Origin of the sequence: Bradyrhizobium sp. SZCCHNRI2009, assembly GCF_032485115.1 — a bacterium.
Taxonomy (GTDB): Bacteria; Pseudomonadota; Alphaproteobacteria; order Rhizobiales; family Xanthobacteraceae; genus Bradyrhizobium.
The window spans coordinates 285,568-342,250 of the sequence record NZ_JAUEUH010000005.1 but is presented as its reverse complement, the minus strand read 5'-3'; the positions used below and the strand labels follow the sequence as shown (position 1 = coordinate 342,250).

The window sequence follows — 56,683 nt, the reverse complement described above, 5'->3', positions numbered from 1 at the left end:
TCGGGCGGGATATCGTCATATTTCAGCTCCGCGACATAGGCGGCGAGCGTTGCGGTTTCCTGGGCCATCGTGTTTCCTCGCATCGTTGCAATGACCGTAGGCAAGCCGATTCCGCCTTTCAAGCCGGTTCGGCCCGGTGGGGAGCTGCCATGCCGCGATCGCGCTGGTGCTTTTCGAGGTGAGCGACTGATGGTGTCCTTGAAACGGCTGTTCGGCCGGTTGCGCGCCCGCAAGGCGCCGATGTCGCTGGCGGTCCGCGGCACGGTGGCGGCGACGCTTGCCTTCGCGATCGCCACGGCCTTCCACCTGAAGCTGCCGCTGTGGGCGGTGCTGACCTCGCTGATCGTGACGCAAGGCAGCGTCGGGCGCTCGCTGAAGGCAACGCGCGACTACATGTTCGGTACCATCGGCGGTGCGATCTATGGCGGCGCCATCACGGTCTTCATCCCGCATTCGGGCGAACTGCAACTGCTCGGCATGCTGATCCTGGCGGTGACGCCGCTCGCCTTCATCGCCGCGATCAATCCAAGTCTCAACGCGGCGACGGTGACGGCCGTGATCGTGCTGCTGGTGCCCACGATGGGCCATCTCGATCCGCTGGGATCGGCGATCGACCGTGTGTTCGAGGTCGCGGTCGGCGCGCTGACCGGCCTCGCCGTTTCGTTCATCGTGCTGCCGTCGCGCGCGCATGTGCAGATGCGTAGCGCGGCGGGGCGTCTGCTCGAGCTGATCGCAGCCGCCTTCACCGAGCTGCTGGCCGGCCTGTCGCGCGGCCGCGACAACGACGCGTTGCATCGGATCCAGGACGGCATCGGTACCGCGCTCACCGAATTGAATGCGACAGGAGCGGAGGCCGAGCGGGAGCGCTCGGCGCGGCTGTCCTCCGGCGCCGATACCGGCCCGCTGCTGCGGACGATCCTGCGCCTGCGCCACGACGTCGTGATGATCGGCCGTGCCAGCGTAGTGCCGCTGCCATCCGAGCTGCAGGCGCGCTTGTCGGGACCGGTGGCGCGCGTCAGCGATGCCATCGCGAGCTATCTGCGCGGCTGTGCCGCGGCCATCCGCAACGGTTCCGGCCCGCCGGCGATCTGGCCGATCCACGTCGCGGTGAAGGCCTATGCGGAAGAGGTCGCCGCCGTCCGCAGCGACCGTCTCACGCGGGGCCTGCCGGGTGACGCCGCCGAGCGCTTCTTCGCGCTCGGCTTCTCGCTGGAGCAGATGCGTCAGAACCTGATCGACCTCGAGCGCGTCGTTGCCGAATGGGCGGGCGCTTCGACCGGGAAACCGCATCCACCGGAGCGCGACGAGACGCCGGATACAGCGGGCGCCTGATCTCCTCATCGCGACAACCGCAGGAAGCGCAGCACCAGCAGGGCTGCATAGATGGCGGTGCCGATCGACAGGCCGATCCAGATCCCGGTCGCGCCGAGCGCGGTGTGGAAGGCGAGTGCATAGGAGGCGGGAAAGCCGATCAGCCAGTAGCCGAGCACGGCGAGCAGCAGCGGGATGCGCGTGTCCTTGATGCCGCGCAGCGCGCCGACCGCGATGGTTTGCAGCGCATCGGTGATGAAGAAGGTCGTGCCGATCAGAAGCAGCATCGCGGCGAGCGCCGCCGTCGCTTCCGCATCGGCGAGGCCGGCGCCGAGGAACAGCTGCACGATGTCATAGCGGGCAATGACGATGCCGAGCGTGAACAGCATTGCGAGACCTAGGCCGAGCGACATTGCCATCAGTCCGGCGCGACGGACACCGGCCGCATCGTTACGTCCAACGGCGTGGCCGACGCGTACGGTCGCAGCCATGCTGATGCCGAACGGCACCATGAACAGGATCGCCGTGATCTGCAGCGCGATCTGATGCGCGGCGAGAGCGGCCGTGCTGATCAGCCCCATCAGGATCGCCGCCGCCGAGAACAGGCCATATTCGAGCAGGAACGACAGCGAGATCGGCGCGCCGATGATCAGGAGCTGCCGCATCAGCCGCCAGTCGATGCGCCCGAGCCGAGCCAGGACATGATAGTCGCGGAACGGCGGGCGCAACGCGGCGAACCACAGACCGGCAAGAAACGTTCCGAGGTTGACGGTCGAGGTGGCGAGGCCGACGCCGGTCAGGCCGAGCTGCGGAAAACCCCAGTGGCCGTAGAGCAGCGGATAGACCAGCAGCGCGTTGAGCGGGATCGCGGCCAAGGTGATCCAAAGCACCGGCTCGGGGCGGTTGACGGCGCCCATGAAGCTGCGCAGCGCCAGGAACCACAGCATCGGTGCGATCCCCCAGGCGAGACCGGCGAGATAGTCCTGCGCGAGATGCGCCACGTCCGGCGCCTGTCCGAGTGCGAGCAGGATGATCTCGCCGTTCAGCGCGATCAGCATGATCGGCAACGCGATGAACAGCCCGGCCCACAGCCCGACAAGCAGCGCGCGCCGGACCAGCCCGGCATCGGCCGCGCCGAACGCCTGCGCGGCGAGCGGCGCCACCGCGGACATCAGACCCATGCCGAAGGTCGAGCCGACGAAGTAGACGGTGCCCGCTAACGCCGCCGCTGCAACGGCATCGCCGCCGAGCCGGCCGATGAAGGCGAGATCGGTCGACATCATCGCGATCTGCGACAGCTGCGTCAGCGCCATCGGCGCGGCCAGGCGGACCGTCTCCCAGAGTTCGAGCGCGAGAGAAGGTGTCGGCGCCGCCGGCGGCGGCGCGTGGTCGGTTCCGGTTGTGGAGGTCATGATCGAGGCTATAGCAGTCCCCGCAGTGTCGTGCACATCACGCCGTCGTCGTCATGGGCCGTGCGAGATGCGAGCGTCGCGGCAACATCACCGTTGGAGCTTGGGTTCGCGACGTCGGCCATCGCGGACTGCTCTCGTGCCGAACCAGATCGGATCGGACGGCCACACACGTTCCCGCGACACGGCGTGCCCGGGTGAGGCTCGATTTGCTCCCCTCGAACAGGAAGAGGGGCAGGGAAGGCCGGGTGCTTGACCACACCCATGGCCCGCCTGCAAAAGAAGTAGCAGGCGGCAGTCACCACAGGTGGGCCGCACATCCGGCCTTCCCTGCGCCATGGTTGGAACGGCTTATACGTACTCTCCCCGGGGACCGGGCTTGTTTGCCCCCGTCACCTGCGGATCGCCCGCCGGCTTGACCTCAGCATCGGGAGGCCAGGACCATACGATTTCGCCGTATGCGACAGCCCCTTCGTCCACGCGCCAGCCTCAAGAGAACCTGAGTGCGCGCTGTGAGCCGCCGCATCCATCGCATCCCACCCTCAACGGTCCGTGACGATCGCGAAGCGCCCCTCTCATGAGGACGGGACGGGTGCATTGTTTCTGATTTTCGAAATAGAAGCAAGCGAAAAATTCTGAAAACCGGCAAAACGCAACGTGGTGGCTCGGCTGGGCTGCCGCGCGGTCCGATGCGTTCTCCGTCATTGCTTGCGGAGTATTCAATCTGGGGACGGAGAGCCGGCGCGGCAGCGGGTCGAAGACTTGCGCGGAATCAGGCGGCCGTTGCGACCTGCCGGAGCATCGCCTTCACGACGAGGCGGTGAAACGGCTTTATCACGGCGAGATAGACGCGGCCGAGAGCGTTGTGGGTCTGCACCAGGGTGCTCGCTGTTACTTGCGTGGTCGCGCGATGAGAGACCACGTCGACCAGGACACGAAAATCCAGATGCTTGTCGTCGAAGCCGAGCACGAGTTGCTTTGGCGTTTCGTTGATCACCGGGAAAATCCCGATCATGGGGCTCGGACGGCGTGCGTCCGCGCCCGAGGTCTTCAAGCCGAACGGCCGGACCAGCCCATTGCGGAGTTTCAGGAGAGCGGCCATCCACCAAGGCGTATGGCCGAGCATGCGTTCGGCCGCGGTGCGGGCATCGAGGACCGCGCCGTCGATCGTGATGCGGAAGGCATCGGCGAAGTCAGCACCGGCGAGCCATCGGTCACGGTCGACATCTGGAGTGATCTCGCTGATTGTCATGTGCCCTGAGCCTCGCGTGTCGTGTTTGGTCCTCGGTCCATCAGCGCGTTATTGCGAGCGGAGCGAAGCAATCCAGCGGCGGGCAAGGACTCTGGATTGCTTCGCTTCGCTCGCAATGACGGAGGGGAGATGGGCGTGAATAGCGCTACCGTCCGCGTTCCGGCACGCGCGTGATCTTGGCGCCCAGCGCATTCAGCCGCTCGTCGATGCGTTCGTAGCCGCGTTCGATCTGGTCGGCGTTGTCGATATACGAGGTCCCCTCGGCGCACAGCGCGGCCAGCAGCATGGCCATGCCGGCGCGGATGTCGGGCGACACGACGCGGGCGCCGCGCAGGCGGCTCGGGCCGGCGACGATGGCGCGGTGCGGGTCGCACAGCACGATGCGCGCGCCCATCGAGATCAGCTTGTCGACGAAGAACATCCGCGACTCGAACATCTTCTCGAACATCAGGATCACGCCCTCGCATTGCGTGGCGGTGACGAGCGCGATCGACATCAGGTCGGCGGGAAAGGCCGGCCAGGGCTGGTCCTCCAGCTTCGGCACGTGGCCGCCGAAATCGTCCTTGATCCGCAGCGTCTGCTCCGAGGGCACGATGAGATCGTCGCCGGCAACCTCGCAGACGATGCCGAGCCGCTCGAAGCCCATGCGGATCGAGCGGAGATGCTCGGTGCCGGCGCGCACGATGCGTAAGGGAGAGCGAGTCACGGCGGCAAGGCCGATCAGCGAGCCGACCTCGATGTGATCGGGCTGGATCGAGTAGCTCGCCTGGCCCAGCGTGCTGGCGCCATGGATCACCATCGTGTTGGTGCCGATGCCCTCGATGTTGGCCCCGAGCGCCACCAGGAAATGCGCGAGGTCCTGCACGTGCGGCTCGGAGGCGGCGTTGCGCAAGTAAGTCGTGCCGTGGGCGGCCACCGCGGCCACCAGCGCGTTCTCGGTCGCGGTGACACTGGGCTCGTCCAGGAAGACGTCGGCGCCCTTGAGGCCGGAGGCGCGCAGCTCGATCTTGTCGGTTGCGGTGACGGTGGCGCCGAGCTGCTCGAAGGCGAGGAAATGCGTGTCGAGGCGGCGGCGGCCGATGACGTCGCCGCCTGGCGGCGGCAGCGCCACTTCGCCGCAGCGGGCGAGCAGGGGCCCTGCCAGCAGGATCGACGCGCGGATGCGCGCGCAGAGGTCCGGATCGAGGTCCGCGGCGCGGATCTCCTTGGCATGGATCGTGAGCCTGTTCCGGCCGCGCCATTCGGCGGAGGCGCCGACCGAGCGCACCAGCTCGACCAGCGTCTCGGTGTCGCGGATGCGCGGCACGTTGTCGAGCGTGACCGGATGCTCGGTCAGCAGCGCGGCGGCGATGATCGGCAGCGCGGCGTTCTTGTTGCCGGACGGCTCGATCGCGCCCTTGAGCCGGTGACCCCCCTCGACGATGTATTGAATGGGCGCCATGCGCGAAAAGTCCGTTCTGAGATGGTGATTCGCCCGGGGACCGGCGAAAGCGGAACATCGATCTTCAACGGAATTAACACGGAAGGGACGGGCAGGCCACTGCTCCGCAGACTCAGGGTGCGCCTGGTCGTCTATCGCGCCAGTGCGGAGTATCCTCGGGCTGGACGTCGCGACTACACGTCCACGTTGGCCGACAGCGAGTTGTCCTGGATGAACTCGCGGCGCGGCTCGACCACGTCACCCATCAGCTTGGTGAAGATGTCGTCGGCCTCGTCGACCTCCTTGACCTTCACCTGGAGCAGCGTACGGGCCTCGGTGTCGAGCGTGGTCTCCCAGAGCTGTTGCGGGTTCATCTCGCCGAGGCCTTTGTAACGCTGCATGTTGATGCCCTTGCGGCCGGCATCGGTGACCGCCTCGAACAAATCGACCGGGCCATGGATCACGGTCTGGACGTCGCCACGGCGCAAGGCGCCGGGCTTCGCATAGGCCTCTTGCAGGCGGGCCGCATATTCGTCCAGCTTGCGGGCATCGACGGACGCGAGCAATGCGTCGTCGATGACGGCGACGTCCTTGACGCCCCGCACGGTGCGCTCGAAGGTGAAGCCCTGGCCCTCGACGAAGTGGCCGATCCAGCCGCGCTCGACCTCGTCGGCCAGCACGTCGAGCCGTTTTGCGATGTAGGCGGCCGCGGCGTCCGCCGTCGGGATGTCGCGGGTGATGTCCGGGCGCAGCACGCCGGCGATCGCGGCCTGCTCGACGACCTTGCGGTCGTAGCGCGTGTGCAGGTTGCGCAGGATGTTGCGGACGAGACGCGCTTCCTCGACCAGCGCCAGGAGGTCACGCCCCTTGCGCTCCTCGCCTTCCGCCGTCTTGAACACGCAATCGTCGAGGCCGGTGCCGATCAAATAGTCCTCGAGCGCGCGCTCGTCCTTCAAATACTGCTCGGACTTGCCGCGCGTGACTTTGTAGAGCGGCGGCTGGGCGATGTAGAGGTGGCCGCGATCGATGATCTCGCGCATCTGCCGGTAGAAGAAGGTCAGCAGCAGAGTGCGGATGTGGGCGCCGTCGACGTCGGCGTCCGTCATCACGATGATCTTGTGATAGCGCAGCTTGTCGATCGAGAACTCGTCGCTGATGCCGGTGCCGAGCGCGGTGATCAGGGTGCCGATCTGCTCGCTCGACAGCATCTTGTCGGGGCGCACGCGCTCGACGTTGAGGATCTTGCCGCGCAGCGGCAGCACCGCCTGGAACTCGCGGTTGCGGCCCTGCTTGGCGCTGCCGCCGGCCGAGTCACCCTCGACGATGAAGAGCTCGGACTTGGCCGGATCCTTCTCCTGGCAGTCGGCGAGCTTGCCGGGCAGCGAGGAGACGCTGAGCGGGCTCTTGCGGGTCAGCTCGCGCGCCTTGCGCGCGGCCTCGCGTGCCGCCGCGGCCTGGATCACCTTGCCGACGATGGTCTTGGCCTCGCCCGGATGCTCCTCGAACCAGGCCGCGAGCGCCTCGTTCAGAACGTTCTCGACCACGGGACGCACTTCCGAGGACACCAGCTTGTCCTTGGTCTGCGACGAGAATTTCGGATCCGGCACCTTCACGGAAAGAACGGCGGTGAGACCCTCGCGACAGTCGTCGCCGGTCAGCGCGATCTTCTCCTTCTTCGCATTGGCCTCGGCGTAACCGTTGACCTGGCGCGTCAGCGCGCCGCGGAAGCCGGCGAGATGGGTGCCGCCGTCACGCTGCGGGATGTTGTTGGTGAAGCACAGCACGTTCTCATGATAGCTGTCGTTCCACCACAGCGCAGCTTCCACCGTGATGCCGTTGACCTCCGAGCGCACCATGATCGGCGCCGGAACGATCGCCTTCTTGTTGCGGTCGAGATATTTGACGAACTCCTCGACGCCGCCGTCGTAATGCATCTCCTCGCGCTTCTCGACCGCGTGGCGCATGTCGGAGAGCACGATGTTGACGCCGGAATTGAGGAAGGCGAGCTCGCGCAGGCGATGCTCGAGCGTCGCGTAGTCGTATTCGACGTTCTTGAAGGTCTCCGTCGAGGCCAGGAACGTCACCTCGGTGCCGCGCTTGCCCTTGGCCTCGCCAACCACTTTCAGCGGCGCAATCGCGTCGCCATGGGCGAACTCGATGAGATGCTCCTTGTCGTCGCGCCAGACCCGAAGCTGCAGCTTGCTCGACAGCGCGTTGACGACCGAGACGCCGACGCCGTGCAGTCCGCCGGACACCTTGTAGGAGTTCTGGTCGAACTTTCCGCCGGCGTGCAGCTGGGTCATGATGACCTCGGCGGCGGACACACCTTCGCCCTTGTGAATGTCCACGGGAATGCCGCGGCCGTCGTCGCGCACGGTGACCGAATTGTCCGGATTGAGCACCACCTCGACCGCAGTGGCGTGACCAGCCAGCGCCTCGTCGATCGCGTTGTCGACGACTTCGTAGACCATGTGATGCAGGCCGGAGCCGTCATCGGTATCGCCGATATACATGCCCGGGCGCTTGCGCACGGCATCCAGGCCCTTCAACACCCGGATCGATTCTGCGCCGTATTCGTTCGCGGTTGCAGGCTCGTTGTCGGCGATGGTTTGCCGGGCGGGTTCGGTCATGTGGGGCCTTCGGAAGGGGTGGTCGAATCGGCATTGCAGATCGCATGCCGAGAGCGCTCTTTCTCTCACGAAAGGAGCCACGCGCCTAGCGCAAAGTGGCCCGTCGTAAGACATTGAAGAGATAGCGCTTTTTAACGGTTTTTCAAGGCCTGGCGAGGGTCGTTTTCGTCCCCTCCGAAAGCCGGATTCAGGCCATTCCCGTGGCTGGTTTTGAGGCGTGCGGCGGGGCGCTTTCGCGTGCGATTCAGGGCACGAGTCACGCGTGACGCGGCAGGTGCCGCCTCAGTAGAGCGGGAGCGGCAGGGCGGTGCCACCCGGGCCAACCATGAGGCCCCAGGCATCGCCGGCGGCGAGCTCCAGCGTGTCGATCACGGCGGGCCGGCGGGCGATCTTCAGCTCGTAGCGGTGCTTGCCTGGCGGCAGGTCGAGCAGCGGGCCGTTGGGCGATTGCGGGCTGCCGGTGCCGGCCGCGATCCCGATCGTCTGCCCGTTGATGGTCAGCACGGCGTCGGTGTCGCCGATATTGCCGAGCATCAGCTTGGCCCGGCCAGGCTTCGGCAGGATGCCGGCCTTGGCCGCCGCTTCTGCGTTCCTTTGCACCAGGTTGACCGAGGTCTCGCCCTTGGCGCGCCCGAGCGTGAGCACGGCGGGTCCCTGCGACGAGGTAAAGGTGAGCCGGACCCGATCGGGGCTGGCCTGCGCGTCCTCGGGCTTCTCCCGCCAGCCGAGCCTGGTCAGCTCGGCGCGGTAGAAGGCCGTGACGGCACCGAGCTCGGCCGGGACGCTGGCCTCCAGCTCCAGCCGCAGCGGCGTGTCCGTTCCCGGCGCCCTGGACCGCGACAGCGCGGTCGCGCTGTGCTGCTTCGGCACCGGCAGCGCCGAGTCGGGATCAGCCTCGAGCGGCGTCGCGTCCTTGGCCGGTCGGGCCGCGGCCGAAGGCCTGGCGGCGGCGAGCAGGCCGGTGCCGTCGGCCGTGACGTTCACCTTGGGGCCCATCTGCATGATCGTGAACGCCACCGACTTGCCCTTCGCCGAGAACTCCAGGCGCGCCATGGTCGGATTGTCGATCACGGTCGGCGACTCCTTCCAGCCGGCCGTCTTCAACGTGGAACGGAAGAAGCCGGCGAGTGTCTTCACCGACGAAGCCGACTTGAACGCGAGCTGTCCCCGGTCGCCATCGAAGCTCACGGCCTCGGCGGTCTCGGGCAGCGCGATCGGCGCCGGATTGCCGGCCAGCGGCTTCACGGGCGCATCCGACATGGCGCCGGCCTGCACGGCGCGGCGCGCCTCGTCGGCGGCGATCACCTGCTTGGCCATCGCGGCGGCATCCGCCATGAACCTGTCGTCGGCGTCCTTCTTCGCCTTGGCGCGGGCGGCCAGGGCGGCTTCGGTGGTGCGCATCGACAGCTCGACCATGGTGAGATCGTACTTGCGGGACAGCTTCAAGGTCCCGGTGTCCTCGGGCGCGACGACCTTGAGCGTGACCTCGTCCGGCGTTCCCGGACCGGCCGTCTCGATCCGCCAGCCGCGCGCGGGGATCTCCCGCGTGTAGAAGGCGAGCACGGCCGGCAGCTCGGCGATGACGGCGCCATTGGCCTGGCGGCTCGACGAGGCCGCGCTGCCGAGGCTTTGCGACCACTTGGTCGGCTTCGGCATCGGCAGGCCGGCGTGGTCGTCGCCGGCTTCGAGGGTGGAGGGCAGCGCGAATGGCGCGATCCGGATCTCGACATGGGTCCGGCCGTCGTCGCGCCGGGTCAGCGTCAGCATCACCGGATTCTGCCGGCGATAACCGTCGCCGTCGTCATGGCCGTAGAAGGCGCGCACGCCGCCCGGCGCGGTCTCGCTCAGATCGGCATTGGGCCAGCGCGCGGCGGCCCCGGCCGTCAGCGGCTCCCAGCCGAGGGCGGACATCTGCTTGCGGAACAAGGTCCGCGCCGCATCCAGCGTCATCGGCGCGATGCATGACAGATAAGGCCGCGTCTCGTCGAACACGATGTCAGCGGCGCCATCGGGGAACGGCAAATTGGCGTAGATCCGCTGCGGCGAGTAGGTCACCTCCGACTGCCCGGCGCGGCCGGCGCTGCCCGTGAAGAAGACCAGGAGCCCCTGCTTGCCCTTCTTGTAGGTGAGCGTCGGATTGCGCTCTTCGAGCGGCCTGACATAGCGCACCCAGCCGTCGGCGCCGAGCAACTGCTGCGTGGCGGTATTGGCCGCTGCGACAGGCGCCGGCAGACGATAGATGGCGCGGTAGCGGTCGGGATGCGACGTGTCTTCCACCGCACCCTCGAGCCGCGGCAGCGCGTGGACGTCGACGATGGCGTCATCGGCGCGCGCAGGTCCGGCACAGCTCGCGAGCAGCAACAGCCCACACGCAAACCGACGCAGCCGCGGCGCGGCGATGGCCTGCTGCCAAAGCTCTGACATCATCGATCTCCGGGATTTCGAGTTCGGGGCGCTTGGGCCCTCGGGCGCTGGAGGAGAGCGGTTGGCGCCGGCGTGCCATCCAACGACAACTAGTCGAACCGGCGAACTGATAGGTTCAACGGCGGAATGAGTTACCGCCGCGCGCTGATCCGCCCCGCCTCGACGTCGAAGATCTCGCCGAGCTCGCGTAGTTCGGCAAACGCCGCGGGATCGGCGCCGGTCAGCCATACCTGGGCACCGAGCGTGCCGAGCTCGGCGAACAAAGCGGTGCGGCGGCCGGGATCGAGATGGGCGACGATCTCGTCGAGCAGCAGCATCGGCACGATGCCGGTGGTTTCGGCGACCAAGGTCGCATGCGCGAGGATGAGGCCGATCAGCAGCGCCTTCTGCTCGCCGGTCGACGCGTCGCGCGCCGGCATGTTCTTCGGCGCATAGACGACATGGAGATCGGTGAGATGCGGACCGTCGAGCGTGCGGCCGGCGGCGGCATCGCGCGCGCGATTGTCGCGCAGGACAGCGCGATAGCGGTCCTCGACGGCGAGGGCCGGCTCGCTCAGCAGCGCATTCTCCATCCAGCCGTCGAGCGCAATCTCGGCGGACGGGAACGCCGAGGCTTGACCGCGCTGCCGCAGCATCGCGGCGAGCTTCACCGCGGTCTGGCCGCGGCTCGCGGCGACGGCGACCGCAAGCTCCGCGGTCTCGCGCTCGATCGCGTCACACCAATGATCGTCGAAATTGCGGACCTCGAGCAGCCGGTTGCGCGAGCGCAGCGAGCGCTCCAGCGCCGACACCCGGCTCGAATGTTCGCTGTCGATCGCGAGCACCAGGCGGTCGAAGAAGCGCCGCCGCTCCGAGGCCGCGCCCATGAACAGGCCATCCATCGAAGGCGTCAGCCACACCATGCGGATGTGATCGCCGAAGGCGGCGGCCGAGCCGACCGGCTCGCGATCGATGCGGCAGCGGCGCGTCGTGTTGGCATCGCTGCGCGGCGGCTCGATGCCGGTGCCGAAGGTCGTCAGCCCCAGCGCGCCCTCGACCTCCGCCGAGACCGCCCACGACCCGTCGCCCTGGTTGTCGGCGACGTCCTCCAGGGTGGCACGGCGCAGGCCGCGGCCCGGCGCGAAGAACGAGATCGCCTCCAGGCAATTGGTCTTGCCGGCGCCGTTGGCCCCGACCAGCGCGACCATGTCCGCCTGCACGCTGACGCTGGCAGCGCGATAGCTGCGAAAATGCGTCAGCGCGAGACGGTGGATGCGGGAGGGGGTCATGGGGTGGAGTTGCAAGCCCAGTTCTGTCATTGCCGGGCTTGACCCGGCAATCCATCGTCCGCGTCAGCGGACGATTTCATCATAGAGATCGCGCCAGTCCGGATTGTTTGCGACGATCAAGTCGACCTTCCATTCGCGTGACCAGTGCTTGATGTTCTTCTCACGCTGCAATGCCGCGGCGATCGTCTCATGCGCTTCGAAATACACCAGGCGCTGATGCCGTAGCGTCGGGTGAAGCTCTCGGCGAGTCCTTCGCGATCGAGATGGATGGCCGGGTCACGCCCGGCCATGACGAGTTAACTTAAGAGCTCGCAGCGGATCACTTGTCACACGCGCATCGGCATCAACACGTACAGCGCGTTCCTGTTGTCGCGGTCCTGGATCAGCGTCGGCGAGCCTGGATCGGCGAGCCGGAGCACGGCGACCTCGCCCTCGATCTGGGCAGCGATGTCGAGCAGATAGCGCGAGTTGAAGCCGATATCGAGCGCGTCGGCGGCGTATTCAACCTCGAGCTCTTCGGTCGCGCTGCCGGAATCCGGATTGGTCACCGACAGCACCAGCTTGCCGGGCGCCAGCGCCAGCTTCACGGCGCGGCCGCGCTCGGAGGAAATGGTGGAGACGCGGTCGACGGCGGCGGCGAAATCGGCCTTGTCGACGACCAGCTCCTTGTCGTTGTTCTGCGGAATGACGCGGCCGTAATCCGGGAAGGTGCCGTCGATCAGCTTCGAAGTCAGCACCACCTGCCCCAAGGTGAAGCGGATCTTGCCCTGCGACAGCTCGATCCTGATCTCGCTGTCATTGTCCTCGATCAGCCGCTGCACCTCGCCGACGGTCTTGCGCGGCACGATCACGCCGGGCATCTCGGCGGCGCCGGCCGGCTGCGGCAGGTCGACCTGGGCGAGGCGGTGACCGTCGGTGGCGACGGCGCGCAAGGTCGGCTGCTTGGCGGTGCCGCCGGCGTGCAGATAGATGCCGTTCAGGTAATAGCGCGTCTCCTCGGTGGAGATCGCGAACTGCGTGCGGTCGATCAGGCTCTTGATGTCCTTGGCGGGAACCCCGAACGCATGCGTCATGTCGCCTGCGGCGAGATCCGGGAAGTCGCTCTCCGGCAGCGTCTGCAAGGTGAACTTGGAGCGGCCGGCGCGGATCGCGAGCACCGCGCGCTCGCCGTCGCTCTCCAGCACGATCTGCGAGCCGTCCGGCAGCTTGCGGACGATGTCGTAGAACATGTGCGCCGGAACTGTGGTCGAGCCCGCGGTGGCGGTCTCGGCCGCCAGGGTTTCCGTCACTTCGAGATCGAGATCGGTCGCGCGCAGCGACAGCCGGGCATTCTCGGCGCGCACCAGCACATTGCCCAGGATCGGGATGGTGTTGCGGCGCTCGACCACACGATGGACGTGGCCCAGCGACTTCAGGAGCTGTGCGCGTTCGACGGTCACCTTCATTGTATTATACCCGCCCGTTCCAACTGAGCTTGTCCTGGAATGCCGGCGGGCTATAGCAGCGCCGCGGCCGATGGCACCTCGCGCCCGAACGGCGCTTGGCCAGCGTCCAGGAGCGTGAGGGGGAGGCGTAAAGTGGCGCGGATGGGGCTCAAGCGCAAGGGATGCGGAGCCGATTTCCCATGTTTCGGCAGGCTCTTCCGTGACCCGGAGGCGGGGGCCGAGCATGACGTCCGAGGACAGCGTCGAACGGCCGGGACAACGGCCCGGCTGGGGGCGAACCTTCTGTCCGCTCCCCTGGCCGTGCGTGCCCTCTAATCCTGCAACTGGCGCTTCAGCGACTCGACTTCGTCGTTCAGCGCGACGTCCTTGCCGACGAGCGCCTCGATCTTGCGCACCGCATGCAGCACGGTGGTGTGGTCGCGCCCGCCGAAGCGGCGGCCGATCTCGGGCAGCGAGCGCAGGGTCAGCGTCTTGGCGAGGTACATCGCGACCTGGCGCGGGCGCACCACGTTGGCGGTGCGGCGCGACGACAGGAGGTCGGAGCGGCTGACGTTGTACTGCCGCGCCACGACGCGCTGGATGTCCTCGATCTTGATGCGCTTCGGTTCCTGCGGCCGCACCAGGTCGCGCACCTCGCGCTCGGCCATGTCGAGCGTGACCGGCTGGTTGTTGAGCTTGGAATGCGCCAGCAGGCGGTTGATCGCGCCCTCGAGATCGCGGCCGTTATGGGTGATGGAGCGGGCGAGATAGTCGAGCACCGGCTCCGGCACGTCGAAGCTCGCATGATGGGCGCGGGCCGCCGCGACGCGCGACTTGAGAATGCCGAGGCGCAGATCCTCGCCCAAAGTTGCCATCTCGACGACGAGGCCGCCGGCAAGCCGCGAGCGGACGCGATCATCGAGACTTTCGAGGTCGGACGGCGGCCGGTCGGCTGCGATCACAACCTGACGCCCCGCGTCGATCAGCGCATTCAGCGTATGACAGAACTCCGCCTGGGTGGATTTGCCCTGCAGGAACTGCAGGTCGTCGATCACCAGCACGTCGATGCCGCGCAGCGCCTCCTTGAAGGCCAGCGCCGTCTGCGATTTCAGCGCTGCGACGAAGCCGTACATGAATTTCTCGGCGGTGAGGTACAGCACCTTGCGTTCGCCGCCGGCGTTGCCGGCCCAGGTCACGGCCTGCAGCAGATGCGTCTTGCCCAGCCCGACACCGGCATGGATGTAGAGCGGGTTGAACATCACGGGATCGCCGCGGCGACCGTCGGCGACCTGGCGCGCCGCCGCATGGGCCAGCGTGTTGGCGCGGCCGACGACGAAGCTGGCGAAGGTCAGCCGCGGATCGAGCGGCGAGCCGCCGAGCGCATCATGGCTCGTGGCGAGCGAAGCCGCAGCCGACGCCGTTCGCGCGTCGGCGCTGGTCGCCGGCCTGGCGTCGTTGCGTTCGGCGCGGCGGGCTTCGACGGCGACGGGAGCTTCCTTGACCGGCGCCGCGCAGCGCATCGCGGTGCGAACGGACAGATCGATACGGTGCACCTCCGGCATCTCGGCCTGCCAGCACGACAGCACGCGCTCGGCATAATGCGCCTGGATCCAGCTCTTCAGGAAACGCGTCGGCACCGACAGATGAACGCTTTCGTCCTGGACGGCTTCGAGGTCCATCCGCGCGAACCAGCTCGTATAGACGTCCTCGCCGACGGTCGAGCGCAGCCGGCCCTTCACGCGAGACCAGCGTTCCTGTTCCGAATTTGTCATGGCAGTCGCAACTTTTCGAATTGAGTGGTGGTGTCGTGTGATCGCCGGGCAGACGTCCCGTGAAAGGACACGTGTGCCGCAGCGAGACCTCGAGCGGAGGCTCAACTCCAGACATGGCTCGCCGTTCGGCGTGGACGCCGTCGGGCCATCAATGCTGGTGGAAGAAGCTTCTCCGCGAGGTCAGCGCATACTCAGATGCGCGATGGACGCGGGAGGGCCGATCGCCGTGCTGGCAATGGCCGGGCTGGAAATGTCGATCACTTCAGTGTTGACCGCCAAGGGTGCGTTGTCCGGAACCAGCCTATAGTGTGTGCCCGCAATGTGTCCGTAAAACATGCAACCTCCCCGCCCTGCCGTGATTGCTCACGGCAAGTTGTCATCCCAATGCCGCCGCGCCCGAACCCCAAGATTCAGCCGCACCGCCGTACATCCCCGTCCAACTTGTCCACTCGGTGAGCGAAGCCGCCACGAGCTCCAGCCGGGTCGACCGATGTCGTATTTCTCTTGTTCAAAGCGGCGCAACGATGATGCTGCGCCCGAGAAATTTCGACAAAGTTCGATCGTTCCCCATATTGCTATGGGTACAGATCCGGCCATCGCTTTGGAAAGCGTCGCCAACGCGCACACCGCCGCCGATTTGCACGTCCGCCCCGTTTCTAAAACCGCGCTGGTCTCAAGATCGTGGGCGCCGCGAGTGATTAAAGAAATACACGATGCGTCAGGACTCGCAATCCATAAGATCGGAGCGCGCGTTACGAGTCTTCGCAGCGGTTGCGACGCGGTGTTGCGCGTTAAGAAAGCAACGTTTTGAATCATCGCGAGGAATCTCGGATGTGACAAACAACATCGTCTGCCCAAAATTTCTTCATAATTTTTTTATGTTTCGACCGGCCTCACCCGCTTTTCCAATCACTTGATCGCGCTATGCACTTAAGTCATTTTCGAAACGATGTTTTTCGCGATTGCTCGAAGCGGGTAACTCCCGCGATGCGCGGTGCGCAAAGTGAGCGGCGCATCGCGCGCTCTTGACATCGATGCGCAAGCGCGGCGCGCAGATTCGCAGCTGTTTCAGATGAGACAATATTGTCACTGCGTAAAAATACGGAACTTCGTGTAGTTCCGACGGAACATGTGTCAGGCGCGCACGACATCGCGCGGGTTCCACCACGCGCGAAGATCGTATTCGCGATGCGATATCACCATCAAGATGTGACCATCAAATGGAGAAGGCGCGGCGAGCGATGGAGGGATGCGCGACAGCGGAACGCGCAATTGAAGATGGCACAAAAGAAAAGCCCGGCGCGAGCCGGGCTGTTTGCATCTTGATAGTTCGTCAGCCGCGCGGTCGCGTCACTTCGCGAGCTTGGCGATCTGATGCGTGAGGCGCGACACTTTGCGGCTCGCGTTGTTCTTGTGAATGATGTTGCGCTGCGCGGCGCGCATCAGCTGCGGCTCGGCATTGGCCATCGCCTTCAGCGCGGCGTCGCGATCGCCCTTCTTGATCGCGTCCTCGACGGAGCGAACCGCGCCGCGCATCTGGGTGCGGCGCGACTTGTTGATGATGGTGCGGCGGGCAATCTTGCGCGTCGCCTTCTTCGCGGAAGTCGTGTTGGCCATGCTCTCAAATATCCTTCGGCGGCGAGCAGTCGCCGCTCTTGCGGGTACGCGCGCGGCCCGCTTGACGCGGCCCCATCGACGCGGTGGGTTGTTCGGACGCCTCTCTGAGAATGCCATGACCGGAGCGGGTGCTCGGCGGATCGGCGCTGCTCAAAGAACAGCGGCGGCGGGATTGCGCCCACCGCCAATGGCGACCTTATAGGGGCAGCCCTGCCGAGCGTCAACGGTCTCGGAGCGGCCCGCGGCGGCCGGAATCGACCAAAACCCGGTTCTAAGCCCCTGACGAGGTTGAATTTCTGCGGGGCCCCCGCTATGGCCTTGCTGCCCGCAAGGGCGAGCGAGAGAGGGCAGGTGAGGCATGATCCGCGGTTTTTTCCGTCTGGTAGGGCTGTTGCTGCTGGCCGGAAGCTTCATCTTCCTGGTCTATGACGGCGCGCGCTGGGTGGCCGACCAGACCCTGCAGTTCACCCGTTTCGGCCAGCTCTGGAACGACGTCCACCAGGCGAGCCAGGCCGCCTTCAAGGCCTGGATCGAGGCCAAGGCCCCGTTCCTGTGGGAGTGGATCGTCAAGGTATTTTTGGACCAGCCAGTGTTTGCGGTGCTTGGCCTGCTCGGAATCCTGCTGATGCTGCTGTTCCGGCCGCGCAAGCCGCTCATCGGCTACGGGCGCGACTGAGCGCGGCTGTTCGTCTCGCCGCGCCGGCAGCTGTCTTGGATTCCGCTGGCAGCGCGGCGCGGGAACCGCTGGCGCGGCGTAACAGCGCTACTGCCGGACCCGTAGAGCCCTATATATTCCCCTGACAAGAGGTCATCGCGCCGTGGGCCGTCCCGCGGGCGCTGGCCATGAGCGGAGACATCCCATGTTCTTCATGCGCAAAGCCCCTGTCATGCCGTCTGCCGCCGAGGCGCTGCCCGGCCGCGCCCAGCCGATCCCCACCGCCGCGACGCATTTCGTCAACGGTCGCCGCCTGTTGCCGCCCTATCCGGACGGCCTCGAGCAGGCCGTGTTCGGGCTCGGCTGCTTCTGGGGCGCGGAGCGTAAGTTCTGGCAGCTCGGTGACGGCATCCACGTCACCGCCGTCGGCTATGCCGGAGGCCATACGCCGAACCCGACCTACGAGGAGGTGTGCTCGGGGCAGACGGCGCACACGGAGGTCGTGCTGGTGGTGTTCGATCCCAAGATCATGTCCTACGAGCGCCTCCTGAAGACGTTCTGGGAGAGCCACGACCCGACCCAGGGCATGCGTCAGGGCAACGACGTCGGCACGCAATATCGCTCGGCGATCTACACGTTCAGCGACGCGCAGCGCGAGGCGGCCGAGGCGTCGAAGACGGCCTACGAGTCGGCGCTGCGCGCCAAGGGGCTCGGAGCGATTACGACGGAGATCGTCCCGGCAGGGCCGTTCTATTTCGCGGAGGATTATCATCAGCAGTACCTGGCCAAGAATCCGGCCGGATATTGCGGCCTGGGCGGAACGGGCGTCGCGTGCCCGATCGGAGTCGGCGTGAGCGCATAGGCAGGCTGAGCGCGCCCGATCACGGTGAACATCGGATCCCTCTCCCACGCCGTGGGAGGGGGATTTTTTCGGGCGGCTTTGACCGTCGCCCGCTTGCGACGGGGACTACACGCGCCAACGGTTTGTTAACCTTAACCGCGCATGACTAGCGCACATCCTCATTCAAGGATTGTTCGAGTGCGCGCGTTGTTTGTTCCGGTCATTGCCGTCCTGTCCGCGATCCTGTTGTCGGGCTGCATGCAGACGATCTCCCCCGTCGCTGCCGTCCAGCCGCAGAGCGATCTCGACGCGATGGCCTATGGAACGCCTTCCACCGGCCCGGTTGCCGCCACCGGGCAGGGCGGGGCGATCCCGGTGCTGCGCAACTCGTTCGCTGCCGCCACCGGCGCAGGCGCCTATGTCGTTCCCGCCGGCTATGCGCCGGCGCGCCGCGACTCCGCCTATCATCTCGACGCCGGCGACAAGCTGCGCGTCGTCGTCTACGGCCAGGAGGGCCTGACCAACACCTATGCGATCGATGCGTCCGGATCGATCACGATGCCGCTGATCGGCAGCGTGCCGGCGCGCGGCCGCACCACCGCCGGCCTCGCTGCCGAGATCACCGCCAAGCTGCGCAACGGCTACATCCGCGAGCCCTCGGTGGCCGTCGAGATCGAAGCCTATCGCCCGTTCTTCATCCTCGGCGAGGTGCAGGCGCCCGGCCAATACCCCTACGTGCCCAACATGACGGTGGAGAGCGCGATCGCGATCGCCGGCGGCTTCTCGCCTCGGGCGCGGCGCGACGTCGTCACCCTGACCCACATCGATGCTTCCGGGGCCGCGCGCTACGAGGTGCCGCTCGGCACCTCGCTCAAGCCGGGCGACACCATCCAGGTCGGCGAGCGCTGGTTCTGATCCCCGCACGAGTGATTGCGGCTCAACGCCTACCTGAGCACCTGCGTCGACCTGACGCTGAGTGACGCGAGGCTCCTCGCAATGACGGTGGTTGGACGTTCAGTGCAGGTGCTGCGCAAAGAACGCCAGGCTGCGCGTCCAGGCGAGATCGGCGCTCGGCTGGTCGTAGCTGGCGCGCTCGTCGCAACCGAAGCCGTGCTGTGCGCCGGGATAGACGAAGATCTCGACGTCCGGCCGCTTGGCCTTGATGGCCTCGACGTCGCGCAAGGGGATGCCCGCGTCCTTCTCGCCGAAATGTAGCTGGGTCGGCACCGTCGGCTTGTCGTCGGCGAACCGCGCGACAGCGCCGCCGTAATAGCCGACGGCAGCGCGGAGGCCCGACAGCTTGGTCGCAGCCGCATAGGCGATGCTGCCGCCGAGGCAGAAACCGATGATGCCGACCGGCCCAACATTCTTCACGCCGTCGATTGCGGCCTGGGTGTCGCGCAAAAAGGCCGCCCAATCCGGATTGGCGACGAACTTGCGCGCGACCGCGATCTCGTCGGGCGAATAGCCTGAGGTGAAGCCGGGCTCGACGCGGTCGAAGATCGCCGGCGCGATGGCAACGTAACCCGCGGCGGCGAGGCGGTCGCAGACGTTGCGGATGTGATGGTTGACACCGAAGATCTCCTGGATGACGACCAGCGCGCCCTTTGCAGTTCCCGTCGGATCGGCGCGATAGGCGCCGAGCTGGAAGCCGTCGGATGCCGTCAGCTTGATATCTTGTCCCACGTTCTGTCCTCTTGCGGTCGTCAGGCGCGCGTCAACGCCACATCCAGTTGGTGCCGTAGTCCTCTTTCCAGCCGGTCAGCCGTCCCCTGCGGAACTTCAGGTAGAGGCGGTGATGGTGCGGGACCAGTCCGCTGCCGCCGAGATTACGCAGTGCCAGAAAGGTCTCGTTGCCGGGCGCGCCTTTCAGATAGATCAACGGCTGCTCCAGCACGCGCGATGTCTCACCGACATCCATGCCGAAGGCAAGCGGCGTGACGTTGGATAACGTCGCTGTGAAAGGCGCGTCGGCGACGCCGAGCGTCTGCCCTGCCGCAGCAGGGCTTACGGCCGACAGGCTCGGCAGCATGGCCGCAGCCAGGCACAGCGTCATACGTACGGATGGTCTCATGGGCTGAAATCTCCTTTCGCTGTCGGCGTTGGCTGCACCTTCTTAGCCTGCCCGGCGTCACCAGCCCAGCATCGTTCGCGCTGCACAACGCAAATGCCGTTTCATGTGGCAGGCCGGCGTTCAAATCCCGTTGCGTCGCCGTCGCAACGGGATCATTCTTATGATGGCTGGCATCTATCCGGTGGGTCCCAGCGAATCGATAAAACCGAACTTCGCCGTAAGCGAAGTCGCACGCCGGGCGGGGAAGAAACCAAATGCCCAATCTCACCATCAACGGGCGGACCATGTCCGTCGACGCGGCGCACGACACGCCGCTGCTATGGGTCATCCGCGAGCAGTTGCAGATGACCGGCACCAAGTTCGGCTGCGGCGCCGGGCTGTGCGGCGCCTGCACCGTGCATGTCAACGGCGAGGCCGTGCGCTCGTGCCAGACCATGGTCGGTGACGTCGCGAACAAGAAGATCACGACCATCGAGGGGCTGTCGCAGAAGGGCGATCATCCCTTGCAGAAGGCGTGGATCGCCGAGCAGGTGCCGCAATGCGGCTACTGCCAGTCCGGCCAGATCATGCAGGCGGCCACGCTGCTCGCCAAGACCACGAGCCCGACCAAGGAGGAGATCGTCGCGCATATGGACGGCAATCTCTGCCGCTGCATGACCTATTCGCGGATTCAGAAGGCGATCCAGCGCGCCGCGTCCGAAATGCGCACCGCGTCCAACTCGAGCGACCGGAGAGCGACATGAACCAGCACGTCAAAACCAATTCCTCGGTCGCGACCGATCTCAGCCGCCGCTCCTTCCTGGTCGGCACCGCCGCCACCGGCCTCGTGCTCGGCTATGCCGGCCTCGCCGACAGCGCACTGGCGGCCGCGGCGCCGGCCAATTTCGAACCCAGCGTCTGGTATGCGATCGCGCCGGATGGCCTGGTCACAGTGACCTGCGGCAAGGCCGACATGGGCCAGCACATTGCGTCCACCATGGCGCAGATCGTCTGCGAGGAGCTCGGCGCGGCCTGGAAGGACATGCGGGTCCAGCTCGCCTCCAACGATCCGAAGTTCAACGATCCCGTGCTCGGCGCCCAGATCACGGGCGGCAGCTGGAGCACGATGATGAACTTCGATGCCATGAGCCGCGCCGGCGCCGCGGGCCGCATCGCGCTCACCGAAGCCGCTGCGACCGCGATGGGCGTGCCGGCCAACGAACTCGTGGTGCGCGACGGCGTCGTGATGCATCCGAAGTCCAAGAAGCAGATGAGCTACGCCGAGATCGTCAGGAGCGGCAAGATCACCAAGAGCTTCACGCCTGACGAATTGAAGGCGCTGACGCTGAAGACGCCCGATCAGTACACGATGATCGGCGTCTCGGTGCCGCAGCTCGACATTCCCTCCAAGACCAACGGCACGGCGAAATATGGCATCGATACGATGCTGCCGGGCATGGTCTACGGCAAGGTCGTCACGCCGCCGGTGCGCTTCGGCGCGACGGTCACGGCGGTCGACGACTCCGAGGCCAAGAAGGTGCCGGGCTTCATCAAGGCGGTGACGCTCGACGACAAGACCGGCTCGACCTCGGGCTGGGTGGTGGCGGTCGCCAACACCTATGCCAACGCCAGGAAGGCGGCGGACGCGCTCAAGATCAGCTATGACAAAGGCCCCTATGCCAATGTCAGCACCGACACCATCATCACCGAGGCGATGCGGCTGCAGGCGCAGGACGATGCCGGGCAGTTCTTCGTCAAGGACGGCGATCCCGTTGCAGCGATGTCGGGCGCGGCCAAGGTGCTGGAGGCGGAGTACACCACCAGCATCAACATCCATGCGCCGCTGGAGCCGATGAACGCGACCGCCGAGTTCAAGGGTGACATCCTGCACATCTACACCGGCAATCAGTTCGCGACCCGTTCCGGCGCGATCGCGGCGGCTGCGGCCGGGATCGATCCGAAATACGTCGTGATGCACCAGGCCTGGCTCGGCGGCGGCTTCGGCCGCAGGCTCGATGCCGACATGATGGTGCCGGCGGTGCAGGCGGCCAAGGCGGTCGGCAAGCCGGTCAAGGTGATCTACTCGCGCGAGAACGACATGACGATGGACTACTCGCGGCCGCTCACTTACCAGAAGGTCAAGGCCGGGCTCGACAGCAACGGCAAGCTGATCGCGCTCAGCCATGACGTCGTCTCGGCCTGGCCGACGGCGCGCTGGGGCATCCCGGACTTCCTGTCGCCCTCGGTCGACAAGAAGGGCCCGCTCGACTCGTTCACGGTCAATGGCGCCGACTTCTTCTACACCGTGCCCAATCATCATGTGCGCGCGATCAAGAACGAACTCGCGCATAATGCGACGCCATCGGGACAACTCCGTTCGGTGGCGCCGGGTTGGACGTTCTGGGCGGTCGAGAGCATGATCGACGAGATCGCGGTGGCCTCGGGGCAGGACCCGGCGCAGTTCCGCATTGCGCTGCTCGACGGCAAGGGCAAGAACGACGGCGGCGCGCAGCGATTGCGCAACACGCTGCTGGCAGCGATGGGCCTGTCCGGCTACGGCGCCAGGAAGCTCCCGCAAGGCGAAGGCATGGGCGTCTCCTGCGTTTCATCGCAGGAGCGTGCCACGGCGAGCTGGACGGCGTGCGTCGCCCATGTCGCGGTTGCGCCCACGGGCGCGGTCACGGTGAAGAAGCTCACCGTGGCGACCGATGTCGGCACCCAGGTGCATCCCGACAACATCCGCGCCCAGGTCGAGGGCGCGGCGCTGTGGGGGCTGTCGCTGGCGATGTACGAGAAGGCGACGCTGAAAGACGGCGGCATCGAGCAGACCAACTTCGACAGCTACACGCCGCTGCGGATGAGCCAGGTGCCGGAGGTCGCGATCGCCGTGATCGCCAATGGCGAGAAGGCGACCGGCGTCGGCGAGCCCGCGGTGACCGTGGTCGCGCCAGCGCTCGGCAACGCCATCTACAACGCCTGTGGCGCGCGGTTGCGCTCGCTGCCGATCACCGCCGCAGCGGTCAAGGCGGCGATGAGGGCCTAGCGTCGTCGCGAGACCATTCCTGTATCTGGGAACCGCCGGAGCTCGTCTCCGGCGGGTCTTTTTTGCGCTGCGGTCAGGTTCTCGCGCGGCACGATTTGAATGATCCTCTTAACGTCTCGCTCACCTGAAACGATACAGCTTGAATGATCGGCTTAAGCCGCGACGAACCCGTATCCCGGTAACTTGCATGGGCAGCAAACCGCAGGGGGCGAGCACGTATGAGCGCGACAGCCAAGCAGACCGTGACCCAGACCGCGAACAGGCGCCATCTCCTGCTCGCGTCGGATCGCGGTGACCAGAGCAGCGAGCTGGCGCGCATCCTGCGCTCGGTCGGCGACGTCGACATGATGCCGACCACCGAAATCCCCGAGAACCCCGGCAACCGCTTCTCCGGCGTCATCGTCGACATCAACCTGCGTTCGCCCGAGAGCGTGCAGCGGGTGCGCAAGAAGCTGTCGTCGCGCGCCTATAGCGACGTGCCGCGGCTGTTCGTGCTCGCGGAGGCGCTGCACCACGCCACCATGCAGGCATGGGCGCTCGGCGCCACCGATACCATCGCGCGGCCGTTCAGCCCCGCCGACGTGCTGCAGCGCATCCGCTCGGCGCTTCCCGCCGACGACGGCTATGACGAGACCGATCGCGGCAAGCTGCTCAATCGCGGCGTCGAGGCCGCGCAGGCCATCATGGTCAAGATCTTCGAGAAGCTGCCCACTGGCGCGCATCTGACGATGGAGGACATCGTCGCGGCCGAGAACAAGATCCTGAAGGCGATCAAGCACTCCTCGCTGCGCGAATGGATGACCGTGGTCGGCTGTCATCACAACGACACCTATCGGCATTGCCTGTTCGTGACCGGCCTTGCGGTCGGCTTCTCGATTCATCTGGGCATGCGCGACGACGACCAGCGCCGGCTGGTCCGCGCGGCGCTGCTGCACGACGTCGGCAAGGCGTTCATCCCGGTCGCGATCCTCGACAAGCAGGGCAAGCTGACGGCGGAAGAGATCGCGCTGCTTCGCCAGCATCCGCGCCGCGGCTACGAGGCGCTGTGGCGGCAGGGCGGCTTCCCGCCGGAGATGCTCGACGTCATCCTGCATCACCACGAATTCCTCGACGGCTCCGGCTATCCCGACGCGCTGCACAACGAGCAGATCAGCGACATCGTGCGCCTCACCACGATCGTGGACATCTACGCCGCGCTGATCGAGCACCGCGCCTATCGGCCGGCCTTCACCCATGCGCGCGCGTTCCAGATCATGGAGAACATGGGCCCGAAGCTCGACCAGCAGCTGCTACAGGCGTTCCGCCCGGTCGCGATGGGCGCGCATTGACGCGATCGCCTGAGAGCGCATCCATCGCCCGAGGGTAGCCGCTCGACGCAAGTGCATCTCGGCCGAGGCGCACTATCCTACCCGCCAATCGGTGAAAGGCGGGAGGAGCAGCATGGGCGCAGCCGAACAGGCCGGCGAGGTCATTCCCGGGCACATCGCCGCCGCGCTGGTCGATCCGGCCTGTTATGCCGACCACCGCATCCATGATGCCTATCGCTGGCTGCGCGCCAACAATCCGCTCGGGCGGGCCGAGCTCGATGCGTTCGATCCGTTCTGGGTGGTGACGCGGCACGCTGACATTCTCGCCATCAGCCGTCAGAACGATCTGTTCCACAATGCCGACCGTGCGACTACGCTGACCAACAAGGCGGTGCTGGAGCGCGTTCACAAGATTACCGGCCAGCCCAATCTCGTGCGTTCGCTGGTGCAGATGGATGCGCCGGACCATCCGAAATATCGCGCGCTGACGCAGGGCTGGTTCATGCCGGCCAACATCGCCAAGTTCGAGCCGCGCATTCGCGAGATCGCGCGGGCGACCGTCGGCCGCATGGCGGCGAAGGCCGCGGCGAATGGCGGCGTCTGCGATTTCGTCGCCGACGTCGCGCTCCATTATCCGCTGCACGTGATCATGGAGATTCTCGGCGTGCCGGAGGAGGACGAGCCGCGCATGCTCAAGCTGACGCAGGAGCTGTTCGGCCCGCAGGATCCGGACACGGCGCGGGTGCGGGAGGCGCTGTCGGCCGAGGTGTTCGCGGCGATGCTGCAGGCGGTGGTGGCCGATTTCGCCGCCTACTTCCAGCGCATCACCGAAGACCGCAAGGCTCATCCGCGCGACGATCTCGCCACCGTCATTGCCAACGCCAGGATCAATGGCGAGGACATGCCGCTGCACGACCGCACCAGCTACTACATGATCGTGGCGACCGCGGGTCACGACACGACGTCGTCGTCCACGGCAGGCGCGATCTGGGCGCTGGCGGAAGATCCCGAGCAGTTCGCGCGCGTCAAAGCCAATCCCGAGCTGATCCCGGGTCTCGTCGACGAGGCGATCCGCTGGATGACGCCGGTCAAGCATTTCATGCGCAGCGCCACCGCCGACACCGAGTTTGGCGGCCGCAGGATCGCCAAGGGCGACTGGCTGATGCTGTGCTACGCGTCAGGCAATCGCGACGAGGCGGTGTTCGAGCAGCCCGACACGTTCCGCTGTGACCGCAAGCCGAACCGCCACGTCGCGTTCGGCTATGGCACGCATCTCTGCCTCGGCCAGCATCTCGCCAAGCTCGAGATGCGCATCCTGTTCGAGGAACTGCTGCCGCGGCTCACGTCGCTGTCGCCGGCGGGGCCGGTGCTGATGACGCGGGCAACGTTCGTGAACGGACCGAAGAAGCTGCCGATCCGCGTCACGATGGGCTGACGCGGCGCTCAATCCAGCAGCTTGCGCAGCTCGGCCTTTGCGACCTTCTCCAGGGTCGAGCGCGGCATCTCGTCGACCAGCTTGACCTCGCGCGGCACCTTGAAGTCGGCGAGCCCGGCGCGGCAGGCGGCCAGCACCTTCTCGGGCAGTTCGTCGCGCGCGATCCCGGGCTGCGGGATCACGAACGCGACCGGCACCTCGTCCAGCATCGGATGCTTCCTGGCGACGACGGCGGTCTCGCGTACGCCGGGCACGGTGATGATCACCTGCTCGATCTCGGACGCCGCGACGTTCTCGCCGCCGACCTTGAGCATGTCCTTGGTGCGATCGCCGAACTTGATGAAGCCGTCGGCCAGGCGCGTGACGCGGTCGCCGGTCAGGAAGAAGCCGTCGGCATCGAAGCTCGTGCGCGTCGCTTCGTCGTTGTAGAGATATTCGGCGAACAGCGACAGGCCGGGCACGCCCTTGATGGCGAGATTGCCGGTGGCGCCGACCTCGGTCGGCCGGCCGTCATCGTCGGTGATGCGGATGGTGTATTCCGGCGCCGCGCGGCCGATCGACATCGGCGCGTTCGGCTGATCGACCTCTCCGACGATGCCGTGGGTGATGGTCTCGGTCATGCCCCACCAGCCGATGATCTTGATGCCGAACTTGGCGAAGGCGGCCGGCTCGGACACCGCCGTGCCCCACAGCCGGAACTTGTGATGCTTCGGCACGTCCTGGTCGAGCAGCGCCTTCATGCAGAACGGGATGGTCGAGGTCCAGGTGCTGCCATGCTCGAGCGCCGCGCTCCAGAACCGGCTCGCGGAGAACCGCGGCTGGATCACGCAGGTCGCGCCGACCCAGAGTGTGGCAAGCATCGAATAGGCCAGCGCGTTGGTGTGGAACAGCGGCAGATAGGTCTGGTGCACGTCACCCTGATGCAGGTCCTCATGGACGGCGTTGACCTTGGCGCCCCACAGCGCGTTGGCATGCGTCCACAGCACCGCCTTCGGCCGCGATGTCGTGCCCGAGGTGTATTGCACGCTGCACGGCGCCAGCGGATCGGCCGGCCGCCGCGGCCGATCGGCGCTGTCGGCAAACAGCGCTTCGAAGCGCTCGCCTCGTTCGACGGCCGACGCCTCCGCCTGACCCGGATCGTGCGAGATCACGGCCATCCATTTGAGGCCGCGGCAATGCGCTGCGATCATCTCGGCATAGGCCGGCTGCGTGATCGCAGCCACCGCGCGACAGTGCTCCGCGAAGTAGCTCATTTCGGCGGCTGCCGAGCGCGTGTTGGTCGTGACGGCGAGCGCGCCCAGCTCGACGCAGGCAAACCAGGCAAGCATCGCCTCGACGCAATTGTCGAGATGGATCAGCACGGCATCGCCGGGCTGCACGCCGCGCTTAGCCAGCCCGGCCGCCAATGCGCCGACACGCTCGTGAAACGCGCCATAGGTCCAGCGGCGCGCCGGTGCATCGAACGGCGCCGAGATCAGGAACGGATGATCGCGCCGGGTCTCGCTGCGCAGCTTCAACAGCCACGGCACGTCCATGCCGTCGAACGGCGTCACCGTGCCCGCTGCCATCGTCGTTCCCTTCATCTTCGCTCCCGTCGTTCTTGAGTACGGCCTGTCTCCGGCCGCTTCGTTCTCGTCGTCATCTTCTGCCACCTTGCGTCGCCGCGATCAAATCGGGATTGAACCCGTCTCCGTTCGCGGGCGACCAATGGCGCGGCAAGACACGCCCGGAGGTTTGCATGCAGGCCGAGCCACGACCATGGCGGCGGCCCGATGCCCGCTATTTCCAGATCGCGGCATTGGCGACGCTGCTGGCGATCAATTTCGCCATGATCGATTTCGGCGCGCGTCCCGCAGCGAGCGTCGTCGCGGTCGCCATGGCGCTGCTCACGCAAGTGGTCTGCTGCCGCATCTCCGGCGCGCCGCTCGATCTCAAGTCACCGCTGATCACCGGCCTGTCGCTCAGCCTGCTGCTGCGCGCCGACGCGCTGTGGCTGCATGCGGCGGCAGCCGTGATCGCCATCGGCTCGAAATTCGTGCTGCGCGTCGACGGCAAGCACGTGTTCAACCCGGCGGGGCTGGCGATCGTGGTGCTGCTGTTCAGCTCCAAGGGCGTGTGGATCTCGCCCGGCCAATGGGGGACGGAGATCTGGTTCGCGAGCCTCGCCGGCTTCTTCGCGATCCTGGTGCTCGGCGCCTCTCGACGCGCGGACATCGCATTCTATTTTTTCGCCAGCCATGCCGCACTGCTGCTGCTGCGCGCCGCCTGGCTCGGCGATCCCCTGGCGATTCCGCTGCATCAGTTGCAGAGCGGCTCGCTGCTGATCTTCACCTTCTTCATGATCTCCGACCCGCGCACCTCGCCGGACTCGCGCGTCGGCCGGCTGCTGTTCGCGCTGAGCGTTGCGGTCGCGGCGCACTACCTCACCTTCGCCATGCAGATGCGGCCGGCGCTCTACGTGTCGCTGATCGCGCTGTCGCCGCTCACGCTGCTGCTCGACCGGCTCGTCCCTGAGACCCGCTTTTCCTGGCGTTCGCCCGTTCCCGAAGGAGTGTCGACATGACCCTGCGTTACAGCAAGCTCTTCCGCACCGGCGTCGCGGCCGCCGCGATCCTGGCGAACGCAGCGATGGCGCCCGCGAATGCCTTTTGCGGCTTCTATGTCGCCCAGGCCGACGCGAAGCTGTTCAACCAGTCATCGAAGGTCGTGCTGGCCCGCGACGGCGAGCAGACGGCGATCACGATGGCCAGCGACTTCGAGGGCGACGTGAAGGAGTTCGCGGTGGTCGTCCCCGTGCCGACCTTCATCGAGCGCAAGCAGATCGGCGTGGTCGAGCCGAAGACCATCGACCATCTCGACAAATACACCGCGCCGCGGCTGGTCGAATATCATGATGCCGATCCATGCGCGCCGGTCGTCGTTGCGGCGCGGGCGATGCCGGCGGCGCCGATGATGGCAGGCGCTGTCTACGAAATGACCCGGCGGAACTACGGCGTCACCGTCGAGGCCAGCTACGACGTCGCCGAATACGACGTGCTGATCCTGTCGGCGCAGGAGAGCGACGGACTGACGCGCTGGCTGACCGACAACGACTATCGCATCCCGCAAGGCGCCGAGGCCGTGCTCGGCAGCTACATCAGGCAGGGCATGCGGTTCTTCGTCGCGAAGGTCAATGTCGAGCGGATGAAGGGGATCGGCAACGGCTCCCTGCGGCCCCTGCAGGTGCGCTACCGGAGCGCCAAGTTCATGGTGCCGCTGCGGCTCGGCACGGTCAACGCCAGGGGACCGCAGGACCTGATCATCTATGCGCTCACCAGGAGCGGCCGCATCGAGGCGGCCAACTATCGAACGGTGAAGATCCCATCCGATATCGATGTTCCGCTCTATGTGAAGGACGAGTTCGGGCCGTTCTACAAGGCGCTGTTCGAGCGGGCGGTCGCGCGCGAGAACATGCAGGCGGTGTTCGTGGAATATGCCTGGGACATGGGATGGTGCGACCCCTGCGCCGCCGATCCCATGAGCAACAAGGAACTGGTCGAGCTCGGCGCGCGCTGGATCGGCAGCGACGATGACACCGCCTTCAGTCTCCGCCGGGGCACGGCCGGAGCCAGCGCCTTCGTGACCCGGCTGCACGTGCGCTACGATGCGAAGTCCTTCCCCGAGGACATCGTCTTCGCCGAGACCAAGGACCGCAGCAATTTCCAGGGTCGCTATGTCCAGCACCATCCCTGGCGCGGCGAGGCGTCCTGTGCCGCGGCGAAGACCTACCGGGACAGTCTCGCCGCGCGTTTCGCCACGCAGGCGACGGATCTCGCGCAACTGACCGGATGGTCGCGCAGCGAGATCATCGCGAAAATGGACAAGAGCGGCGAGACCGTGACGAAATGACCTAAGGGCGGCCTCGGCTCAATCCTGATACGACGAGATCTCGATCAGGCTGCCGTCGGGGTCGCGGCAATACACCGACCGCAGCGTGCCGCGCGCGCCCTGCTTGGCGACCGGGCCTTCCTCGATGGCGATCCCGAGCGCACTGAGATGCGCCACCACCTCGTCGGGGGTGCTGGTGGTGAGGAAGCAGAGGTCGTCGCTGCCGGCCGCGACATGGTCGGCCGTGAACCAATCGACCTTGTCCGCGTCCTTCGGTCGCACGTTGATCTTCTGGTTCCCGAATAGCAGCGACGTGCGCCTCGCCTTGCCTTGTCCGGGATCGAACACCTGGACCGTCATGCCCAGCACCTGTTGGTACCACGCCGTCGTGCGGTCCACGTCGGCGACATTGATGACCAGATGATCGAGCGCATCGACCTTGACCGGCATGGGCTCTTCCCTCCTGATGGGGCATCGATCTCGCCGCAATCGCGGCACTCTGCTACAATCGATCCCGGCGGCTCGTTAACCGCCGCTCAACGATAATGCCTGAGGAAACGCATGATTTCACGTCGTACCGCGCTTGGTCTGATCGCCTCCGCCGTCCCGTCCATCGCTGGCGTTCGCAAGGCGTCCGCGGCCGACTATCCCACCCGTCCCGTCCGCTTCGTGGTGGGTTATCCTCCGGGCGGCGCGACCGACATCCTAGCGCGGCTGATCGGCCAGCGGCTGTCCGAGACGCTCGGTCAGCAGTTCATCGTCGAGAACAAGCCGGGGGCCGGCAACAATATCGGCACCGATGCCGTCGTGAACGCGGCGGCCGACGGCTACACCGTGCTGCTGGTCAATCCGGCCAACTACATCAATGCGAGCCTCTACACCAATCTCAAGTTCAACTTCGTCCGCGACATCGCGCCGGTGGCCTCGTTCAACCGCGTCCCCAACGTGATGACCGTCAACAAGGACATCGAGGCCAAGAACGTCGCCGAGTTCATCGCCTATCTCAAGGCAAACCCCGGCAAGGTGAACATGGCCTCGTCCGGCAACGGCACCTCGGTGCATCTGTCGGGTGAGATGTTCATGGCGATGACCGGAACCAAGATGCAACACGTGCCCTATCGCGGCGCGGCGCCCGCGATCACCGACATGCTCGGCGGCCAGGTGCAGGTCATCTTCGACAACATGCCCTCCATCATCCAGCACATCCGCTCCGGCTCGTTGCGAGCGCTCGGCGTCACCACGCAGCAGCGTTCGCCGCAATTGCCGGACGTCCAGGCCGTCGCCGAGACCGTACCCGGTTACGAGGCGAGCGCGCTGTTCGGCATCGGCGCGCCGAAGAACACGCCAAAGGAGATCGTCGAGAAGCTCAACAAGCAGGTCAACACCATCCTGGCCGAGCCCGAGATCAAGGCCCGTCTGGTCGATCTCGGCGGCGAGCCGCTGATCCAGTCGCCGGAGCAGTTCGGCGCCCAGATCGCCGCCGAGACCGAGAAGTGGAAGAAGGTCGTCGAGTTCGCCGGCCTGAAGGTCGAATGAGTCGACCTGGCGACGCCGCAATCGCTGGGCCGCGTGCCGCGACGGGTCTTCGATGAGGCGCCGGCCCGCGAGACGGGCGTCGAGGGCTGAAGGTGACGTGCCGCGCATGCGACACGTCACGGCCTTGGTTGGTGATCCGTTCCGCCGATTTGTCGTTTTTTGACCATGCCGGTGTGGTGCAACCCTCCGGCCAAAAGAGGAACAGATCATGCGCAAGGTTATGATGATGGCAGCCGGCCTCGTCGGCGTTGCACTTGGTGGCGGTATCGCGCCGGCCTCCGCAGGCGGTTACGACTATCCCTGGTGTGTGCAGGGCCGAGGCGTCGGTTACCCCGGCGACTGCTCCTATCAGACCTTCGAGCAATGCCGGGCGAGTGCCTCCGGGCGCAATGCAGGCTGTGGCATCAATCCGCGCGTCGCGTTCGATCCTGCCCGCCGCGGCCCCTCGGTCTATGTCGACATGCCGCCGCCGCGCCGCGTGCACCGCTATCAGTATTACTGACGCCTCTACGGAGCGGGTCGGCACGCGCGGCCAAGCGGCTGACGCAGGCGCGCTTCCGGAATCGCGCGGGCTTGCATCGACTTTGCGTTCGTATATACTTTGTATTGCAAAGTTAAACGAGCCGTTCCGGGCCTCAGGTGAGACATGCGCGACCTCGATAAGGCGCTGGCGGACATCATCGCGATCCGCAGCCAGCTTGCGGCGGGCACGGCATTTCGCGGCTACGGGCCGGCGACGATGGCCGCGACCTCGGCCGTAGCGCTGGTCACTGCGCTGCTTCAGCAGCTGTTTCTGCGCGACCCGACGGCCGACGCGTGGACGTTCCTGCTCGGATGGGCGGCGGCAGCCTGCGTGTCGCTGACGATGATCTGGTTCGAGATGCGGGCGCGGTCGCGCCGGCATCATTCCGGCCTTGCGGACGCGATGATTCATCAGGCGGTCGAGCAGTTCCTGCCAGCGGGCATCGCTGGCGTCCTGCTCGCGGTGCTGCTGTGGAAGTTCGCGCCGGAGGCGCTGTGGATGCTGCCGGGCCTGTGGCAGATCCTGATGTCGCTCGGCGTGTTCGCGTCGGTGCGCTCGCTGCCACGCACGGTGGCGCTTGCCGGGGCGTTCTATTTCATGGCCGGCTTCGCCGTGCTGCTGGTCGGCAGCGCCACGCATGCGCTGTCGCCATGGACGATGGGGCTTCCGTTCGCGATCGGACAGGGGCTGATGGCGGGCATTCTGTATTTTGCGACCGGAGAGTCCGATGTCGAAGACTGACGGCAGCGCGCCGTTCTCCTATGACGGCCTCGATCGCGTCATCCACGAGAAGGCACGGCTCGGCCTGCTCACCTCGCTGATGGCGCACCCGAAGGGTCTCGCTTTTGCCGACCTCAAGCAGCTCTGCGGGCTGACGGACGGCAATCTGTCCCGCCATCTGCAGGTGTTGCAGGAAGCCGGTCTCGTCGAGGTCACCAAGGGCTATGAGGGCAATCGCCCACATACCACCTGCCGGCTGACCAAGGCGGGACGCCGCCGCTTCCTCGATTATCTCGCCGTGCTCGAGCGCCTCGTCCGCGACGCCGCGGCGGCTGCCGGCAAGGAACATACGCCATCGTCGGTCGGCCTGATCCCGGGCCGCATCTGAATCGCGCATCGCACTTTTTCGACCTGGAGCTTTGCAATGCAAAGTAGTCTGCAACCTAAATCGCCTGCTGTGGTGGATGGCCTGCATGTCGGCATCATCATGGACGGGAACGGCCGCTGGGCGACGCGCAAGGGCCTGTCGCGGCTGCGCGGGCACGAGGCGGGGGTCGAGGCGATCCGGCGCGTCGTCGAAGCCGCGCCCGACCAGGGCATTGGGACGCTGACGCTGTATGCGTTCTCCAGCGACAATTGGCGACGCCCGCGTGCCGAGGTCGCCGCCTTGATGGCGCTGTTGCGGGTCTATCTCGCCAGCGAGGTGGAGTCGCTGGTACGCAACGGCGTCCGCCTCACCGTGATCGGCCGTCGCGACCGGCTGCCCGGCGGCATCGCCGACGCGATCGGCCGGGCCGAAGCGGCAACCCGCGACGGCAGCACCCTGCATCTGCGCATCGCGGTCGACTATTCGGCGCGCGACGCGATCCTCGAGGCCGCGGCGAAGGCCCGCGAAATCGACGGCCTGACGCGTGCGGCGTTCTCCGACCTCGTGACCGGCGAAGCCGGCTTGCGCGACGTCGATCTGATCATCCGCACCTCCGGCGAGCAGCGGCTGTCCGATTTCCTGCTCTGGGAAGGCGCCTATGCCGAGCTGCATTTCACCCAGCGGATGTGGCCCGATTTCGATGCAGCAGATCTCGCGCAGGCGCTCGCCTCGTTCCGCGGCCGCGAGCGCCGCTTCGGAGGACTCGAGGCGGTGCCGCTGGCGCCGGCACCGGTCGCCTGACGACGGCTCAATCTTTCCGCACATCGGGGAATCATCTACCGCTTGCAGCACGAGCGCAGAGATCCCCTGATGAAGCACAAGCAGCGCCGGCCTGCCGGCAAGCCTCCGGTCAGATCCGGATCGATGGGCCACACCGATACGCCCGATGCGCTGTGCGCCGCCGCGCTGCGGCTGCTGCGCGCCGGCCGGCTCGCGCAGGCCGAGGATGCGTGCCGCCGCGCGCTGACGCTGGACGCGGCCTCGCTCGACGCGCTGCGTGCGATGGGACAGGTCTGCCTGGCGCTCAAGCGCGCCGATGATGCGATCGAGTGGTTTGCCCGCGCCGTTCGGCAGGACATGTCCGCAGCGGAGTCCTTCGTCGGCTTGGCGCAGGCGCTGCGGGGCTCCGGCCGCGTCGATGAAGCGATCAAGGCCTATGATCGCGCGCTGCAGCTTCAGACGGATGCTGTGGAGAGCTGGGATGCGCTTGGCGAACTGCTGCAACTGAGGGGGCGGCACGCCGAGGCGGCGCTGGCCTGTGATCGGCTGCTGCAGCTCGCGCCCGATCGTGCCGCGACGTGGTTTCGTCTCGGCGAGGTGCTGGAAGCGCAGGGCCGGCGCGACGAGGCGGCGCTGGCCTTCGATCAGGTGGCGCAGCTCAGGCCCGATCACCTCGAGGCGGCCAACAAGGCCGGAGCGCTTCATTTCGATGCTGGCCATTACGAGCAGGCCATCTCGCGCTTCGGGCAGTCGCTGGCAGTGATGCCGGATCAGGCGGGTGTGCTGTACCTGAACGGCATCGCGCTGCGGCGGCTGCGCCGCTACCAGGAAGCCGAGACTCTCGGCCATCGCGCGCAGGTGCTGGCGCCTGACAATCCCGACTTCGCCAATGGCTATGGATGCATCCTGCAGAATCTCGGCCGTCACGATGACGCCGTCGCCATGTTCGACAAGGCGATCGCGCTCCGGCCGCAGACCGCGGATTTCCACAATCATCGCGGCACGTCGCTGGCCGAGCTGCATCGCTTTGCAGAGGCGTTCGAAAGCTTCGATCGCGCCGTCGCGCTGAAGCCTGATCTGGCCGATGCGCATTGGAACGCGGCGCTGTTCCGGCTGCTGACCGGCGACTTCGCCCGCGGCTGGGCGGCGCGCGAATGGGGACGAAAATGTCGCGCCGTCGGCTTCGTCGAGCGCAGCTTCGAGGCGCCGCTGTGGCTTGCGGACGCGCCCCTCGCCGGCAAGACGATCCTGCTCCATAGCGACGAGGGGCTCGGCGACACGATCCAGTTTTCGCGCTACGCCACCCTGGTGGCCGCGCAGGGCGCGCGCGTCGTGCTCGAGGTGGACGCGCCGCTGCAGCCGCTTCTGTCCGGCCTGGATGGCGTGGCGCAGTGCCTTGCCCGCGGCATCGATGCGCTGCCTGCCATCGACTATCACTGCCCGCTGTCGAGCCTGCCGCTCGCCTTCGCCACCCGGCTCGACACCATCCCTGCTGCGCCGTGCTATCTGCCGCGCCCTCCCGAGGCGCGCCGGGCGATCTGGGAACAGCGACTCGGTCCGCATGACCGCTTGCGGGTGGGCCTGGTCTGGTCGGGCAACCCCGCGCATCTCAATGATCACAACCGTTCGATTTCGTTGCCGACGCTCGCGCCGCTGCTTGAGACCGGCGCGCGGTTCGTTAGTCTGCAGAAGGAGCCTCGGCCGTCCGACAAGGCCGCGCTCGCCGCGCGCGACGACATTCTCGATCTCACCGCCGACATCCGTGACTTCGTCGATACGGCGGCGCTGATCGACAATCTCGACCTGGTCATCACCGTCGATACCAGCGTGGCGCATCTGGCCGGCGCGCTGGGCAAGCCGACCTGGATCATGCTGCCCTTCACGCCGGACTATCGCTGGCTGCTCGGCCGTGACGACAGTCCCTGGTATCCGAGCGTGCGGCTGTTCCGCCAGGACACGCGACGTGACTATGCCGACGTCGTCGCGCGCGTGCGCGAGGCGCTCGCCGCACGGCTCGCGACGGTCAGCGTGTGCTGAACGTTTGAGCACCAACGACGCCATAACTGAAACGTGATCGGCTGGCTGAGCCGCCGGCACGTGCCGCCCGATGGCGATTGAGCTGCGTCAACGGATTTCTGCGTGCGTATGGCACACGGTACGCCTGCTTCAGCGACGAAGGCGTTTTTGGAATGAATCAGCAGGAATCCGAGCTTGTCAGTGACATCCGGCCTGTTCGGGATACGCATGCTGCGCCCGGCGCTGTCGTTCCCTCGTCGGCGGTGTCTGTTCCCGTGTCCCATCAGCCGCGGCGCAGGTGGGCGTTGTGGCCGTTTCTGCTGCTCGTGCTCGCCGTCGGGGCTGCCGGTGGTGGCGGCTACGTCTGGTGGCAGCGCCTGCATCCGCCGCTGCCGGTGGGCATCAGCGTCAGCAACGGCCGCATCGAGGCTGACGAGATCGACATCGCGACCAAATATGCCGGGCGCGTTGCCGAGCTGCGCGCCGATATCGGCGATCGCGTCGAGGCCGGGCAGATCGTGGCGCGGATGGACACGAAGGAGCTGCAGCAATCGCTGTCGAAGGCGCAAGCCCAGGCCGAGCAGGCGCAGCACGTCGTCGACCAGGCCCGTGCCAATCTCGCGCAACTGCAGGCGCAGAAGACGCTCGCCGAGCAGGAGATGGAGCGCACCCGCAGCCTGCTGCAGAGCGGCTGGACCACACGCGAGCTGGCCGATCAGCGCCAGCAGGCGCTCGACAATGCGACCGCCGGCCTTGCCGGCGCGCAGGCGCGGATTTTCGAAGCCGAACGCGGGCTCGAAGCGGTTCGTCACGACGTCGCGCTCTACACCGTTCAGATCGCCGACAATTCCTTGATCGCGCCGAAGCCCGGCCGCATTCAATATCGTCTCGCCAATGTCGGCGAAGTTCTCGCCGCCGGCGGCAAGGTCTTCACCATGCTGGACATCGGCTATGTCTACATGGACGTGTTCCTGCCGACCGAGGAGGTCGGCAAGGTCAAGATCGGCACCGAAGCGCGGATCGTGCTCGATGCCTATCCGGATCGTCCGATCCCGGCGAAAGTTGCGTTCGTGGCGAGCCAGGCGCAGTTCACGCCGAAGACGGTCGAGACCCGCAGCGAGCGTGACAAGCTGATGTTTCGCATCCGTGTACGCGTCGATCCGGACAGACTGGCTGCGCATGCCGATGCCGTCAGGAGCGGATTGCCGGGCGTGGCGTATGTCAGGTGGAATCCCGACGTCGCATGGCCGGCGCGTCTGCAAGTCTCGCCATGATGGCCGACATGATCGGCGATGCGTCTCCGGTCGCGATGGTCAGGAACGTCTCGCAGCGCTATCGCGGCGTGATCGCGCTCGACAACGTCTCGATCGACATTCCCGCCGGCCGCGTGGTCGGGCTCATCGGTCCCGATGGCGTCGGCAAGTCGTCGCTGCTGTCGATCCTGGCCGGCGCGCGCGCGATCCAGGACGGGCAGGCGCGCGTGCTCGGGGCCGACATGGCGGACCGGCGCGCCCGCACGCAGGTGTGTCCGCGGATCGCCTACATGCCGCAGGGTCTCGGCAAGAATCTCTATCCCGATCTCAGCGTGCGCGAGAACATCGCGTTCTTTGCCCGGCTGTTCGGCCAGTCGAGGTCCGAGCGCGACTGGCGCATCGCCGAGCTGATGGAGGCGACGGCGCTGTCCGATTTCGCCGACCGGCCGGCAAAAAAGCTGTCCGGCGGCATGAAGCAGAAGCTCGGCCTGTGCTGCTCGCTGATCCATGATCCCGATCTGCTCATCCTCGACGAGCCGACCACCGGCGTCGATCCGCTGTCGCGCCGGCAGTTCTGGGACCTGATCGACCGTCTGCGCGCGCGCAGCGCGGCGGGCATGAGCGTCATCGTCGCCACCGCCTATATGGAGGAGGCGGAGCGTTTCGACTGGCTGATCGCGATGAACGACGGGCGCGTCCTCGCGACCGGCACGCCGACGGAGCTCAAGGCGCAGACCCACGCGGCGTCGATCGAGGACGCGTTCGTCGCGCTGCTGCCCGACCGGCCGGCGCGCGACCGCGCCGAGATGCCGGCCAAGTCCGAGCTCGACGGCAGCCACGAGACCGTGATCGTCGCGCGCGACCTGACCTGCCGCTTCGGCGATTTCACCGCGGTCGACGGCGTGAACTTCCAGATCCGCAAGGGCGAGATCTTCGGCTTCGTCGGCTCCAACGGCTGCGGCAAGACCACGACGATGAAGATGCTGACGGGGCTGCTGCCTCCCAGCGCCGGCGAGGCGCTGATCTTCGGCCGCTCCATGGAGGCCGGCAATCATGAATCGCGCAGCCGCGTCGGCTACATGTCGCAGGCGTTCTCGCTGTATGGCGAGCTCACCGTGCGGCAGAACCTGGTGCTGCATGCGCGGCTGTTCCATCTGCCGCTGGCCGCTGCCGGGAAGCGGATTGCCGAACTGGTCGAGCGCTGCGACCTCACCGACCATATCGACGGCCTCGCGGCCGATCTTCCCCTCGGCATCCGCCAGCGCCTGTCGCTCGCGGTGGCGATCGTCCACGGACCCGATCTGCTGATCCTGGACGAGCCGACGTCGGGCGTCGATCCGGTCGCGCGCAATCAGTTCTGGCGCCTGCTGATCGAACTTTCGCGTCAAGATGAGATGACGATCTTCGTCTCGACGCATTTCATGAACGAGGCGGCGCGTTGCGACCGGCTGTCGCTGATGCATGAGGGGCGGGTGCTGGCGACCGACACGCCGGACGGCCTGATCCGCGCCAAGGGCGCGCAGACGCTGGAGCAGGCGTTCATCGCCTTCCTCGAGCAGGATGCCGGCGTCGCCGATCCGCCGGTCACGCTGACCCAGGCGCGACCCTATCCACGCCCCGCCGATCGGCCGCGGGACGAGCAACGGCAGGCCGCCGTCAGCCCGCGGCGGCTGCTCGCCTATACGATCCGCGAAGGTCTCGAGCTGATCCGTGACCCGATCCGGCTGATGTTCGCGCTGTTCGGAACGGCGTTCCTGATGATCGTGATCGGCTTCGGCATCTCCACGGACGTCAACAACCTGACCTTCGCCGCGCTCGACCGCGATCAGTCGCCGGAGAGTCGCGCCTATCTGTCGGAGCTCAGAGGCTCGCGCTATTTCGTCGAAAGGCCACCGCTCGCCAACTATGCCGAGCTCGAACGGCGGATGAAGAGCGGCGACATCAAGGCCTCGATCGAGATCCCGCCGAACTTCGGTGTCGACATCAAGCGCGGCCGGCCGGCCTTCGTGTCGGCCTGGATCGACGGCGCGATGCCGTTCCGCGCCGAGACCATCCGAGGCTACCTCGAAGGCACGCATCAGCTCTATCTCTCCGATCCCGCCGTCAAGACGACGCAGCCGTTGCCGGCCTCGCCGGTCAATGTCGAGATCAGGTTCAAGTACAACCAGTCCTTCGACAGCATCTACGCGATGGCCCCAAGCACGATCGCACTGCTGCTCGCGCTGTTTCCGGCCATCCTGATGGCGCTCGCGGTCGTGCGCGAGAAGGAGCTGGGGTCGATCACCAATCTCTATGTCACGCCGGTGACGCGGCTCGAATTCCTGCTTGGCAAGCAGCTGCCTTACATCGCCGTCGCGCTGGTGAATTTCGCGCTGATGTACGTGATGGCGATGGTCCTGTTCCGAGTCCCGCTCAAGGGCGCCTTTCTGCCGCTGATGGTCGGCACCTTGGTCTACGTCGTCACCACGACCGGCTTCGGCATGCTGATCTCGACCTTCTGCCGCACCCAGATCGCGGCCCTGTTCGGGACCGCGATCCTGACCGTGCTGCCGGCCACGCAATTCTCGGGCATGCTGGTCCCGGTGTCGTCGCTGTCCGGCGTGGCCAAGCTGATCGGCATGGTCTTCCCGATGACGTACTACCGCCCGATCGCGGTCGGCACCTTCACCAAGGGGCTGGGCTTTGCCGATGTCGGCGCCGACATCCTGATCCTTTTGATCTTCATTCCCGTCCTGACCGGGTTCAGCCTGGCGATGCTGCCGAAGCAGGAGGCGTGAGCCATGATGCGCTCGCTCTCCAACGTGTTCTGGCTCGGAACCAAGGAGCTGCGTAGCCTGTTCGGCGACGTCGTGCTGATCGGGCTCGTGATCTATTCGTTCACCGTGGCGGTGATCAGCCAGGCGCAGAGCAGTTCGCAGGAGCTGCATCGCGCCTCGATCGCCGTCGTCGACGAGGACAGCTCCGAGCTGTCGCGCCGGATCGCCAGCGTATTCCAGCTGCCTTACTTCCAGCCGCCTGTCTACATCAGCCAAGGCGAGGTGGAGCGGCTCATGAACAGCGGCCGCTTCACGTTCGTGCTCGACATCCCGCCGAATTTCCAGCGTGACGTCCTTGCCGGGCGCAAGCCGTCGGTGCAGGTGAACGTCGATGCGACCGCGATGATCCAGGCGGGAATCGGATCCGGCTATGCGCTGCAGATCATCAATACGGAGGTCGCCTGGTTCGTCGCCCGCTCCGAGACATCCTCGTCCGCCCCGGTCAACCTGGTGACGCGGATCGCGTTCAATCCCAACGTCACGACGGCCTGGTTCGAAGGCGTGATGGGCATCATCAACAGCGTCACCATGCTCGCGATCATCCTGGCCGGCGCGGCGCTGGTGCGTGAGCGCGAACATGGCACCATGGATCATCTGCTGGTCATGCCGCTGTCGCCCTTCGAGATCGCGATGTCGAAGATCTGGGCCAATGCGCTGGTGATCGCGGTCGCCGTCGCCATCGCGCTCTACGCCGTCGTGCGGTGGTATCTGCGCGTGCCCATCATGGGCTCGATCCCGCTGTTCATGGTGGGCACCGTGCTGTATCTGTTCTTCGCGACCGCCGTCGGGCTGTTTCTCGGCACCATCGCGCGGTCGATGCCCCAGCTCGGTCTGCTCTATATCCTCGTCGCCGTGCCGATGAACCTGTTGTCGGGCGGGATGACGCCGGTGGAAAGCCAGCCGGTGTGGCTCGCCACCATCATGAAGGCGTCGCCGTCGACGCATTTCGTGTCGTTCGCCCAGTCGATCCTCTATCGCGGCGCCGGCATCGATGTCGTCTGGCCGCAATTCGTAGCGGTGGCGGCGATCGGCGCGGTGGTCCTGGCGTTGACCTTGCGCCGCTTCCGGGCGGCGATCGCGGCGGCCTGAGCCCGCCCTCGACCCTAACAAAAAAGCCTCGGCACTGGGCCGAGGCTCTTCCTTGAATGGCGTCGCTATGGATGACGGCGATCAGTAGCGCGCGGCCGCCGGGCCGCCAAACTTGTAGTTCACGCCGACCCGGACCGTGTGGAATGAGAAGTCCTGGGACAGGCGCTCGACGTAGTTCGAGCCGGGCGGGGCGAAGGTGCTGCCCGGGACGTAGGCCGAGGTGTAGTTGATGCTGCCGAGGTCGGTGTAGAGATACTCTGCCTTGACGGTCCAGTTCGGTGCGAACGCATGCTCGACACCCGCGCCGACGGTCCAGCCGACCCGGGTCTCGTTGGCCGAGGCGGTCTTGGTGTAGCCGTTTGCCGAGGTCAGATCCCAGCTGCCCTTGACATTGCCGACCGCGAGACCGCCAGTGACGTAGAACAGCGTCGTATCGACCGCGTAACCGGCGCGGCCGCGCAGGGTCATGAACCAGTCGTTCCGGATGCTCTCGTTGAAGGTGCGGGTCGTGGGCGGGTTGGCCGCCGTGTAGACAGTCCGCTTGTTGAGGTCCGATCCGTTGATGTCGGCCTCGATGCCGAAGACGCCGGCGCCGCTCTGCCAGTTGTAGCCGGCCTGGAGACCGCCGAGCACGCCGGCCGGATTGAGCCGGTTGTTGCTGATGTTGACGAACTCATTCTGGAAGGCGGCGCCCTCGACCGCCCAGCTGCTGGTCTGGTCCAGCGTCGTGTTCAAGTTCGACCGGCCCCAGCCGTAGCCGACGCTGCCGCCGAAGTAGAAGCCGGTCCAGTTGTAGATCGCGACCGGAGGGGGAGCCTTGGTGTAGCGGGCCGGCAGATCCGCGGCGAATGCGCCGAGCGAGCTGGCGAGGAGCAAAGAGACGGCTGAGGCAAGAGTCTTCATCGGTCACAATCCTCAATCAAAATCAGCAACATTGAGACAAGCTTTTCTCACAATTCGGCCGATTAGGCTGTAGTTCAACTACAACACTCGTGAGCGTAAGTATCTGTGACGACGTCACTTTCCGCGCGTGTGGTCTTAACCTTAAGTCATTGTAAATCCGACGAGGCGGTCAACTGATACCGAGCCGTTTCGACGAAGCGGACAATCGGCCGCACCGCGTTAGTCAAGGATTCGCCAACCATCCGGGCACGCGGTCTTGCCCGCTAACGATTTCGCAAATCGGGCGCGTGCACCTTCGGCGCGTCCTGGGGGACGGAGAGGGGAGAGCATCATGATGATGAATGGGGAAGCGGTTCTCGAGAACGTGCGGCGCTATCGGACCATCGCCTCCTTGTACCGCCAGACTGCGGCATTTCGCCCACATCAGCGCGACTCGCTGCTGGCGCAGGCGGCCGAATGGGAAAGCCGTGCGGTCGCCGAGCTCGAGGATTATTTCGTCGCTCGCCAGGCACCGTCGCAACCGCCGGCGAACATCAACTACAATATTGGCCATCACGGGGCCTCCTACCGGCCGTCGCACCGGCAGATGGCGGCCGCGTAGTTCTTCGGGCACAGCGCGTCATTCCCGCGGCGCGATCGGCGCCAGAGCGACAGTGAGGGAGTTGTCACAGCGCGTCTCCATTTCATCTGCAGGCCGGGGTCTGGCGCAGGACTTGCTGGGTCTGATGTCAGCTCCGCCATGGATGGACCTGAATGAGATCGCTCGGGCGCGACCGCGGCATGTGTGCCTGGGACGATTTCGCCCGGTCGTCGACCGACGCCCGGCTGTCGCTGGCGCAGGCGCGGTCGGGGCAAATTCCGCCATTCCTGCTGCTATCGGTACCCGGCATGAGCGCCGGCGAGCATCGCCTTTGCTCCGAGCTGTGGACCCGCGACCGGATCGCAGCCAGCAGCGCCGAGCGGGCGCGGCTGGATTTTGGCTTCGATCTGACATTCCGCGACAAGCTTCGTGTCGGATACCTTTCAAACGACTTCCACGACCACGCCACGGCGCATCTGCTGATCGAAGCGCTCGAGGCGCATGACCGCGATCGCTGCGAGCTGCATGCGTTCTCGTTCGGCGCCGACGATCGCGGCGCCATGCGGGGCCGGCTGCACGCCGTCTTCGACGGCTTCCATGATGTGACCGCGCTGAGCGACAGCGCCGCCGCGGTGCATGCCGCGCAGATCGATATTCTGGTCGACCTCAAGGGCTATACGCGCGGCGCCCGGACCGGAATCCTGATGCTGCATCCGGCGCCGGTCCAGGTGAATTTCCTCGGCTATCCCGGGACGCTGGGCGGCGACATCTGCGACTACATCATCACCGATCCGTTCATGACGCCGCTGGCCGTTGCGGCCGATTATTCGGAGAGTTTTGCCTACATGCCGCATTCGTATCAGCCGCACGGCCGGGCGGCGCTGGGCCCGGCGCCGACCCGTGCGGAAGTCGGTCTGCCGGGCGCCGGCATCGTGTTCTGCTGCTTCAACCAGGCCTACAAGTTCACGCCCGCGGTGTTCGACCTGTGGTGCCGCCTGCTCGACGCGACGCCGGACAGCGTGCTGTGGCTGCTGGCGTCCGATCGGGCCGAGGGCAATCTGCGCGGCGAGGCGCTTCGGCGCGGCGTGGCGCCCGGTCGCCTGGTGTTCGCGCCGGAAACGACGCAAGGCGAGCATCTGCGCCGGCTCCAGCTCGCCGATCTCGTGCTCGACACCGCGCCCTATGGCGCCCACACCACGGCGAGCGACGCGCTGTGGGCCGGCGTGCCGATCGTGAGCTGCGCCGGGGATACGTTTGCCTCGCGGGTGGCTGGCAGCCTGTTACATGCGGTCGGATGTCCCGAGCTCATTGCATCGGACGAGGCCGACTATCTGGCGGTGGCGCTGACGCTCGCCGCCGAGCCGGATCTGCTGCAGGCGGCCAAGGCCAGGCTCCGGCGCAACCGGCTGGCCGCGCCGCTGTTCGACGCTGCCGCCTATGCCCGGTCGCTGCAGGATCTCTACGACCAGATGTGGCACCACCGCCGCAGCGGCGGCGCGCCAGGGCCGATCTGGGCGTCGAAGTCTTGAGCAGGGACGAGGCGGGCTTGCTGCGCCTTACTGCGTCGCCATGCGTCCGGCAGCGAGGATCCCGATCAGGGCCGTCAGCGCGCCGACGCTGGTCGCGTTGATTGCGACGAGCGACCCGTAATTGGAGCTGGCGACCTTCATCAGCGGCGCGCCAAGGCGGGCATCGATCAGCAGATAGGACACGAATGGCAGTCCCAACAAAGGCAACGACATCAGGCGCTCCGCTGGCCTGAACAGCAGCGCGCCGAGCAGGGCGCAAGGCAGCAGGAACAGCTCGACGCCGCTCTGCGCGCCGAACAGCTTGACGGAGAACACCGTGTTGGCCGTGCCGGTCAGGACCATCAAGGCGCGGCCGGCGAACGGATTGCGCCGCGCGAGCATCGGCACGCTGGCGAACAATGGCGTCGTGAGCAGCGTCAGCCAGGCCGGCCACGCCGCCGCGCCCACGATGGCATGGAGATAGAGCGGATAGAACGGCTGGTTGGAGACGATGATCAGCGCGACCTTGGCGGCGATGTCGGACTGCGGGTCATCGGCCGACGCATAGGCCTGCACGGCGGCCAGCCCGCGTGAAAACATCTCAGCCATTCAAGTCCCTCAGCTCCGCAAGAAGGTGCGCATCACCGGCCCGGAAACGCGCGCGCCTGCAGGCCGGATCATGCGTCGCGCATCGCACGGTCAAGAGTTCAGGGCGGTCCGCAGCATGCGTGCGAGATCGGCGCTCTGATACGGCTTGGTGAGCAGCAGCACACCGGCATCGAGGCGGCCGTGGTGAACGATCGCGTTCTCCGTATAGCCCGACGTGTACAGCACCTTGAGGCTGGGACGCCGCTTCAGCGCCTCGATCGCGAGCTGGCGGCCGTTCATTCCGCCGGGCATGATGATGTCGGTGAACAAAAGATCGATCCGCGTCGCGCTGTCGATCAGCGCCAGCGCCTCGTCGGCCTTGCTAGCCGCGAGCGTCGTGTAACCGAGCCGCTTGATCTGGGCGATGACATATTCGCGCACCAGCGAATCGTCCTCGACGATCAGGATCGTCTCGTCGCCGCGCTCCATGCCCTCGGCGCCGATGGTCGACAGTGCCGCATCGGCATCGGCATTGGCCTGCGGCAGGTACAGCTTGACCGAGGTTCCGTGCCCCGGCTCGCTGTAGATCTTGATGTGACCGTTGGACTGCTTGACGAAGCCGTAGACCATGCTGAGGCCGAGGCCGACGCCCTTGCCGACGTCCTTGGTGGTGAAGAACGGCTCGAACACCTTGTCGAGCAGGTTGGCGGGAATGCCCTCGCCGGTGTCGCTGACCGCGATCATCACGTAGTTGCCGGGGATCACCTCCGGGTTCATGCGCGCATAGGCGGCGTCGAGCAGGACGTTCTTGGTTTCCAGGGTCAGCTTGCCGCCGTCCGGCATGGCATCGCGCGCGTTGAGCGCGAGGTTCAGGATCGCGGTCGACAGCTGGCTGGGGTCGATCATCGCCGGCGCCGAATCGTGCGCCAGCATGGATTCGATCTCGATCTGCTCGCCGAGCGTCCGGCGCAGCAGGCGCGCGGTGTCGACCACCATGCCGTTGATGTCGACGCTGCGCGGCTGCAGCGGCTGGCGGCGGGCGAACGCCAACAGGTGCTTCGTCAGGTCGGCGCCGCGCGCCGCCGCCGAGTTGATCAGGCTGGTGATCTGCACCAGCTGCGGCCGGTCCTTGACCGCCTCGGCCAGGATCTCGATGGTGCCGGTGATCACGGTGAGGATGTTGTTGAAGTCGTGGGCGACGCCGCCGGTGAGCTGGCCGATCGCCTCCATCTTCTGCGCCTGCCGCACCTGCGCCTCGGTGGCCTCGATCTCCTGGAACCGCCGGACCATGGCTTCCGCACTGCGCCGCTGCCGCGTCTCCTCCTCGAGTTGCGCATAGGCGTTCCGCAGCTCGGCGCGGGACGGCATCGTCAGCACCCGCGGCAGCAGCAGCAACAGCGCGGCGGCGATGCCGACCGACAGGAAGGCCAGGAAGCCCTTGGTGGCCGCCTCCAGGCTGTAGGCCGGAACCCAGATCGTGAGCACCTCGATCAGCCGTGTCAGCCCGCAGACGGACACCCACAGCGCGAAGGCCCAGAAGATGTAGCTGAACTGAAAGTCGCGGCGGCGATAGACGATGAAGGCGAGCACGAACGCGATGGTGAAGAAGGCGAAGGAGATGAGGATGTCGGACACCGTGTTCACCCAGATCAGCTCAGGTGTCCACAGCAGGCACTCGCCATGCGGCGTGAGCATCGACATGTCCGATATCCCCAAAAGTGTGGCCGACGGACCGTGTCGCCCCCGCGGCGCGGTCGGTTCCCTTAGCAGATCATCGAATTTCCGTTGAGCACACAAGGGTCCTGACTGTCGCGACGCGCACATTTGGTAGAGGGGCACCGCAGGCATAGGCCCCCGCGCGTCGACGCGGATTGCGCACGGCCGAGCCTGTGCCTGGAGCTCCGCTCGACATCTGAGGGTTGACGGTGTGTACCGATCGGTATAGTCCGTACGATATAGTACACAAGGAGATGTCCCGTGAGCTCTCTCGCCCCGCCGTTCACGCTGCAGACCGCCACCCAGAAGGTGCGCATGGCCGAGGATGGCTGGAACAGCCGCGACCCCGAGCGCGTGTCGCTGGTCTACACGCCCGACAGCCGGTGGCGGAATCGGGCCGAGTTCATCACCGGCCGCGCCGAGATCGTCGCCTTCCTCTCCCGCAAATGGGCCAAGGAGCTCGACTACCGCCTGATCAAGGAAATCTGGGCCCACAGCGACAACCGGATCGCGGTGCGCTTCGCCTATGAGTGGCACGACGACAGCGGCAACTGGTTTCGCTCCTACGGCAACGAGAATTGGGAGTTCGACGCGCAGGGGCTGATGCAGCGCCGTTACGCCTGCATCAATGACCTGCCGATCAAGGCGGTCGATCGCAAATTCCACTGGCCTCTCGGGCGCCGGCCGGACGATCATCCCGGACTGACCGACTTGGGACTTTGACGCAGGGAGAGCCATGCGGACGCTCAACGAGCGCGCCGACGTCATCCCGCTGATTGCCGAGGTGTTCCGCGAGTTCGGCTTCGAGGGCACCTCGCTCAGCCGGATCACCGAGATGACGGGATTGGGCAAAGGCAGCCTCTATCACTTCTTTCCAGGCGGGAAGGACGAGATGGGGCGGGCGGTGCTGGCGCATGTCGACGCCTGGTTCGAGCGCGAGATCTATGCGCCGCTGCGCGATGATCCGCCGGAGCAGTCGATCGCGCGGATGTGGAGTGGCGTCGACGACTACTTCCGTTCCGGCCGACGCGTCTGCCTCGTCGGGGCGTTCGCGCTCGACGAGACGCGGGATCGCTTCGCCGCCGCCATCGCCAGCTACTTCACACGCTGGATCGAGGCCTTGCGCGATGCGCTGATCCGCGACGGCTGGCCGGCGGCACAGGCCGCCGACGGCGCCGAGGAGGTGGTGCTCGGCATCCAGGGTGCACTGGTGCTGGCGCGCGCAACCGGTGAGGCGGCCGTTTTCGGCCGCGCGCTGACGCGGTTCCAAGCGCGCCTGCAACGATCATCCGTCGTCTGACTCCCGAAGCGCCGGCGACCGCTGCCTCAGCAAGCGGCAAATGGCGGGCTGAAATATCGGCGCGCGGCTCTCGTGAAATCGTGGTTGTCTTGGGCAACGTCTCGAGCAGTGGCGACATCCAGGGAGGTCCGGCATGAACGGGTTAGGCGGTCTCAATAAATCCGACAACGGCGTGGTCATCGGCCTGGTGCAGCTGCAGCTGCCGGTCGTTGTGAGCAAGGACGACCTCGCGCGGCAGACCGAGAAGATCGTCTGGATGGTCGGCAAGGCCCGGCGGAATCTCGGCACCATGGATCTCGTGGTGTTCCCGGAATACTCGCTACACGGGCTGTCGATGGACACCAATCCCGAGATCATGTGCCGGCTCGACGGGCCGGAGGTCGCCGCGTTCAGGCAGGCCTGCATCGACAACAAGATCTGGGGCTGCTTCTCGATCATGGAGCACAACCCCGACGGCAACCCCTACAATTCGGGTCTGATCATCGACGACCACGGCGACATCAAGCTGTATTACCGCAAGCTGCATCCGTGGATTCCGGTCGAGCCGTGGGAGCCCGGCGATCTCGGCATACCCGTGATCGAGGGACCGCGCGGCGCCAAGATCGCGCTCATCATCTGCCATGACGGCATGTTCCCGGAGATGGCGCGGGAATGCGCCTACAAGGGCGCCGAAATCATGATTCGCACCGCCGGCTACACCGCGCCGATCCGCGACAGCTGGCGCTTCACCAATCAGGCCAATGCGTTCCAGAACCTGATGGTGACGGCCAATGTCTGCATGTGCGGCTCCGACGGCTCGTTCGATTCGATGGGCGAGGGCATGATCGTCAATTTCGACGGCAGCATCATCGCGCACGGCACGACGGGGCGCGCCGACGAGATCATCACCGCCGAGGTGCGCCCCGATCTCGTGCGCGAGGCTCGCATCAACTGGGGCGTCGAGAACAACATCTACCAGCTCTGGCACCGCGGCTATGTCGCGGTGAAAGGTGGCGCGATGGACTGCCCTTACACCTTCATGCACGACATGGTCGCCGGCACTTATCGGTTGCCGTGGGAGGATCATGTCAAGATCACCGACGGCACCTCCTGCGGCTTCCCGGCGCCGACGCGCGTGTTCGGCAAGCTCGGCAAGGCGGCGGAGTGAAGCGCACCGGACGCGGCGGGTCGCGGATGACGCTGCCGGAACCTTGACAAGCCGATCGATCGCCAATTATTTTATACTTAAAATAATATGGCGGACAGATCCATCATGAGTGCATCGGCCAAGGTCATCCCGCGCGACTGGCTCGACTGGCCGTTCTTCGAGCCGCGGCATCATCGGCTGTGCGAGGCGCTCGATCGCTTCGTCGGCTCCGGCGTCCTCGACGACGTCGATCACGACGACGTTGACACCGCCTGCCGCAAGATCGTGCGCGCGCTTGGTGCCGCAGGCTTGCTCGACAGCGCCGTCGTGGCGCCCGATGCGGATGCCGGCGCGATCGACTCGCGCGCGATCTGCCTGTCGCGCGAAACGCTCGCTTATGCCGACGGCCTCGCCGATTTCGCCTTCGCCATGCAGGGACTGGGCTCCGGCGCCATCGCGCTCGGCGGCTCGCCGGAGCTGCGCGCCAGTGTGCTGCCCAAGGTGCGCGCCGGCGAATGGCTCGCGGCCTTCGCGCTGTCGGAGAAGGAGGCGGGCTCCGATGTCGCCGCGATGGCCTGCGCGGCGCGGCTGGACGGCGATACTTACGTGCTCGATGGCGAGAAGACCTGGATTTCCAACGGCGGCATCGCCGACGTCTACACGCTGTTCGCCCGCACCGGCGAGGCGCCCGGCGCGCGCGGCATCTCCGCCTTCGTCGTGTTTCCCGACGATCCGGGGTTCTCCGTGGCCGAGCGCATCGAGGTGATCGCACCGCATCCCCTGGCGACGCTCCGCCTGCAGAATTGCCGCATCCCGGCCAACCGCCGGCTCGGCGCGCCCGGCGGCGGCTTCAAGCTGGCGATGCAGACGCTCGACATCTTCCGCGCCTCGGTGGCGGCCGCCGCCCTCGGCTTCGGCCGTCGCGCGCTCGACGAGGCGCAGGCGCATGCGCAGAGCCGCAAGATGTTCGGCGCCACGTTGTCGGACTTGCAGATGACGCAGGCGGCGTTCGGCGAGATGGCGACCGAGACCGATGCCGCCGCGCTCCTGACCTACCGCGCGGCCTGGCGCCGCGACGTGCAGAAGCTGCCGACCACGCGCGAGGCCGCGATGGCCAAGCTCACGGCCACCGAGACCGCCCAGCGCGTCATCGACCGTGCCCTGCAGATGTTCGGCGGCCGCGGCGTCCGCAAGGGCGAGATCGTGGAGAGCCTCTACCGCGAGATCCGCGCGCTGCGCATCTATGAAGGCGCGACCGAAGTGCAGAAGCTGATCGTCGCGCGCGAGTTCCTGAAGTCGCGGGCCGGCGTGGTGCGCGGCTGAGGCGCGCTGCGCGTCAGGCCCGCAGACGCAAGGGCGCGTGCCAGCCGGGATCTCTGTCGCACGCAGCCTCGCCCATGGTCACGCGGCGGCCTCGGTCGTCACGCAGCAGTTGGATTTCGATCTCGTCGAAGGCGAACCGGGCGATCGCCTGCAATGGGTCGACCACCCGTTTTCCGAACGTCCACGGATCGGAGTTTCCGCGCGGCATGGGAAACGCGAAAGGACGCGAGGGGATGCGGAAGAGAAGGCGGCCATCCCGGGACTCGCGATCGCGCAGCTCAGGTTGCCGCATGCCGACGTGACTCAGATAGGCTTGGCAGGCCTGCTCTCGTAGCGAGATGGTCACCCTGAAGCCCGTGAAGTCGATGTCGCCGCGCATGTACTGATCGTAGACCAGTGCCTCCTTCACCTCGACGCTGCCCAGTGCGCTGCCGCTCTCGTCCGGCCGAAAAGAGAAGAAGCGGTCCGAACACATGTGATTGTAAGGGACGATGTCGTGGCGCGGCGGTCGCTGCGTCAAAGCCCGATCCAGGCCGCTGCAAAAGCCGATGTCATCTATGTCGCCGCGGACAGGCTCGAAAAAGAGTCCTTTGGGGGGGAGCGACGTCTTCGTGCAGCGAACTCGAAGAGACCGATGGAGAGAGCGACTTAGCCGCGTAATCCAACACGGACAACTTGATAGCTGAGCCAACGCGCCGTGACGCTGCGACGTCGAGATCCGCTGTCTCGAACCCGACCGCGTCTTCAAGTGGAAGTCGGAGGCGTACCTCCTCTGGATACTTCGCCCCCGACCTCTTTCGCAGGAAAATATTAGAGCTCTCCGAGGGCTTGCGATCAAGAAATCTGCGGATCAACGGCACCATCGCTTCCGCTTTATCCTTGAGCAACGTGCGACGCTGAAGTTTCTCCAGGTCGGAATGGCGACTGGCTGAGCTCTCCGGCTTGAACAATCATTGCGCGGGATGAGCCGTGGTCTGCGGGTGGTCCTCGCCGGTTGGTTCGGCACGGGTTGGTTGCTCCCCGCGCAAATTCGCGACCGCGCGGGTGGCCGGTTCCCCTTCCGCGCGGCTACGTCCTTTTCCGGCTTGAAGATCCTCCGGATCCGCAACCATGCCGCCAAAGGCCGCAGCCGTGCTGCAGCCGAGGGCCGGATCGGCATCATTGTCGGCGAAGATGCCGCGATTGAAGCCATCCGACAGATGGCAGCGAACGGAGCTGATGAGCAGGCGATCGATGTGAACACGCGTCGCGTGGTGCACTGCCGAGGCAACGTCGTGCCTGACGTGGGAGCGATCCACGCCGGCTCGGATGATGGAATGCTCGATCGCCGCCGTGCATGGCCCCGGCGGTCCTTCGATCCAGGCACGGACGCTTTCAGGGCGGCCATTCGCCGTCGCGGCCACGAAGTGTTCGACGCCGGAACTCGCCGCAGAACAGCGTCCTGCAGGTACATCGTAGACGTAATGAACGGTCTCACCTGCGAGCTGCGGTGGCGGTGCCGTCCGGTCCACAGCGCAGCCTGCAGCCAGCACCGCGAGGGCAATGGCGAGGCCGCTTCTGATCGGTGCCATGTTTATCGCTCCTTGGAGGACCGTCATTCGATCAGGAAGCCGGCATCGCCACGCAATCTCCGGCCCGGCACCGGCACCTCGATCGGGCCTGCCCCGGGGCGAGTCGTTCCAAGACGGCCGAATATGATGCGCTCAAGCTCGGAAGGCGGCCCGACGAAGTCGGTCGGGACCGGTATGCGTGCCGATTCGCTGATCGGGCGAACGATTGTCGGCGTGACGATGATGATCAGTTCGGATTCGTTCTTCCGGAACTGTGTCGACCTGAACAGAGCGCCCAGTACCGGCAGGTCGCCCAGCCCCGGCAACATGTCCAGGCCGGTGTTGAACTTGTTCTGCAGCAGTCCGGCGATTACGAAGCTCTCCCCGCTGCCGAGCTCGACTGTGGTCTCCGCCCGCCGGGTAATCAGGCTCGGGACGCGGGCGCCGTTCATGATCAGGGCGCCTTCGTTCGAGAGCTCGCTGACCTCGGGCTTGACCTGCAGGTTGACCAGACGATCGGAGAGTACCGTCGGTGTGAACTCCAGTCCCACGCCGTAGCGACGAAAGTCGATCGAGATGCGGTCCAGCCCTTGGGCGACGGGGATCGGAAATTCGCCGCCTGCCAGGAAGTTCGCCTTCTGACCCGAAACAGCGGTGAGCGTCGGTTCTGCCAGGATTGAAACCAGTCCCTCCTGAGCGAGCGCATCCACGATGGCAGTCACACTGTAGCTGCCGTTTGCCGGCGTATTGATCCTCCCTGAGGCCGCCGACGAGAGCCCAAAGCTGAAGCCACCGGCCGAGCCTGCGGCCTCCCAGTTGACGCCGAGTTGCTTCACCGCGTTGCGCGAGACTTCGGCAATACGGACCCGCAGGTTCACCTGCGTGCTACCGCCTATCTTCAACTGATTGAGCAGCACCTCGTCCTCGCCGAGGAACTGCGCGCAGGTGGAGCGGACCTTCTCGGCGATGTCGGCGTTGGGCACCAGCCCGCTCAGCACCGCGCCGCGCGGCGTCCGCGACAGCCTGACGTCGAGGTCTGCGAATTGAGCTCGCAGCAGCTGCCGTAGATCACTCTCGTCATAGGCAATCGCAATCCGGAACGTCGCGACGGTCGCGCCGGAATCGTCGAGCGCGAAGAGCGTCGTACGGCCGGGCTTTTTGCCGAAAACGAAGACGCGGTTGGCGGCCGCGACCTGGACGTCCGCAACAGCCGGCTCGGCGACGAAGACCTTGGAAGCCGGACGGGGCAAGGTCAGCATCTCGCCCTGAGACGCGTAGATTCGCACCTGTTGCCGCGCGTTGGATGATGCCGGCGCGCAATGAACCAGCATCGTAAGGATCACCACGATCGAGGTCAGCCAGGCGGATGGCGAAATTCGAAACGGTCCCATCGTCAGCGCCGCATCGCCGAAAGCATCTCGAGATTGAGCCTCACGTCCTCTTCCCGAAGGTCGACCCGCGCAAGCTTGGCGGCGCCATCGCGATCTCCGCTCAGCGCCATAGCGATCACGAGGTTCTGGCGTGCACGAGGCGAGGCGCTCTCACCGAGCGCGATCGGCCGCAGAACCGTCATCGCGTCGGCGTACCGGCCCGTCAAGGTAAGCGACAGGCCCAGATTGTTGCTTGCGATCATGTCGGCGGGGGCGATTGCGAGCACCTGACGATAGGCTGTCTGAGCTTCGTCATGGCGGCCGAGCATGTCGAGAGCCACTCCGAGGCCGTTGAGCGCCGGAATGTTCTCGGGGTCCGAGGTGAGCACGCTGGTAAAGATTGCCAGGGCAGGCTCGGCTTGATGTCTGGCGAGCTCGCTTCGCGCTTTTCTGATTCGATCGTCCTTGTCTTCCATCCCGGCGACTTGGTTGGCGGGAGCTGCTGCGGCTGCCGTGGAGGCCGGGAGATTGCGACCCTCGACCGAGGCGCGTGCGGTCGTGGGCGTCGGCACCGGTCCGCCAATGTCTGGGCTCAGCGACGAACAGGCGCAGAGCAGACCGGCGATGCTGCCAGCCAGCGCCATTCGCCTGCAAACACCGGCACTTGGTTTCAGATGGTTGTTGAACGCGGTTTCCCGGCCTTCAGAGCTACGCATGTACTTCCTACGGATATTGCACTGTCTTATAGTTCAGGTCTCGAAACCTCGCAGGTGTCGTCGCGGGTTGACTGGTTCATTGCATCGCCGGGATCGGGGAAGGTTCAGCCTGCTCGCGTGATTCATCCAATCCAAGGACGGCGATCGGCTCGACCCGAAAGTCCTTTGAGATTTCCTGATAGGAGAGCACGACCACATTGAGACCGGACGGCGCAAGCAGCGTCCAGACCACCCGGCGCAGGTCGGCGGAGGCCAGTACAATACTCGGCGATGCGGCAAGATGATCGACGTCGGCAAGCTGCCGGGTCAACGCATCAAGCAGGCGCGTGCTGACGGCAGGATCGAGAGACGTCTGAGCGTTTTCATCGAGGGCGTGCACGGCCGTTCGGATCGCTTCCTCTGTCTGTCGATCAAGCACGAAGCAGCGCAAGGTCCGATCAAATCCTGAGCTTTCGAAGCAGATCTGCCGGCGCAGCGCCAGCCGCACGTGCTCGACCAGCATGACGCTGCTCTGCTCCCGCATTCCCCACTCGGCCAGCGTCTCAAGAATCAGCCGCAGATTGCGGATGGACACCCGCTCGTCGAGCAGCCGGCGAAGGACATCGGTGATGCGCTGTGTAGGGACCACACGCAAGGCCTCGCGCACCAAGTCGGCGTAGTCAGCCTCTAACTGGTTGAGCAGGCGCTTGGTCTCCTGTATGCCGAGGAACTCCGGCGCATAGCGGACAAGAACGCGCCGCAGCTCGGCATCGACTGCGGAGATGGCCGCTCCCCCCGCCGTTCGGGTTGTCGGCTGATCCAGTTCACCGGACGAGAGCAGAAGAGGCACGCCATGCAGCTCGATCCTGAAATGACCGGGCGCCAGGGCGCTGCTTTCGTCGACTGCCGCCCCTGGACAGGCGCATCCGAGCCAGTCTGCCACGTCCTGTCGCGTCCGCCTGATCCGATCATGAATGCCGGCTCTCCGCAGTTCATCGCACAAGGCGGCTTCCGCGAGGATCATGATCGGTGCAGACTTGGCCGCCGGGATAGCGATCCGCGAACTTCTCGTGGGCTCTGACGGGTCGGACGGTTGCGCCGTGCCGGAGGTTCGTTGGGCTCGCCGTCGAGCCAAGAGCATCGCAACGCCGGAGCCGCCGAACACGGTGGCCATAAAAAGGAAAATCGGCGCCGGAAAACCCGGTACGAACGCCAGCCCGAGCATCATGAGACCGGCCAGCTGCAGGGATTGCGGCTGCGACGTGATCTGCTCCATGATCTCGGAACCAAGATTGCTCGGCGCTTCTGTCGCAACCCGGGTCACGACCGTTCCCGCCGCCATCGACACGAACAGCGCCGGGACTTGGGAGACCAAGCCGTCGCCGATCGTCAACAACGAGTAGAGCTGGATCGCTTCGCTGATACGCAGCCTGTGCTGCACGGTGCCGACAACGATGCCGCCAACGAGGTTGACGGCGATGATAATGAGACCGGCGATCGCATCACCTTTGACGAACTTCATGGCGCCGTCCATCGCTCCGTAGAGCTGGCTCTCGCGCTCCAGCCGGCGTCGGCGGCGCCGGGCCTCGGCCTGGTTGATGTCGCCGTTGCGAAGGTCGGCATCGATGCTCATCTGCTTCCCCGGCAGCGCATCGAGCGTGAATCGGGCAGCAACTTCGGCGACCCGTTCAGATCCTTTGGTGATGACGACGAACTGGACGATCGTGATGATCAGGAACACCACGAGCCCAACCACGACATTGCTGGAAACGACGAACTCGCCAAAGGTCTGAACGATGGACCCGGCATCGGCCTGGCTGAGCACTAGGCGCGTAATGGTGATGGAAATCGAGAGCCGGAACACCGTGGATATGAGAATGATTGCCGGAAGTGCGGAGAATTCGACCGCGGCGTTCAAGTAGAACGCCACCATCAGCAGCAGAATCGACGCGCCGATGTTGACGGACACCATGACGTCGACGAGCGCCGTCGGAATCGGCAGGATCATCGCCATGATCGTGCTGACGATCAGGATGACGACGAGAAGCTCGCGCTTGTCGTTCGACCAGCGGGTCAAGCTCTCGACAATGGCCGTCATAATCTGCGGTTCCATCCAAGCGGGATCGAAACCTTCGTCACATTGATCGAAACGCAGAGCGGCATGGTCTTACAAGCTCACGGCGAGCAGGTCTGCGCCGCGACGCAATACGACCCGATCTTGTTCAATTCGATCGACGATCCACCCTTCGCTGATAACGGCGCCTGCGAACAGCTTCTGACCGCGTCCATCAATGACATACGGCCCATTTCCGGCCCAAATCGCCTGAACGGTCAAAGGGGCGCTACGCTTTACAGATTTCGCCTCGACCTGGCTCGTCAACACGATGGCAATGCCGAACGTGCCGTCGAACCATCGCTCAATGTCGCGCCACCTGCCTAACGCCGCGGGTTCAATGCTTCCTCTCGCCGTGATGGCGTTTGAGTCGCTGACAATCTCGACGGTCGTGAGGCCCGCAGTCAGCAATCGCTGGCGCAGCGCGTCCGCCGCGCTGTTCAAATCCGCCACCGGCGCGCCGGGCTCCGCGCCGGCCCGTCCCGTTCTGTCCTGGCCGGGCAGTCGTGCGGGCGTAAGGGTGGGGGCGGGCGAATTGGGCGCGTGCCTGCTCGGATATTTCGTCGAACAGTCGGAGTCGCAGCGGGGGGATCTCAGCCGCTCAGCTGTGGCATAGCCGCCATCGCCGGGCACCTTGTCCGCACCAGCGGGAAATCCCTGCAGAAGCAGGGCTAGACAGACCAGGATCGCGGCGGTGCCGAGTCCATACCTCAAGAAGGTATAGCGGGTCGTTCTGCGCTTGCGGGTGAAGCGGAGCTGAATTCCATTCAGAACGACATCGGCCGGATAACGACTGATCCGTGCTTCTCCGGCACCGAGCAGGGTGCCGTTCAGCAGAACATTATCTGCGGTGCCTTCGATTTCGCAACAGTCCGCCTCTAGCGCGAACCGCGCGTGCAAAGGAGCCAGACAGTCATCCATGAGAACGACATCGGCGTCCATCGAGTGACCCACCAGATAGGTCCCGGCGTCGAGTTCTTGCCTGACCCCGGCATGAAGGCCCGATCGGATTGTGAGTTCGAATGGGGACGGTGATGCCGGCATTCTCTGCCTCTCCATCAGGGCCTAGCAGCCATGTTGGCA

The 56,683-nt window shown here is 65.9% G+C and carries 49 protein-coding genes and 1 pseudogene (1 of these 50 cut by a window edge); 26 read left to right on the top strand and 24 right to left on the bottom strand.

Annotated features, from left to right (window positions below; translation table 11 throughout):
- Window positions 1–68: the start of an MmgE/PrpD family protein gene (locus QX041_RS19910; RefSeq protein WP_316166341.1), read on the bottom strand. Its footprint begins 1,303 nt before the window's first position; 68 of the gene's 1,371 nt are visible here — the first part of the coding sequence; its start codon is at window positions 66–68; the stop codon falls past the left edge of the window.
- Window positions 69–189: 121 nt separating this feature from the next.
- On the opposite strand from QX041_RS19910, the gene QX041_RS19905 reads away from it, so the two are divergent.
- Window positions 190–1,332, top strand: coding sequence for an FUSC family protein (locus QX041_RS19905; RefSeq protein WP_316166340.1), 1,143 nt, complete (start codon window positions 190–192; stop codon window positions 1,330–1,332).
- A 5-nt stretch (window positions 1,333–1,337) separates the two neighbouring features.
- Here the strand turns inward: QX041_RS19905 and QX041_RS19900 are convergent, their stop codons facing one another.
- From QX041_RS19900 to dnaA, 9 genes and pseudogenes are all read right to left on the bottom strand, one after another.
- On the bottom strand, window positions 1,338–2,723 hold the full coding sequence (locus QX041_RS19900) for an MATE family efflux transporter (RefSeq protein ID WP_316166338.1): 1,386 nt from the start codon (window positions 2,721–2,723) through the stop codon (window positions 1,338–1,340).
- 769 nt (window positions 2,724–3,492) lie between these two features.
- A complete protein-coding gene (locus tag QX041_RS19895) occupies window positions 3,493–3,972 on the bottom strand; it encodes a DUF2867 domain-containing protein (RefSeq protein WP_316166337.1) in 480 nt (159 codons plus the stop codon).
- Window positions 3,973–4,117: 145 nt separating this feature from the next.
- On the bottom strand, window positions 4,118–5,413 hold the full coding sequence (murA, locus tag QX041_RS19890; RefSeq protein WP_315715017.1) for a UDP-N-acetylglucosamine 1-carboxyvinyltransferase: 1,296 nt from the start codon (window positions 5,411–5,413) through the stop codon (window positions 4,118–4,120).
- A gap of 173 nt (window positions 5,414–5,586) precedes the next feature.
- Window positions 5,587–8,022 (bottom strand): DNA topoisomerase (ATP-hydrolyzing) subunit B, encoded by a 2,436-nt coding sequence (gene gyrB, locus QX041_RS19885; RefSeq protein ID WP_315751813.1) that lies wholly within the window; start codon window positions 8,020–8,022, stop codon window positions 5,587–5,589.
- Window positions 8,023–8,304: 282 nt separating this feature from the next.
- Window positions 8,305–10,446: a hypothetical protein gene (locus QX041_RS19880; RefSeq protein WP_316166336.1), complete on the bottom strand. Its 2,142-nt coding sequence runs from the start codon at window positions 10,444–10,446 to the stop codon at window positions 8,305–8,307.
- A gap of 131 nt (window positions 10,447–10,577) precedes the next feature.
- Window positions 10,578–11,714: a DNA replication/repair protein RecF gene (recF, locus tag QX041_RS19875; RefSeq protein WP_316166334.1), complete on the bottom strand. Its 1,137-nt coding sequence runs from the start codon at window positions 11,712–11,714 to the stop codon at window positions 10,578–10,580.
- A 63-nt stretch (window positions 11,715–11,777) separates the two neighbouring features.
- A pseudogene (locus QX041_RS19870) lies at window positions 11,778–11,983 on the bottom strand (GIY-YIG nuclease family protein); the annotation flags it as partial.
- A gap of 57 nt (window positions 11,984–12,040) precedes the next feature.
- Entirely contained in the window at window positions 12,041–13,159 is a 1,119-nt protein-coding gene (dnaN, locus tag QX041_RS19865) for a DNA polymerase III subunit beta (protein ID WP_315751817.1), read from the bottom strand.
- 311 nt (window positions 13,160–13,470) lie between these two features.
- Complete coding sequence (gene dnaA, locus QX041_RS19860) at window positions 13,471–14,910, bottom strand: chromosomal replication initiator protein DnaA (protein WP_315715023.1); 1,440 nt, start codon at window positions 14,908–14,910, stop codon at window positions 13,471–13,473.
- A 490-nt stretch (window positions 14,911–15,400) separates the two neighbouring features.
- Here dnaA and QX041_RS19855 point away from each other — a divergent pair, with 490 nt between their 5' ends.
- Window positions 15,401–15,721 carry a hypothetical protein gene (locus tag QX041_RS19855; protein ID WP_315715025.1) on the top strand — a complete coding sequence of 107 codons (321 nt, stop codon included), beginning with the start codon at window positions 15,401–15,403 and terminating at the stop codon, window positions 15,719–15,721.
- A gap of 539 nt (window positions 15,722–16,260) precedes the next feature.
- Here QX041_RS19855 and rpsT read toward each other — a convergent pair.
- Window positions 16,261–16,527: a 30S ribosomal protein S20 gene (rpsT, locus tag QX041_RS19850; protein ID WP_315715026.1), complete on the bottom strand. Its 267-nt coding sequence runs from the start codon at window positions 16,525–16,527 to the stop codon at window positions 16,261–16,263.
- Window positions 16,528–16,885: 358 nt separating this feature from the next.
- On the opposite strand from rpsT, the gene QX041_RS19845 reads away from it, so the two are divergent.
- The 3 genes from QX041_RS19845 to QX041_RS19835 all read left to right on the top strand — a co-directional run bounded on the left by QX041_RS19845 (window position 16,886) and on the right by QX041_RS19835 (window position 18,938).
- On the top strand, window positions 16,886–17,203 hold the full coding sequence (locus tag QX041_RS19845) for a hypothetical protein (RefSeq protein ID WP_315715027.1): 318 nt from the start codon (window positions 16,886–16,888) through the stop codon (window positions 17,201–17,203).
- Between the two features lie 184 nt (window positions 17,204–17,387).
- On the top strand, window positions 17,388–18,044 hold the full coding sequence (gene msrA, locus QX041_RS19840; RefSeq protein WP_315751818.1) for a peptide-methionine (S)-S-oxide reductase MsrA: 657 nt from the start codon (window positions 17,388–17,390) through the stop codon (window positions 18,042–18,044).
- 177 nt (window positions 18,045–18,221) lie between these two features.
- A complete protein-coding gene (locus tag QX041_RS19835; protein ID WP_316166333.1) occupies window positions 18,222–18,938 on the top strand; it encodes a polysaccharide biosynthesis/export family protein in 717 nt (238 codons plus the stop codon).
- A 99-nt stretch (window positions 18,939–19,037) separates the two neighbouring features.
- On the opposite strand, the gene QX041_RS19830 is transcribed toward QX041_RS19835, so the two are convergent.
- Both QX041_RS19830 and QX041_RS19825 read right to left on the bottom strand, forming a co-directional pair.
- Window positions 19,038–19,709, bottom strand: a complete 672-nt coding sequence (locus tag QX041_RS19830) for a dienelactone hydrolase family protein (protein ID WP_315825632.1) — start codon at window positions 19,707–19,709, stop codon at window positions 19,038–19,040.
- A 31-nt stretch (window positions 19,710–19,740) separates the two neighbouring features.
- Window positions 19,741–20,055 (bottom strand): hypothetical protein, encoded by a 315-nt coding sequence (locus QX041_RS19825; protein ID WP_409999207.1) that lies wholly within the window; start codon window positions 20,053–20,055, stop codon window positions 19,741–19,743.
- A 296-nt stretch (window positions 20,056–20,351) separates the two neighbouring features.
- Between QX041_RS19825 and QX041_RS19820 the strand changes: the two genes are divergently transcribed.
- From QX041_RS19820 to QX041_RS19805, 4 genes are all read left to right on the top strand, one after another.
- On the top strand, window positions 20,352–20,840 hold the full coding sequence (locus QX041_RS19820) for a (2Fe-2S)-binding protein (RefSeq protein ID WP_315715032.1): 489 nt from the start codon (window positions 20,352–20,354) through the stop codon (window positions 20,838–20,840).
- The gene (locus QX041_RS19815) at window positions 20,837–23,119 is read left to right on the top strand and encodes a xanthine dehydrogenase family protein molybdopterin-binding subunit (RefSeq protein WP_316166332.1); all 2,283 of its coding nucleotides are present in this window, start codon (window positions 20,837–20,839) and stop codon (window positions 23,117–23,119) included. Before QX041_RS19820 ends, QX041_RS19815 begins: the two co-directional genes overlap by 4 nt.
- Window positions 23,120–23,337: 218 nt before the next feature.
- Complete coding sequence (locus QX041_RS19810) at window positions 23,338–24,447, top strand: HD-GYP domain-containing protein (protein ID WP_315715034.1); 1,110 nt, start codon at window positions 23,338–23,340, stop codon at window positions 24,445–24,447.
- A 112-nt stretch (window positions 24,448–24,559) separates the two neighbouring features.
- A complete protein-coding gene (locus tag QX041_RS19805) occupies window positions 24,560–25,861 on the top strand; it encodes a cytochrome P450 (protein WP_316166331.1) in 1,302 nt (433 codons plus the stop codon).
- An 8-nt stretch (window positions 25,862–25,869) separates the two neighbouring features.
- On the opposite strand, the gene QX041_RS19800 is transcribed toward QX041_RS19805, so the two are convergent.
- On the bottom strand, window positions 25,870–27,444 hold the full coding sequence (locus QX041_RS19800) for an AMP-binding protein (RefSeq protein WP_316166330.1): 1,575 nt from the start codon (window positions 27,442–27,444) through the stop codon (window positions 25,870–25,872).
- 155 nt (window positions 27,445–27,599) lie between these two features.
- Here QX041_RS19800 and QX041_RS19795 point away from each other — a divergent pair, with 155 nt between their 5' ends.
- Both QX041_RS19795 and QX041_RS19790 read left to right on the top strand, forming a co-directional pair.
- Complete coding sequence (locus tag QX041_RS19795) at window positions 27,600–28,424, top strand: RnfABCDGE type electron transport complex subunit D (protein ID WP_316166329.1); 825 nt, start codon at window positions 27,600–27,602, stop codon at window positions 28,422–28,424.
- A complete protein-coding gene (locus QX041_RS19790) occupies window positions 28,421–29,749 on the top strand; it encodes a DUF2330 domain-containing protein (RefSeq protein ID WP_315715038.1) in 1,329 nt (442 codons plus the stop codon). The genes QX041_RS19795 and QX041_RS19790 overlap by 4 nt, the downstream gene beginning before the upstream one ends.
- Window positions 29,750–29,767: 18 nt before the next feature.
- On the opposite strand, the gene QX041_RS19785 is transcribed toward QX041_RS19790, so the two are convergent.
- Entirely contained in the window at window positions 29,768–30,178 is a 411-nt protein-coding gene (locus QX041_RS19785) for a VOC family protein (protein ID WP_316166328.1), read from the bottom strand.
- Between the two features lie 111 nt (window positions 30,179–30,289).
- Between QX041_RS19785 and QX041_RS19780 the strand changes: the two genes are divergently transcribed.
- The 9 genes from QX041_RS19780 (at window position 30,290) to QX041_RS19740 (ending at window position 40,828) form a co-directional block, all read left to right on the top strand.
- Window positions 30,290–31,264 carry a tripartite tricarboxylate transporter substrate binding protein gene (locus tag QX041_RS19780; RefSeq protein WP_316166327.1) on the top strand — a complete coding sequence of 325 codons (975 nt, stop codon included), beginning with the start codon at window positions 30,290–30,292 and terminating at the stop codon, window positions 31,262–31,264.
- A gap of 208 nt (window positions 31,265–31,472) precedes the next feature.
- Window positions 31,473–31,766 carry a DUF3551 domain-containing protein gene (locus QX041_RS19775; RefSeq protein WP_315715041.1) on the top strand — a complete coding sequence of 98 codons (294 nt, stop codon included), beginning with the start codon at window positions 31,473–31,475 and terminating at the stop codon, window positions 31,764–31,766.
- Between the two features lie 144 nt (window positions 31,767–31,910).
- A complete protein-coding gene (locus tag QX041_RS19770; protein ID WP_315715042.1) occupies window positions 31,911–32,528 on the top strand; it encodes a hypothetical protein in 618 nt (205 codons plus the stop codon).
- A complete protein-coding gene (locus QX041_RS19765) occupies window positions 32,515–32,895 on the top strand; it encodes a transcriptional regulator (RefSeq protein ID WP_315715043.1) in 381 nt (126 codons plus the stop codon). The genes QX041_RS19770 and QX041_RS19765 overlap by 14 nt, the downstream gene beginning before the upstream one ends.
- Before the next feature lie 36 nt (window positions 32,896–32,931).
- A complete protein-coding gene (locus QX041_RS19760) occupies window positions 32,932–33,675 on the top strand; it encodes a di-trans,poly-cis-decaprenylcistransferase (RefSeq protein ID WP_315751826.1) in 744 nt (247 codons plus the stop codon).
- Window positions 33,676–33,744: 69 nt separating this feature from the next.
- Entirely contained in the window at window positions 33,745–35,691 is a 1,947-nt protein-coding gene (locus tag QX041_RS19755) for a tetratricopeptide repeat protein (RefSeq protein ID WP_316166326.1), read from the top strand.
- Window positions 35,692–35,843: 152 nt separating this feature from the next.
- Window positions 35,844–36,944 carry an HlyD family secretion protein gene (locus tag QX041_RS19750; RefSeq protein ID WP_315825621.1) on the top strand — a complete coding sequence of 367 codons (1,101 nt, stop codon included), beginning with the start codon at window positions 35,844–35,846 and terminating at the stop codon, window positions 36,942–36,944.
- 8 nt (window positions 36,945–36,952) lie between these two features.
- Window positions 36,953–39,700 (top strand): ribosome-associated ATPase/putative transporter RbbA, encoded by a 2,748-nt coding sequence (rbbA, locus tag QX041_RS19745; protein ID WP_316166461.1) that lies wholly within the window; start codon window positions 36,953–36,955, stop codon window positions 39,698–39,700.
- Window positions 39,701–39,703: 3 nt separating this feature from the next.
- Window positions 39,704–40,828, top strand: a complete 1,125-nt coding sequence (locus tag QX041_RS19740) for an ABC transporter permease (protein ID WP_315751829.1) — start codon at window positions 39,704–39,706, stop codon at window positions 40,826–40,828.
- Window positions 40,829–40,909: 81 nt separating this feature from the next.
- On the opposite strand, the gene QX041_RS19735 is transcribed toward QX041_RS19740, so the two are convergent.
- Complete coding sequence (locus tag QX041_RS19735) at window positions 40,910–41,731, bottom strand: porin family protein (protein ID WP_315715048.1); 822 nt, start codon at window positions 41,729–41,731, stop codon at window positions 40,910–40,912.
- 331 nt (window positions 41,732–42,062) lie between these two features.
- On the opposite strand from QX041_RS19735, the gene QX041_RS19730 reads away from it, so the two are divergent.
- Complete coding sequence (locus QX041_RS19730; RefSeq protein WP_316166325.1) at window positions 42,063–42,332, top strand: hypothetical protein; 270 nt, start codon at window positions 42,063–42,065, stop codon at window positions 42,330–42,332.
- Between the two features lie 152 nt (window positions 42,333–42,484).
- The gene (locus QX041_RS19725) at window positions 42,485–43,840 is read left to right on the top strand and encodes a UDP-N-acetylglucosamine-peptide N-acetylglucosaminyltransferase (protein WP_316166324.1); all 1,356 of its coding nucleotides are present in this window, start codon (window positions 42,485–42,487) and stop codon (window positions 43,838–43,840) included.
- Between the two features lie 27 nt (window positions 43,841–43,867).
- Here the strand turns inward: QX041_RS19725 and QX041_RS19720 are convergent, their stop codons facing one another.
- Entirely contained in the window at window positions 43,868–44,428 is a 561-nt protein-coding gene (locus tag QX041_RS19720; RefSeq protein ID WP_316166323.1) for a hypothetical protein, read from the bottom strand.
- Window positions 44,429–44,518: 90 nt separating this feature from the next.
- The gene (locus tag QX041_RS19715; RefSeq protein ID WP_315751832.1) at window positions 44,519–46,108 is read right to left on the bottom strand and encodes an ATP-binding protein; all 1,590 of its coding nucleotides are present in this window, start codon (window positions 46,106–46,108) and stop codon (window positions 44,519–44,521) included.
- Window positions 46,109–46,384: 276 nt separating this feature from the next.
- On the opposite strand from QX041_RS19715, the gene QX041_RS19710 reads away from it, so the two are divergent.
- The 4 genes from QX041_RS19710 to QX041_RS19695 all read left to right on the top strand — a co-directional run bounded on the left by QX041_RS19710 (window position 46,385) and on the right by QX041_RS19695 (window position 49,872).
- Window positions 46,385–46,846, top strand: coding sequence for a nuclear transport factor 2 family protein (locus tag QX041_RS19710; protein WP_316166322.1), 462 nt, complete (start codon window positions 46,385–46,387; stop codon window positions 46,844–46,846).
- Between the two features lie 13 nt (window positions 46,847–46,859).
- Complete coding sequence (locus tag QX041_RS19705) at window positions 46,860–47,423, top strand: TetR/AcrR family transcriptional regulator (RefSeq protein WP_316166320.1); 564 nt, start codon at window positions 46,860–46,862, stop codon at window positions 47,421–47,423.
- Between the two features lie 133 nt (window positions 47,424–47,556).
- Window positions 47,557–48,570 carry a formamidase gene (locus tag QX041_RS19700; protein ID WP_316166319.1) on the top strand — a complete coding sequence of 338 codons (1,014 nt, stop codon included), beginning with the start codon at window positions 47,557–47,559 and terminating at the stop codon, window positions 48,568–48,570.
- A 105-nt stretch (window positions 48,571–48,675) separates the two neighbouring features.
- A complete protein-coding gene (locus tag QX041_RS19695) occupies window positions 48,676–49,872 on the top strand; it encodes an acyl-CoA dehydrogenase family protein (RefSeq protein ID WP_316166318.1) in 1,197 nt (398 codons plus the stop codon).
- A gap of 13 nt (window positions 49,873–49,885) precedes the next feature.
- Here the strand turns inward: QX041_RS19695 and QX041_RS19690 are convergent, their stop codons facing one another.
- From QX041_RS19690 to QX041_RS19665, 6 genes are all read right to left on the bottom strand, one after another.
- Window positions 49,886–50,392 (bottom strand): hypothetical protein, encoded by a 507-nt coding sequence (locus tag QX041_RS19690; protein ID WP_316166317.1) that lies wholly within the window; start codon window positions 50,390–50,392, stop codon window positions 49,886–49,888.
- Between the two features lie 430 nt (window positions 50,393–50,822).
- Window positions 50,823–51,443: a hypothetical protein gene (locus QX041_RS19685; protein ID WP_316166316.1), complete on the bottom strand. Its 621-nt coding sequence runs from the start codon at window positions 51,441–51,443 to the stop codon at window positions 50,823–50,825.
- Between the two features lie 23 nt (window positions 51,444–51,466).
- Window positions 51,467–52,753, bottom strand: a complete 1,287-nt coding sequence (locus QX041_RS19680) for a type II and III secretion system protein family protein (RefSeq protein ID WP_316166315.1) — start codon at window positions 52,751–52,753, stop codon at window positions 51,467–51,469.
- Between the two features lie 62 nt (window positions 52,754–52,815).
- Window positions 52,816–53,508 (bottom strand): tetratricopeptide repeat protein, encoded by a 693-nt coding sequence (locus tag QX041_RS19675; RefSeq protein ID WP_315784312.1) that lies wholly within the window; start codon window positions 53,506–53,508, stop codon window positions 52,816–52,818.
- A 76-nt stretch (window positions 53,509–53,584) separates the two neighbouring features.
- Window positions 53,585–55,585 (bottom strand): flagellar biosynthesis protein FlhA, encoded by a 2,001-nt coding sequence (locus tag QX041_RS19670; RefSeq protein WP_316166314.1) that lies wholly within the window; start codon window positions 55,583–55,585, stop codon window positions 53,585–53,587.
- Between the two features lie 69 nt (window positions 55,586–55,654).
- Window positions 55,655–56,644, bottom strand: coding sequence for an FHA domain-containing protein (locus QX041_RS19665; RefSeq protein WP_316189443.1), 990 nt, complete (start codon window positions 56,642–56,644; stop codon window positions 55,655–55,657).
- Window positions 56,645–56,683 lie beyond the last annotated feature (39 nt).

What these genes read in the sequence shown, in the direction of transcription:
- QX041_RS19795 (WP_316166329.1), top strand. Translation starts at nt 27,600, where the DNA reads ATGCAGGCCGAGCCACGACCATGGCGGCGGCCCGATGCCCGCTATTTC.
- QX041_RS19815 (WP_316166332.1), top strand. Translation starts at nt 20,837, where the DNA reads ATGAACCAGCACGTCAAAACCAATTCCTCGGTCGCGACCGATCTCAGC.
- QX041_RS19805 (WP_316166331.1), top strand. Translation starts at nt 24,560, where the DNA reads ATGGGCGCAGCCGAACAGGCCGGCGAGGTCATTCCCGGGCACATCGCC.
- rbbA (WP_316166461.1), top strand. Translation starts at nt 36,953, where the DNA reads ATGATCGGCGATGCGTCTCCGGTCGCGATGGTCAGGAACGTCTCGCAG.
- QX041_RS19685 (WP_316166316.1), bottom strand. Translation starts at nt 51,443, where the DNA reads ATGGCACCGATCAGAAGCGGCCTCGCCATTGCCCTCGCGGTGCTGGCT.
- QX041_RS19775 (WP_315715041.1), top strand. Translation starts at nt 31,473, where the DNA reads ATGCGCAAGGTTATGATGATGGCAGCCGGCCTCGTCGGCGTTGCACTT.
- QX041_RS19880 (WP_316166336.1), bottom strand. Translation starts at nt 10,446, where the DNA reads ATGTCAGAGCTTTGGCAGCAGGCCATCGCCGCGCCGCGGCTGCGTCGG.
- QX041_RS19750 (WP_315825621.1), top strand. Translation starts at nt 35,844, where the DNA reads ATGAATCAGCAGGAATCCGAGCTTGTCAGTGACATCCGGCCTGTTCGG.
- QX041_RS19760 (WP_315751826.1), top strand. Translation starts at nt 32,932, where the DNA reads ATGCAAAGTAGTCTGCAACCTAAATCGCCTGCTGTGGTGGATGGCCTG.
- recF (WP_316166334.1), bottom strand. Translation starts at nt 11,714, where the DNA reads ATGACCCCCTCCCGCATCCACCGTCTCGCGCTGACGCATTTTCGCAGC.
- QX041_RS19770 (WP_315715042.1), top strand. Translation starts at nt 31,911, where the DNA reads ATGCGCGACCTCGATAAGGCGCTGGCGGACATCATCGCGATCCGCAGC.
- QX041_RS19700 (WP_316166319.1), top strand. Translation starts at nt 47,557, where the DNA reads ATGAACGGGTTAGGCGGTCTCAATAAATCCGACAACGGCGTGGTCATC.
- QX041_RS19675 (WP_315784312.1), bottom strand. Translation starts at nt 53,508, where the DNA reads ATGCGTAGCTCTGAAGGCCGGGAAACCGCGTTCAACAACCATCTGAAA.
- dnaN (WP_315751817.1), bottom strand. Translation starts at nt 13,159, where the DNA reads ATGAAGGTGACCGTCGAACGCGCACAGCTCCTGAAGTCGCTGGGCCAC.
- QX041_RS19800 (WP_316166330.1), bottom strand. Translation starts at nt 27,444, where the DNA reads ATGAAGGGAACGACGATGGCAGCGGGCACGGTGACGCCGTTCGACGGC.
- QX041_RS19755 (WP_316166326.1), top strand. Translation starts at nt 33,745, where the DNA reads ATGAAGCACAAGCAGCGCCGGCCTGCCGGCAAGCCTCCGGTCAGATCC.
- dnaA (WP_315715023.1), bottom strand. Translation starts at nt 14,910, where the DNA reads ATGACAAATTCGGAACAGGAACGCTGGTCTCGCGTGAAGGGCCGGCTG.
- QX041_RS19735 (WP_315715048.1), bottom strand. Translation starts at nt 41,731, where the DNA reads ATGAAGACTCTTGCCTCAGCCGTCTCTTTGCTCCTCGCCAGCTCGCTC.
- QX041_RS19740 (WP_315751829.1), top strand. Translation starts at nt 39,704, where the DNA reads ATGATGCGCTCGCTCTCCAACGTGTTCTGGCTCGGAACCAAGGAGCTG.
- QX041_RS19790 (WP_315715038.1), top strand. Translation starts at nt 28,421, where the DNA reads ATGACCCTGCGTTACAGCAAGCTCTTCCGCACCGGCGTCGCGGCCGCC.
- QX041_RS19900 (WP_316166338.1), bottom strand. Translation starts at nt 2,723, where the DNA reads ATGACCTCCACAACCGGAACCGACCACGCGCCGCCGCCGGCGGCGCCG.
- QX041_RS19855 (WP_315715025.1), top strand. Translation starts at nt 15,401, where the DNA reads ATGTCGTATTTCTCTTGTTCAAAGCGGCGCAACGATGATGCTGCGCCC.
- gyrB (WP_315751813.1), bottom strand. Translation starts at nt 8,022, where the DNA reads ATGACCGAACCCGCCCGGCAAACCATCGCCGACAACGAGCCTGCAACC.
- murA (WP_315715017.1), bottom strand. Translation starts at nt 5,413, where the DNA reads ATGGCGCCCATTCAATACATCGTCGAGGGGGGTCACCGGCTCAAGGGC.
- QX041_RS19680 (WP_316166315.1), bottom strand. Translation starts at nt 52,753, where the DNA reads ATGCTGGTTCATTGCGCGCCGGCATCATCCAACGCGCGGCAACAGGTG.
- QX041_RS19725 (WP_316166324.1), top strand. Translation starts at nt 42,485, where the DNA reads ATGAGATCGCTCGGGCGCGACCGCGGCATGTGTGCCTGGGACGATTTC.
- msrA (WP_315751818.1), top strand. Translation starts at nt 17,388, where the DNA reads ATGTTCTTCATGCGCAAAGCCCCTGTCATGCCGTCTGCCGCCGAGGCG.
- QX041_RS19720 (WP_316166323.1), bottom strand. Translation starts at nt 44,428, where the DNA reads ATGGCTGAGATGTTTTCACGCGGGCTGGCCGCCGTGCAGGCCTATGCG.
- QX041_RS19780 (WP_316166327.1), top strand. Translation starts at nt 30,290, where the DNA reads ATGATTTCACGTCGTACCGCGCTTGGTCTGATCGCCTCCGCCGTCCCG.
- rpsT (WP_315715026.1), bottom strand. Translation starts at nt 16,527, where the DNA reads ATGGCCAACACGACTTCCGCGAAGAAGGCGACGCGCAAGATTGCCCGC.
- QX041_RS19895 (WP_316166337.1), bottom strand. Translation starts at nt 3,972, where the DNA reads ATGACAATCAGCGAGATCACTCCAGATGTCGACCGTGACCGATGGCTC.
- QX041_RS19665 (WP_316189443.1), bottom strand. Translation starts at nt 56,644, where the DNA reads ATGCCGGCATCACCGTCCCCATTCGAACTCACAATCCGATCGGGCCTT.
- QX041_RS19905 (WP_316166340.1), top strand. Translation starts at nt 190, where the DNA reads ATGGTGTCCTTGAAACGGCTGTTCGGCCGGTTGCGCGCCCGCAAGGCG.
- QX041_RS19730 (WP_316166325.1), top strand. Translation starts at nt 42,063, where the DNA reads ATGATGATGAATGGGGAAGCGGTTCTCGAGAACGTGCGGCGCTATCGG.
- QX041_RS19670 (WP_316166314.1), bottom strand. Translation starts at nt 55,585, where the DNA reads ATGACGGCCATTGTCGAGAGCTTGACCCGCTGGTCGAACGACAAGCGC.
- QX041_RS19825 (WP_409999207.1), bottom strand. Translation starts at nt 20,055, where the DNA reads ATGCTGCCGAGCCTGTCGGCCGTAAGCCCTGCTGCGGCAGGGCAGACG.
- QX041_RS19715 (WP_315751832.1), bottom strand. Translation starts at nt 46,108, where the DNA reads ATGTCGATGCTCACGCCGCATGGCGAGTGCCTGCTGTGGACACCTGAG.
- QX041_RS19705 (WP_316166320.1), top strand. Translation starts at nt 46,860, where the DNA reads ATGCGGACGCTCAACGAGCGCGCCGACGTCATCCCGCTGATTGCCGAG.
- QX041_RS19695 (WP_316166318.1), top strand. Translation starts at nt 48,676, where the DNA reads ATGAGTGCATCGGCCAAGGTCATCCCGCGCGACTGGCTCGACTGGCCG.
- QX041_RS19845 (WP_315715027.1), top strand. Translation starts at nt 16,886, where the DNA reads ATGATCCGCGGTTTTTTCCGTCTGGTAGGGCTGTTGCTGCTGGCCGGA.
- QX041_RS19810 (WP_315715034.1), top strand. Translation starts at nt 23,338, where the DNA reads ATGAGCGCGACAGCCAAGCAGACCGTGACCCAGACCGCGAACAGGCGC.
- QX041_RS19785 (WP_316166328.1), bottom strand. Translation starts at nt 30,178, where the DNA reads ATGCCGGTCAAGGTCGATGCGCTCGATCATCTGGTCATCAATGTCGCC.
- QX041_RS19765 (WP_315715043.1), top strand. Translation starts at nt 32,515, where the DNA reads ATGTCGAAGACTGACGGCAGCGCGCCGTTCTCCTATGACGGCCTCGAT.
- QX041_RS19820 (WP_315715032.1), top strand. Translation starts at nt 20,352, where the DNA reads ATGCCCAATCTCACCATCAACGGGCGGACCATGTCCGTCGACGCGGCG.